This is a genomic window from Lentzea sp., from assembly GCF_036380075.1.
Taxonomy (GTDB): Bacteria; Actinomycetota; Actinomycetes; order Mycobacteriales; family Pseudonocardiaceae; genus Lentzea.
In genome coordinates this window covers 1-45031 of record NZ_DASVFL010000372.1, presented here as the reverse complement: position 1 = coordinate 45031, position 45031 = coordinate 1, and the positions used below count along the sequence as shown (strand labels likewise).

Sequence of the window (45031 nt, the reverse complement as noted above, 5' to 3'; positions counted from 1 at the left end):
TCCGGCGTTGTGGCGGTGGTGCGCGGGAACGTGCCCGTGGAGGCCTGCCCGTCGTTGCGGCGGGTCCTCACCACGGCCGCGCGGGGCGGCACCGTGCCGTTGACCGTCGACCTCACCGGGATCGGTGCGGAGACGGGCGGGCTGGAGCCGGCCCTCCGCCAGGTCGCCGAGGCCCTCAGAGCGGCGGGGAACCGCCTCGTGGTCCGGACGGGATAGCCCGGTGCCGTCCGCCGTCGTCGTGTCAGCCGCCCAGGGCGGAGTCCACGGAGTCGCTCACACTGAGCACCTCGCCGAGTCCGGTCGCCTCCAGCGGGCGCGTCACGGCACGCGCGGTCGCGACGACCTTGAGCGCCGTCCCGGCCTTCTGGGCCAGGCGCGCGGCCTCGACCAGCACGGCCAGTCCGGCGGAGCCGAGGAACGTCACGCCGGTCATGTCGATGATGAAGGTGCCGCCGTCGCCGAGGCCGTTCACGAGAGCGTCGCGCAACGTGGGCGCGGACACCATGTCGACCTCACCGGACACGGCGAGCACCGTGACACCGGGCGCCGGCTGCCGAACCGACAGCTCGATCGTCTGCTCCGCTCGCGGGTCCTGCACAGTCACTGATGTACTCCCTCTCACAAACAGGGAGCCGCCACAGCAGCGGCCCCGGTGCGGCTGCTGGCTCAACCGCTGCGGCCCCACCGTACGGGAGGAACCGCTCGACAGGACAGGTCGAGCCACCAGTACCCGGACAATGGTTGGCTCAAACGTGCAGAGCCTCCCAAAGTCTTCGCGCCGTGTCGAAGGCGACAGGCGGGGGAGAGGCGGCCTCACCGGGCCCTTCCTCCAGCTCCCCGCCGACCACCAGCACCAGCGCCGTGGCCACGTCCCGCAGCTTCACGTTGGCGCGCTGGCTCGCCCGCACCAGCAGCTCGAAGGCCTCGCCGGGCGGTCCGCCCCGCGCTCCCATGACCAGGCCCTTCGCCTGCTCGATGTACCGGCGGTGCTGCACCATCCGCACCATCTCGTCGGCCCGCAGCACCTCGCCGGCGCAGAACTCGAGGACGGCGGCCGCGGTCGCGACGAGCGGCTCGACCTCCTCGACGACCTTGAGGTCCTCCAGCCGGGGAGCGTGCGCCAGGTAGACGGTGAGGACGACGGGGCCGCTGTCGCCCCAGCTGCCCGGCACCGCCAGGACTTCCTTGCCGCCGACGCGCCCCGACACCTGCCGTTCGTCGCGGGAGGCCTCGACGAGCGGCCCGTCGCCGCTGTCCAGCTGGGCTTGGTCCAGCTCGGCGGCGACCCCGACGGCCTGCACGAGGACGCCCTCCGGCCACGTGCTCAGGCCCACCCCCTCACAGCCGGGCAGCTGTGAGCACAGGTGGTCCAGCAGCCGGGACAGGAGCTCTGGTCCGAATTTCACCTGGTTCACGCGACGAGGTTAAGCCCGGCCGATCCCGAGTGGACGCCGTGCGGTCGTCGTCGCACGACGAACGGTTGCACAGGCAATCACACGATCTTCTCCCGCGCTTCGGGCCCGAACAGCTCGGCGCGCCGATTGGTCCAGTTAACGCTAAGGACCCAAACAGGACACGTGTTCTGAACCACAGTCGGCCAGAATTCGTTCACAGGGATAACGCCGGAGCCCCGGTTCACGACATCCCTGGTGTCACGGAAGGACCGAGATGACCACCGTCATGGAACCCCAGCCACTGCAGACCGCGCAGCTGCCCACCACGCCGTGCAGCGTCGTGTGGAGCAGGGGTCACGCCTACGTGCTCGAGGGTTTCCGCGCCCGCTGGGTGGGGCGCGACGACCGCGGCCGCCCGCACGCCATCACCGGCGCCGAGATGCAGCGCCGCGGCTGGACGTTCACCCGCACAGCCTGATCCACCCGAAAGACGAACGCCTCCGCGCCGCCCCCGCGACCAGACGCACCGCGTGCCGTGACGCCATCCGGCAGCCCGTGCGCAGTCACTCGTTTAGAGTGCGGGTGTGCGTGATCCGGCTGATCGCCTGCTGACGATTCCGAACCTGCTCAGCGTGCTGCGGCTGGCCGGTGTTCCGCTCTTCCTGTACCTGCTGCTCGGACCCCGCGCGGACGGCTGGGCGCTGCTCGTCCTCGTCTTCGCGGGGCTGTCCGACTGGCTGGACGGCAAGCTCGCCCGGTGGCTCGACCAGATGAGCAACCTCGGCGCGCTGCTCGACCCCGCCGCCGACCGGCTCTACGTGTTCTGCACGCTGCTGGCGTTCGTGATCAGGGACATCGTCCCGCTCTGGGTCGCCCTCGTGCTGGTCGGCCGCGAGGTCGTCGTCGGCCTGTGCCTGCTGGTCCTGCGGCAGCGGGGCTGGGGCACGTTCGAGGTCACCTACCTGGGCAAGGCCGCGACCTTCAACCTGCTCTACGCGTTCCCCCTGCTGCTGCTCGCGCAGGGCGACTCCGGCTGGGCTCAGGTCGCCCTGCCGTTCGCCTACGCGTTCACGGCCTGGGGCGGAGCGCTCTACCTGTGGTCGGCGCTGCTGTACGTCTACCAGTTCTTCCTGGCCCTGCGGGTCACACCTCGCACGGTCGCGTGAAAAGATCACCCCATACAGGTTGAGCACGAGGAGCGCAGTCAGTTGATTCCCGAGGAGCTTCGTTACACCGAGGAGCACGAGTGGGTCGCCAGCACAGGCGAGAACACCGTGCGCGTCGGCATCACCGACTACGCCCAGGAACAGCTCGGTGACGTCGTCTTCGTCCAACTGCCCGAGGTGGGCCACACCGTCTCCGCGGGCGACACGTTCGGGGAGGTCGAGTCCACCAAGAGCGTTTCCGACCTCTACTCCCCGCTCGACGGCGAGGTCGTCGCCATCAACGACGCGTTGGTGCAGGCACCGGACTCGGTGAACACCGACCCCTACGGCGAGGGCTGGATGGTCGAGCTCCGCGTGAGCGACTCCGACGCGCTGGAGGGCCTGCTGGACGCCGACGGGTACAAGGCGTTGGTGGAGAAGGAGTGACGTCGATCTTTCGCCGGATCTTCGGCCGGAAGGGGAGCCGCGCTGAGGGTGGCGACTCGGACGCGATAAGTTTTACCGGAAGTGACGGATCCAGCAGCAGGAGGAGAGCTCAGGTGAGCACGAACGACGGCCCAGGCGTTCCGCCGGAGCAGTCCCCGGAGCGGACCTCCGTCTTCCGGGCGGACTTCCTCCAGGAGATGGAGGGCGGCGCCGAGGCACCCGCCCAGGAGCCGGCCGTTGCCGGTGTTGACGCCCTTCCCGCCGGTTCCGCGCTGCTCGTGGTGAAGCGCGGCCCGAACGCCGGATCCCGGTTCCTGCTGGACCGCGACACGACGAGCGCAGGGCGCCACCCCGACAGCGACATCTTCCTGGACGACGTGACGGTCTCGCGCCGGCACGCCGAGTTCCGCCGGGAGAGCGGCGAGTTCGTCGTCATCGACGTCGGCAGCCTCAACGGCACCTACGTCAACCGCGAGCCGGTCGACCAGGCCGTCCTCGCGAACGGCGACGAGGTCCAGATCGGCAAGTTCCGCCTCGTCTTCCTGACGGGTCCTGGCTCCGCGGGAGCCTGACGCGTGACGGCCGGGCGGCCACAGCGCGGGGTGCTGAGCATCGGGGCGGTGCTCGAACGGCTTCGCCCCGAGTTCCCCGACGTGACCATCTCCAAGATCCGCTTCCTGGAAGCGGAGGGGCTGGTCCGCCCGGCACGCACCGCCTCCGGCTACCGCCAGTTCAGCCCGGCGGACGTCGAGAGGCTGCGGTTCGTGCTGTCCGCGCAGCGCGACAGGTACCTGCCGCTCAAGGTCATCCGCGACCAGCTCGACTCCGCCCCGGTGGACTCGGGCTCCGTGTCGCGCGCGGACCTGCTGGCGAGGACCGGGATGAGCGCCGACCAGCTGACGCAGCTGGAACGCGACGGTCTGCTGCGCCCCGGCCCCGGTGGCCGGTTCACCACCGACGACATCACCGCGCTCCGCACGATCCGGACGATGACCGGGCTCGGCGTCGAGCGCGAGCACCTGCGCGCGGTCCGCGCTGCAGCGGACCACGAGGTCGTCGCGCTGAAGTCGTTCTCGGATCCCGAGACGGTCCGGGAATTGGCTGACCTCTTCACCTCGTTGCACGCGTTGTTGGTGAGAGCGGGTCTGCGTCAATCGTCTTGATCACGTTCAACCCGCAACGATTGAGCACACGGCCCGCTTGGCGGGTAGCGTCGAACGCATACGCCGGGGGATGCTCGGAGTGAGCCGGGTACTCCCCAACGAGTCAGAGGGAGGCGAGACCCGATGAGTGAGATGCGCGTCGTGGGCGTCCGGGTGGAGCTGCCCCAGAACCAGCCGATCCTCCTGCTCCGGGAAACCGAGGGTGAGCGGTACCTGCCGATCTGGATCGGCAGCGTCGAGGCCACGGCCATCGCACTCGAGCAGCAGGGCGTCCGGCCGGCCAGGCCGCTGACGCACGACCTCCTCAAGGACGTCATCGGAGCGCTGGGCCGCAACCTCGAGCAGGTGCGGATCACCGATCTCCAGGAGGGCACGTTCTTCGCCGAGCTCGTGTTCGACGGCGACGTGCGGGTGTCCGCACGGCCCTCGGACTCCGTGGCGCTGGCGCTGCGCGTGGGAGTGCCGATCCACGCCGAGGAGTCGGTGCTCGCCGAGGCGGGCCTGATCATCCCGGACGAGCAGGAGGACGAGGTGGAGAAGTTCCGCGAGTTCCTCGACTCGGTTTCGCCCGAGGACTTCAGGGGAGCGGACACGTAGGAGCACGGCCGGGCGCAGGCATCCGGGTTGTGGTGCCTGTCGCTCTTCGTCTCGCTCGACGCCGTCGTCCTCCGTCGGCGTGTCGCCCCATCGGGCTACTTTCCGCACAATCGGACGGCTAAACGATCACTAAACGTCACCTGAACGTCCTACTTCGGGTGACGCCGTGACTCTCTACTTGAGGTTGAGGGTCGATCCTCCCCGCGCGTCGCGTTGACCTGCCCTCGGAGCGGTCCTACCGTCGAACTCGAGTGGACGTCGCCGGTTCGCGAGAGCTGACGCGGCGGCTTGACGGCCATCGAGTTTCGTGGCCGTTCTCGAGGGGAGGCAGGCGTGGTCGAGGAAGCGCCCTTGAGGGCCGGATCCGGGCAGCAGGGCGAGCTGTTCCCGGACTCCTCGCTGCCGGACGAGCTAGTCGGGTACCGGGGTCCCGCCGCGTGTCAGGTCGCGGGCATCACCTACCGGCAGCTCGACTACTGGGCCAGGACCGGGCTCGTCGCCCCGACGGTGCGGATGGCGCACGGCTCGGGCAGCCAGCGGCTGTACTCGTTCAAGGACATCCTGGTCCTGAAAGTCGTGAAGCGGCTGCTGGACACCGGGGTCTCGCTGCAGAACATCAGGGTCGCCGTCGACCACCTGCGCCGCCGCGGCGTCCAGGACCTGGCGAAGATCACGCTCTTCTCCGACGGCACGACCGTCTACGAGTGCACGTCGCCGGAAGAGGTCGTCGACCTGCTGCAGGGCGGCCAGGGCGTGTTCGGCATCGCGGTGAGCGGTGCGATGCGCGAGATCAGCGGGACCATCCACGAGTTCCCGGCCGAGCGCGCGGACGGCGTCGAGATCGCGCCGCTGACCGAGGACGAGCTGACCCGCCGCCGTCGCGAACGCGCGACGGGCTGACCTTCCCCGGACCGGTTGCCCGCTGACCGGCCCGATCTCCGTGGCCGACCGGCCGTCCCGGGTGGCCGGTCGGCAGAGGCGCACCACCCCCGCCGCTGCCTAGCGTTGCCGGCATGACCCCCACTCCTTCCCCGCAGGTCGTGAAAGTGCTGGCCGCGGCCGTGCAGCGGGCGTTCCGGCTGGAGTTCGGCTTCGTCGGCACCGAGAACCTGCTGATCGCGCTCACCGACACGATCGGTCCCGGCCGCAAGCTGGACGTCCGGTCGCTGCGGGCGCAGGCGATGGCACGGGGGACCGGGCACTGGGCCGGTGGCGACGGCGGTCCCGCCGAGTCGGGACCGGATGTCACGGCGTTGCTGCGCGCCGCCCACCACCACGCACGCGTCGAGACCGAGTTGCCCGCCAGCAGCGCGCTGGACGCCTGTCTCCGCGCGGCGCTCGGCCGGGCCGGCGACGGCGTGCTGACCACGACCCACCTGTCGCTCGCGTTGCTGGCGCTGGACTTCGGCCGCGTCGCGGACCTGCTGGTCGTGCGGCGCGTCGACGTCGAGGCGGTGGCCGCGGCCGTGCGGAAGGCGGCGGAGCCGGAGGAGGCGCCCGCGGTGTGGCTGCTGCGCAAGGCGGGCGCGCTGGAGGGCGAGTCCGGCGGCGGGTACGTGCGCTGGCTGACGAAGCTCGTCGTGCGCGGCCAGGGACTGGGCGGGCCGGTGCTCACCGCGGTGCGCACCGAGGCCGAACGGCTCGCCGTCGCCGGGAAGCGGCCCGTCTCGTCCCGCGACCTGGTGGCCGCCGTGCTGACGCTCGACCACCAGCTGACCGCCGCGGGCCGCAGGCTCCGGCCGGAACTGGAGTCGGGTGGCGCGCGGGCCCTGCGCGAGGCGGGCGTGGACGAGAAGGCACTGCCCGCCGGCGGGTCCGTGGACCGCGCGGTGGAGCGGGCGAAGCTCGTCGCGGCACGGCGCGGGGACGACGTCGTGGGCACCCGGCACCTGCTCGTGGCGCTGCGCGACGACCCGGAGGACCCGGTCGCGGAGGCCCTGAGCGGTCTCGGCGCTGAGACGTAGGTCGCGTCCGTGGGGACTGGCGGGGCTGCCTGCGGGTATCCTTCACGGGTAGTCGCTGAACTCAGGCGGGAGAGTCCGGGTCTCGAACCCGGCGCCGAAGGAGCAAGTCCCTCCCCGGGAACCTCTCAGGCACCCAGGACCGCCCGAGCGAGACGCCTCTGGAAAGTGGACCCCCGCACCGGGGTCCCGCCGACGGTGAAAGCCCGTTCTCGCGACGGGTGAACCTCTCAGGCGCCCTTGAAGGGTACGGACAGAGCGGGGAGGGCACCAGGACACGTGTGCCCTCAGGCCCCCGGAGGCGTTTGATGACGCAGGACCGCATCCCGCTCGCCGCTCTCGAGCACGGCACCCCGTTCGCCGACCGCCACGTCGGTCCGCGCCCCGCCGAGCTCGCGCGCATCCTCGACGTCATCGGTGTCGGGTCGCTGGAGGAGCTGGCGCAGCACGCGGTTCCCCCGTCGATCCACGAGCGCGACCTCGTGCTGGACCTGCCCGCCCCGGCCACCGAGACCGAGGCGCTGGCGGAGCTGCGCGCCCTCGCGGCGCAGAACCGGCCGATGACGCAGATGATCGGTCTGGGCTACTACGACACCGTGACGCCGGGCGTGATCCTGCGCAACGTCCTCGAGTCGCCCGCCTGGTACACCGCCTACACGCCGTACCAGCCGGAGATCTCGCAGGGCCGCCTCGAGGCGCTGCTGAACTTCCAGACGATGGTCGGCGACCTGACGGGCCTACCGGTCGCGAACGCGTCCATGCTGGACGAGTCGACCGCCGCCGCCGAGGCCATGACGCTGGTGCGCCGCGCCGGCAAGTCCAAGTCGGACAAGTTCGTCATCGACGCCGACACGCTGCCGCAGACGCTCGCCGTCATCGAGACGCGCGCCGAGCCGCTCGGCATCGAGATCGTCGTCGCCGACCTGTCGCAGGGCATCGAGGGCCTGGGCCTCGGCGGTGACTTCTTCGGCGTGCTGCTGTCCTACCCCGGCGCGTCCGGTGTGGTGCGCGACCAGAAGGCGCTCATCGAGGAGATCCACGCCGCCGGTGCGCAGGCCGTGGTCGTCGCCGACCTGCTGGCGCTGACGCTGCTGCGCGCGCCGGGCGAGATCGGCGCGGACGTCGTCGTCGGCACCACGCAGCGCTTCGGCGTCCCGATCGGCTTCGGCGGCCCGCACGCCGGCTACATGGCCGTCCGGTCCGGTCTGGAGCGCCAGCTGCCCGGCCGTCTCGTCGGCGTCTCCGTCGACTCGGACGGCTCGCTGGCCTACCGCCTCGCGCTCCAGACGCGCGAGCAGCACATCCGCCGCGAGAAGGCCACGTCGAACATCTGCACCGCGCAGGTGCTGCTGGCCGTGATCGCGTCCATGTACGCCGTCTACCACGGCCCCGAGGGTCTGCGCGCCATCGCGACCCGCGTGCACCGCATGGCCACCGTGCTCGCCACGGGTCTGTGCGAGGCGAACCTGGACGTCGTGCACGGCGAGTTCTTCGACACCGTCGAGGTCCGCGTTCCCGGCGAGGCCGCCGCGGTCGTCGAGAAGGCCCGCGCGGCCGGCATCAACCTCCGCAAGGTCGACGACGACGTCGTGGCGATCGCCTGCGACGAGAAGACCACCCGCGCGCACCTCGTCGCCGTCTGGGAGGCCTTCGGCGTCACCGGTGCCGACGTGGACGCGATCGACGCGGACACCGCCGACGGCATCCCGGCCGACCTGCGCCGCACCTCCGATTACCTGACCCACCCGGTCTTCCACGCGCACCGCTCCGAGACGGCGCTGCTGCGCTACCTGCGCGCGCTGTCCGACAAGGACGTCGCGCTCGACCGCAGCATGATCCCGCTCGGCTCCTGCACGATGAAGCTGAACGCCACCGCGGAGATGGAGCCCGTGACGTGGCCGGAGTTCTCCGGCCTGCACCCGTTCGCGCCCGTCGAGGACGCCGCCGGTCTGCTGAGGATCGTGTCGGACCTGGAGGCCTGGCTCGCCGAGGTCACCGGCTACGACGCCGTGTCGCTGCAGCCCAACGCCGGCTCGCAGGGTGAGTTCGCCGGTCTGCTGGCGATCCGCGCCTACCACCGCGCCAACGGCAACGCCGACCGCGACGTCTGCCTGATCCCGTCGTCCGCCCACGGCACCAACGCCGCGTCCGCCGTCATGGCCGGCATGCGCGTCGTCGTCGTGAAGTGCGACGACAAGGGCAACATCGACATGGGCCACCTGCGCACCACGGTCGCGGAGCACGCCGACGACCTGGCCGCGATCATGATCACCTACCCGTCGACCCACGGCGTGTACGAGGACACCGTCCGCGAGGTCTGCGGCCTGGTCCACGACGCGGGCGGCCAGGTGTACGTCGACGGCGCGAACCTCAACGCGCTGATCGGCCTGGCCCGCTACGGCAAGTTCGGCGCGGACGTCTCGCACCTGAACCTGCACAAGACGTTCTGCATCCCGCACGGCGGCGGTGGTCCCGGCGTCGGCCCGATCGGCGTGAAGTCCCACCTCGCCCCGTTCCTGCCCAACCACCCGCTGCAGCCGACGGCGGGACCGGCCACCGGCGTCGGCCCGATCTCGGGCGCCCCGTGGGGGTCCGCGTCGATCCTGCCGATCTCGTGGGCGTACGTGCGCATGATGGGCGGCGACGGCCTGCGCCGCGCGACCCTCACCGCCGTGGCCGCCGCGAACTACGTGGCCCGCCGCCTGGACGAGCACTACCCGGTCCTCTACACCGGCGAGGGCGGCTTCGTCGCCCACGAGTGCATCCTCGACCTGCGCCCGCTCACCAAGGCCACCGGCGTGACGGTGGACGACGTGGCGAAGCGCCTCGCGGACTACGGCCTGCACGCCCCGACGATGTCGTTCCCGGTCGCCGGCACGCTGATGGTCGAGCCGACCGAGTCCGAGGACCTAGCCGAGATCGACAGGTTCATCGACGCCATGATCGCCATCCGGCGCGAGATCGACCGCGTCGGCGCCGGCGAGTGGCCGGTGGAGGACAACCCGCTGCGCAACGCCCCGCACACCGCGGCCAGCGTGACCGTGGGCGAGTGGAACCACCCGTACACCCGCGAGGAGGCCGTGTACCCGGCCGGTACCGGTGCTCCGAAGATCTGGCCGCCGGTCCGCCGCATCGACGGCGCGAAGGGCGACCGCAACCTGGTCTGCTCCTGCCCGCCGCTCGAGGCGTACAGCAGCTGATCCGGCACGGGGGAGAAGGGGCGCACTCGGGGGTGCGCCCCTTCTCTCATCTCGCGACGGGGCAGGCCTCGTCACCGCAGTTCTCGTCGGCGCCGATGCCCGGCTTGGTCACGTCGTGCTCGAACGCGAGGTGGAAGCAGTCGGGGTGCATCCGCTCGAACAGCTCGAAGTCCTCGGTCTCCAGCTCGACCGTCTCACCGCACCGCTGACAGACCTGTTCCTCTGACACCGGCAGATGGTCTCACCCGCGCCGCGCGAACAGGACCGCGCCGTCGCCGTCCTCGCCGAGCAGCCACCGCGCCTCGACGACGAACCCGGCCTCGCGCAGCCACCGCGCCACGCGCTCCGGCGGTCGCAGGTGGACGTGCACCTTCATCGGATGTCCGCCATAGCCCTGGGTCTTGAGGTTCGTGCGGTCGCCGACGTGGAAGCCGAGCTGCAGCACCCCGCCGGGCCGCAACGCGTCCCGGAAGTGCCCGAACACGGCGGGTACCTCGTCGTCCGGCACGTGGATCAGCGACCACCACGACAGGATCCCGCCCACGGAGTCGTGCAACGGCTCGGTCATCGACCCCACCTCGAACCGCAGTCCCGGGTGGGTCGCGCGGGCCAGCGCGACCATCGCGGGGGAGAGGTCGATCCCGAACGCGTCGACCCCGAGCCCGTGCAGGCGGGCCGTGACGTCGCCGGGACCGCAGCCGACGTCCGCGACCGGTCCGCTGACCTCCTCGGCGAACAACCGCAGCGCCGCCCGCAGGTGCGGCAGGCCGTCCAGCAGGGTCCGCGTCCGGTCGGCGTAGCTGACCGCCACCGTGTCGTAGGAGTTCCGCGTGTCTGTCAGCCAGTCGGTCACGCCGGGGGAACCTACTGCACGGAGATCATTCGTCGAAGGGCTCCGGCCGGTGCCGCCCGAACAGGGCCAGCGAGGAGAGCCACACGTCCGGGTCGCCGTCCCAGTCGAGCGCCCTGATCTGGTCCACCGACCGCCGCCCGCCGATCGCCCGCAGCAGCTCGAACGACGACGTCCGCACCGCCCCCGCGGGCTCGCCGTGCCCGAGCACCCGTTCGCCGTGCTCCAGCACGACCCGCAGCGCCAGCACGCCGTTGTCCCGCATCCGCTGGTCGAGCTGCTGCAACGGCCTGGTCAGCGCCGCCCGCACCGCGGCGCCGTCGCGCCCGCCGGGAACGCCCAGCGCCGCGCGCAGGTCGTGCTCGTGCGCGATCACCTCCGACACCAGGACCGGCCCCATCGGCGTGTCGAACAACGGCTCGGCGAGCACGCGGTTCGCGTCCCACTCGGCGAAGGCGTCGCCGAGGGAGTTGTCGCGGCGGTCGCGCACCTGCCGTTCGCCCCACTCGCCGGACTCGACACCGTCGAACCGGCGGTCCACGAAGTCGCGCAGACCGCCGGCGAGGTGCGCCACCACGTCCTTGACCGACCAGCCGGGCGTCGCCGCCACGGGCGTCTGCGGGTCGGCGCCGGCGACCAGCGCGGTGATCCGCTGCCGGGCCGCGTCGTAGACGGGGGCGTTGGTCATGGGCTCAGACCTCGTACTCCAGGGTGTAGGTGCCGCTGCCATCCTCCGCCCAGCCGACCGTCACCGCACCTTTCGCGCCGAGGTAGCGGCCGGTGCCGTCGACGACCTCGATCGTGCCCTCCACGGCGGCCCGGTAGGCGCCGACGTGCCGCAGCACCAGCGTGCCCTCGTCGGTGACGACCTCCTCCAGCGCGGTCGTCCACGCCACGTCGTCGGCGTAGTACATGAGGTACCGGCAGCTGCCGACCCCGGTGACGTCACCCGAGTAGGAGAACTGGACGTGCGCCTCGGTCAGCTTGCGGCCCTCGACCTCCTGGTAGGGGCGGCCGTCCCACGTCTTCTCGTCCCAGCTCTTCACGGCGATGGTTCCTGTTGCCTTCATGGGACCCACTCTGCTGGTAATTCCTGACAGTTCGTGTCAGGTTCACTCCACGAGTTGGTCAGGCTGCCGCGCCCCGTGGGGGGTCCGCCGTCGTGAACGTGAACGCCTGATGGAATGGAATCGAACGGTAGCGACGCTCGAACCTGATCGGGTTGCGATCACCACATAGCCGTGTGCCAGCGGTTTTATCAGAATGATCGAGAGTTCTCTGCGTTATGCGATGGATGGCTTGAGAAGTAATTTTGCGCTCTTTTGGGTGAAAACGTTCAAGCGGCTGTCCGGTGGCGACCGATGCGGTCTGTACCGGTCTCAACGGCAGAGGTGACATGCTGCCCACCGTGGTAACGAGCTGGGCGGCCTGGGCGATCTGTCATCGAGCATGAGGCCTGGTCACTCGATTGGAGCCTCGTGCCGCGGCCGAAACATCCGGATCCTGACCTGGAGAAGTTGCTCCGCAGTCTTGAGAGGCAAGGCTGGCGGGTGGAGAAGTGGAAGAAGTACTACAAGGCTTGGTGCGGACTACCTCACGCGGCATGCTTCAAGACGGTGAAGTTAACCCCATCCAACTCGAATTACACGCGGAACCTGCGAGGATGGCTGAAGAGATCCGGATGCTGGAGGGAGGACGCTTGATGGCACGCTCGTACTACGTCGAGGTGACGTGTGCATCCTCGGCTGTCGCCATGGACCTGGAAAACCACCTGGACGCCGTGATGGACGCGCTGCAAAGTGAACCAGGCATCGAGGACGCGGACATCGGCGCCAACCTGACGAACGGCACTGTCGAGTTCTGCCTGCACCTCGACGCCGAAGACTCCTCAGATGCTCTGCGCAAAGCGCACGTGCTCGTTCGTTCCGCGCTGCACGCGGCCGGTGGAGCGACGCCGGGCTGGGAGCAGATGATCCAGGCGATCCGAGATGACGAGGCGGCGACGACCGTGCGCCCCTCCGAACTGCTTCCCTGCTGACACTTCGCGGAGTCCTGTCTCGGCCTCCCAGGCCAAGGGACGGGTTCTTCGTGTGACCAGGTGCCGGCCTCCAGGCTGGGATCGCCAGCACTGGCATGTTCCTGACAGTTCGTGTCAGGTTGGGCGGATGAAGTCCAGCCGGCTCATGCAGGTGCTGCTCCTCCTCCAGTCGAGGGGCCGGATGACGGCCGACGAGCTGGCGGCCGAGCTGGAGGTGTCGCCGCGGACGATCTATCGCGACATCGACTCGCTGAGCGCCGCCGGCATCCCCGTCTACGGCGACCGCGGCCCGGCCGGGGGCTACCGGCTCGTCGACGGCTACCGCACCCGGCTGACCGGGCTGACCTCCGGCGAGGCCCAGTCGCTGTTCCTCGCGGGCCTGCCCGGTCCCGCCGCCGATCTGGGCCTCGCGGAGTTCGCCGCCGCCGCGCAGCTCAAGCTCCTCGCCGCGCTCCCGACCGAGCTGCGCGACAAGGCCGAGCGGATCCGGCAGCGCTTCCACCTCGACACGCCGTCGTGGTTCCGCGGCGACGAACCCACCGAGCACCTCGCCACGATCGCCGACGCCGTCTGGGAGCAGCGCAGCGTGCGGATGACCTACCGGCGGTGGGGCGACGAGGTCGTCGAGCGCGAGGTCGACCCGTACGGTCTGGTCCTCAAGGCGGGCACCTGGTACTTCGTCGGCAGCGGCCGCACCTACCGGGTGTCGCGGGTGCTCGACCTCCAGCCGACCGCGGCCGCGTTCGACCGCCCCGCGGACTTCGACCTCGCGCGGTACTGGGAGGAGTGGTCCGAGCAGTTCGAGGCCCGCATGTACGGCGAGCGCGTCACGGTCCGCATGACCCGGTCCGGCCTCGCCAAGACCCGGTACCTGCTCAGCGGCCACCAGGCGCGCGTCATCCGGGAGCTCGCGCCGGAGCCGGGCGAGGAGTTCGGTTTCCCGACCGAGTCGACCCGTCACGCCGTCGCCGACCTGCTGAAGTTCGGCGCGGACGTCGAGGTGCTGGAGCCCGCGGAACTGCGGGCCGAGCTGATCGACATCGTGAAGGCGGTGCGGGACGTCTACAACGGTGCGAAGCTACCCACATGGTTCCGCTGATCTCGTTGAACAACGGAGTACGGATCCCCCAACTCGGCTTCGGCGTCTTCCAGGTGCCGGAGGACCAGGTGGCCGGTGCGGTCACGACCGCGCTCGAGGCCGGCTACCGCAGCATCGACACGGCGGCCGCCTACCGCAACGAGTCCGGGGTCGGCGACGCGACCGCCGGCATCCCAGACCTGTTCATCACGACCAAGCTCCGCAACGCCGACCAGGGCTACGACTCGACGCTGCGCGCGTTCGACGAGAGCATGCGCAAGCTCCGCCGTGACGTGCTGGACCTCTACCTCATCCACTGGCCGACCCCGGCGCGCGACCTCTACGCCGAGTCGTGGCGCGCGTTGGAACAGCTCTACGCCGACGGCCGTGTGCGCGCCATCGGCGTCTCCAACTTCCACACGCCGCACCTGCAACGCCTGTTCGACGAGTTCCCGACCACCCCGGCGGTGAACCAGATCGAGCTGCACCCGTTGTTGCAGCAGGAGGAGATGCGCAAGGTGCACGTCACCCACCGCATCGTCACCGAGGCGTGGTCGCCGCTCGCCAGGGGCACGCTGCTGCGCGAACCCGACCTCACCGCCCTCGCCGAGAAGTACGGCAAGACCGCGGCCCAGATCGTGCTGCGCTGGCACGTCCAGCTCGGCAGCGTCGTGATCCCGAAGTCCGTCACGCCCTACCGGATCAAGGAGAACATCGACGTCTTCGACTTCGAGCTGGCCCTGGACGACATGACGGTCATCCGCGAGCTGGACAACGGCACCCGCACCGGCCCGGACCCCGACCTGCACAACGCCACCTGAGCGGCGTCACCCGCGTCCGCGCCACCGGCCGCCCGTCCGGGCCGCCGGTGGCGCCGGGGTTCCCGCGGTCAGGCTTTCGTCGACAGCACCTGGCCGAGCGCCGCCTCCACGCCGTCCACGTTCTCCACCACCGACACCGACCCGCCGGTGACCTGCGCGATGTCGGTCAGCGCCGCCCGGTCCACCTCGCCGCCGATCGCGATGAAGCTGACCGCCAGGTCCTTGCCGTGCAGCTGCGACTTCAGCGCGGCGAGGTCGATGCCGCCGTCCGAGGTGCCGTCCGTGATCACCACGACCCGGTTCACGCGTCCCGCCACGAACCCGTCGTGCGCCGCCTCGTAGCACGCCGCCAGCGACGTGTAGAGCTGCGAGCCCTCCGCGGTCTTCAGGCCGTCGACGGCCCGCTTCAGCGCGTCCCGCTTCTCCGTCACCGGCGCCGTGCCGACGAGCTGCTTGTAGGGCTTGGCGCCGTCGAGCGAGCGCGCGAACTCCCACAGGCCGAACGACCCCGACACCGACCTGTCGATCTGGCCGCGCAGCGCCGCCTTCACCTTGTCCAGCCGGGGTTTCATCGATGTCGACACGTCCGCCAGCACCGTCACGACCTGCCCGCCGCGGTCCGCGGAGGTCCACGCCGAGGAGATCTGCTGCGTCGTCGTCGCGTCGGCGGCCACCAGGTTCTCGGTGACGGGCGACCACGACACGCCCGGCGACGGCGTCGGACGGTCCTGGGTGGACTCGACGCGCAACCCGCCCTTCGCGAGGATCGCCTGCGACGACGGCTCGGTCATGAAGTCGCGGAACGACTGCGCCGCACGGACTTCCGCCTCGCCGACCTCGGACCCGCCGAGCGCCACGTACGGGAAGTCCGCCACCGGCACCGGCCCGGCGGGCAGCACGCCCACGAGCGGCTTGGACGGCGCCTCCTTGCCGGTGTTGTGCTTGAACAGGTCCACTTCGGACACCGGCGTCACGGAGAAGCCCGCGGCGTTGACCGTCGCGCTGTCCCCCAACCGCCCCAACGCGTCCCGCGTCGTCGGCGGGACCTCCGGCGGCACGGCGGCCGCGAGCTTCGACAGCTTCGCCTTCGCGGCGTCCGAGCCGAGCGACTCCGCCGTCACCGGGCCCTTGCCGTCGGCGAGCGCGGACTGGATGGCGAGCGCGGAGGCCGTGTTCGTGGCCGGGTCGGGCATCGCGACGCTGAACCGGCCCCAGTTCGTGCCGAACTTGGTCCAGTCGGTGACCTCGGGCATGTCGGTCCAGCGGAAGTTCTTCAGCACCGGCGCGGCGGCCTCGGGCGCCGCGAGCAGCACCGGCGACGTGCCGACGGACTTCGGTGCCGAGCCCACCAGCTTCGCGTTCAGCGCCGACAGCCGGTTCGCCCACAGCGTCGAGTCGGGCACCCACGCGTGCGGCCGCTTGCCGAGCTTCTGCTCGTCCCACGTCGTCGTCAGGCCGTCCAGCACCGCCGAGGAGTCCGCGGACGTCACCTCGATCGCGATGCAGTGGTCGTACACGACGGGCCGGGTCGCGCTGTAGGCGCGCGCCACGTCCGCGACGGCCTCGGCGATGCTCGGGGTCGCGGAGACGCGCAGCACCGAGTCGCCCTCGCTGCAGTTCTGGGCCAGCGCCTGGGAGCGCTTGTCGAGCACTCCGCCGGCCCACGACAGCACCAGCCAGCCGAGGCCGATCAGCACGACGAACACGACGATCAGCACGGGCCACTTGGCGATTCCGCGCTTCACCTTCGCCCGCAGAGCGCGGTGTCGAGACATCGATCCCTCACAACTACTAAGCGGCGGCCCCCGACGACCAGCCAGTCACGCTAACAGGTGAACCTCGCTAGCGAAGTGAAGTCACCGCAAGTATCGACTGGCACACGGACACGAGCTGTTCTCGCAACGGACGCGCCCGGTCGGCGAACGCGGCCTGCCTCCGAACGTACTCCGCGCGGCCCTCGGCGGTCTCGATCGGCACCGGCTCGTAGCCGAGTTCTCCCAGGTCGTAGGGGGAGGCGCGCATGTCGAGCTCGCGCACGTCGGCGGCCAGTTCGAAGCAGTCGGCCACCAGGTCCGACGGTGTGGCGGGCTCCAGCTTGTACGCCCACTTGAACAGGTCCATGTTCGCGTGCAGGCAGCCCGGCTGCTCGTTGCGCACCTGGTCGTCGCGCGTCGGCTGCAGGGTGTTGCGGGGCCGCGCGGGCTGGGTGAAGAACCGGAACGCGTCGAAGTGCCCGCACTGGATGCGGCTGGCCTCGACCACGGCGTCCGTCCCGTCGCTGCCCAGGCGCAACGGCCACGCGTTGTGCCGCACCTCCTCGGGCTGCTGCCGGTAGACCATCGCCCACTCGTGCAGCCCGAAGCAGCCGAGCCGCGCCGGCCTGCCCAACGTGGCCGTGAGCAGTGCCTGGACGAACTCCAAGGTCTTCTCGCGCTGGCCGAGGAAGCTCGCGACGTCGAGCGTCACGCCCTCGTCGACCCGTGTGTAGTGCGGGAACTCCAGGTACTCGTCGGCGTTCTCCAGCACGACGCCCGGCCCGGGGTGCCACCGTTCGAGCCGGATGGGCCGGTGGCTGTAGTAGGTGAAGAGGAAGTCCATGACCGGGTGCTTCTCCTTGCGGAGCTTCCGTTCCTGGTGCGGCCCCGTGAACCGGCGCATGCGGGCGACGTGCGCGTCGCGGGATTGGTGCCATTGGGCTCGGGTCAGGACCTCCACGGGCGAATACCGTACGCGGATGGTGAAGAGCAACGCCTCCACGGTCGCCCAGTACCTCGCCGAGCTGCCCGCCGACCAGCGCGCCGAGATCGAGGCGGTCCGCGACGTCGTCCTGGCCAACCTCCCCGACGGCTACGTCGAGATGATGGACTGGGGGCTGGTCGTCTACGCGGTGCCGCTGGAGGTGAGCGGTCCGACGTACAACAAGAAGCCGCTGCTCTACGTCGCCCTGTCCGCGCAGAAGCGCTACTTCTCCCTCTACCTGACCACGGTGATGGAGGAGTTCGAGGAGTCGTTCCGCGCCCGGTGGGCCGCCACGGGCAAGAAGCTCGACATGGGCAAGGCGTGCGTGCGCTTCAAGCGGGCCTCGGACCTGGCGCTGGACGTCGTCGGCGACGAGGTGGCCCGGCTGTCGGTGCCCGAGTTCCTCGACTGGCACGCCGCCAGCCGCGCTAGAGCGGCGGCACGAGCCCGGTGAACGTCCGCGCGCCGTTGCAGTGCGGGCACTCCCGCCCGTTGTCGACGGTCCGCGGCGCGCCACCGATGATCGCGAGCGTCGGCGCCGCGATGTAGCTGGCGCCCCCGCACAGGTGGCAGACCGTGCGCGGTTCGGGCGTGACGGCGAAGAGGTCGTCGGCGTCGTCCTCGTCCTCGAACTCGTCGTCCTCGGCGAACTCGTCCTCGTCGTCCTCGCTCATGCCGCCCAACCTAGTGGGTCGGCTCCCCGGCGCGGGTCAGCGACTCGGCCGTGGCCCCCTCGCCGCAGTGCGCGCACACCACGCGCGGCTCCAGCACGTGCCCGCACGAGTGCTCCCACACCAGCGGGAGGGGCCCCTCCGTCACGTAGGAGTCGCCCCACTCCTTGAGCGCCAGCATCACGTTGTGCAGCGCCCGCCCGGAGTCCGTCAGCAGGTACTCGTGCCGCGGCGGGTGCTCGGAGTACTGCCGCTTCTCCAGCACGCCGGCCGCGACCAGCTTCTTCAGCCGCACGGTGAGCACGTCCCGCGACGCGCCGGTGTTCGCGGCGATCTGGTCGAAGCGCGTGTTGCCGAAGAAGACCTCGCGCAACGCCAGCAACGACCAGCGCTCGCCCACGACCTCCAGCGCGTTCGCCATGGAGCAGCTTCGAGGGGTCATGTGACCATCCTAGCAGTGAGTTGGATTCTCCAACTAACGGCGCTATGGTCGGTTGGAGAAACCAACTGAGGAGGTAGTGATGGACTTCAGTGACAAGGCCGTGCTGGTGACCGGCGCCAACCGCGGACTGGGCCGCGCCTTCGCCCGCGAGTTCGCGAAGCGCGGCGCCAAGGTCTACGCGGGCGTGCGCAACCCGGCGTCGGTGACCGACGAGGGCGTCACCCCGGTCCAGCTCGACGTGACCGACCAGGCGCAGGTCGAGGCGGCGGCCAAGGAGCTCGGCGACGTCTCCGTCGTGATCAACAACGCCGGCGTGCTGGTCGAGGGCGAGGGGCTCGACAGCATTCAGGCCGAGTTCGACGTGAACGTCTACGGCATCGTCCGCGTCACCGACGCCTTCGCGCCGATCCTCAAGGCCAACGGCGGCGGCACGCTCGTCAACGTTTTGAGCATCCTGTCCTTCGTCGGCCGCCCCGACTGGCGCGGCTACGCGGCGTCGAAGGCCGCGGCGTGGTCGCTGACCAACTCGGCCCGCGAGGCCCTGCGCGAGCAGGGGACCCACGTCGTCGCGGTGCACTCGGCGTTCATCGACACCGACATGGCGGCCGCGCAGACCGGCCCGAAGATCAGCACCGAGGACCTCGTCGCCCAGGTGCTGACGGCGATCGAGAACGGCGACGACGAGGTGCTGGCCGACGACCGCACCCGCGCGGTGAAGGCCGCGCTCGCCTCCTGAGGGCTCAGCGGCGCAGCTCCCACACGACGTCCACCCCGACGCGGTTGCCGATCGCGGGCTCACGGGCCGGTGTGCGGCGGTCGACCTCGGTGAACCCGAGCCGCCGCGGCACACCGCTGCTCGCCACGTTGGCCTCGTCGTGCCAGATCTGCACGCGGCGCACGCCGCCCAGTCCGAACGCGAGCTCGACCATCTGCGCGGAGGCGGCGGTGGCGTGGCCACGCCCCGTGTGCGCGGGGTGCAGCCAGTACCCGATCTCCGCGAGGTCGGGCGCGCGGCGCATCAGCGCCACCACGCCGACGATCGCGCCGTCGACGGTGATGGCGTGCGGGAACGCCGTCCCGTTCTCCCACTCCTCCGCGGACTCGCGCAGGAACCGGGCGGCCGCCGCCGCGTCGTACCCGCCGGCCGCCCACGGCGACCACGGCTGAAGGTGCGCGAGCGACTCCGTGATGACCCGGACCAGCTCTTCCGAGTCGCCGTCGGTCAGTCTCCGGAGCTCCATGGCTGACTTTGTAGCGCAGGTACCGCACGCGGCTCGACCCGATTAACGCCTCCCCGCGGGCGTGCTCAGCCGATCGGGTCGGGCAGCCGGGTCACCTCGTACTCGCAGTCGAGGACGTCGCCGGTCGCCGGGTCGCGCAGCTCGACGCGCCACCGCGACGCGAACTGGTCCACGCCGTGGTGCATCGGGATGGTGCCGGACAGCAGCACGGTGCCGGGCCGGAGCAGGTCCAGCTCCTTCAGCCGGTCCACCCAGTACTGCGGGGTCAGCAGCTCGGCGAGGGTGCCGCGCTGGATCTCCACGCCGTCCGCCCACGCGGTCAGCTCGATCTCGTCGACCCGGTCCGCCACGTCGGCGAGCCGCCACGCCTTGCGGCCGAGCACGTCCGGGCCCGCGTTCTTGCTCCACGCGACGCCGTGCACTTCCAGCGCGCGGTCCGTGTGGTCGCACGCGACCGTCAGCAGGACGTCGGACTCGGTGACCACGACCGCCCACTCGGCCTCGCCGGAGGTCCGCCCGTGCTGCGCGGGAACCGACGACGCCTGCTGCGCGAGGTACGGCGAGACGGGGTAGAGGCTCGGCGTCACCGACGGCGCCGGCACGCCCAGTTCGGCGAGCTCGCGCACGTGAGCGGCCACGTCCTCCTGGCTGCGGCCGGCGTAGCCACCGTTGAGCAGGGTCGTCACGGCGACCTCGGCGACGGTGCCGTCGGGGAGGTCGAACTGGAGGGTGGCGGCCTGTGTACGGACGGTAGACATGCGGTACTCCTTGCGCATACGAGTTGTATACAGGCAGTATTACCGCATGACCGCTGCTTCAGCAACGCCAGGAACACCTCAGACGGGCGCACCTCCGGACGTGCCGCGTTCGGCACTGGTGCGCGCCTTCGTGGCCTCGCTCTCCGGTACCGCCCTGGAGTGGTACGACTTCGCGATCTACAACGTCGCCGCGGCCGTCGTGCTCGGCCCGCTGTTCTTCCCCAGCGAGGAACCGCTCACCGCCACGCTGCTCGCGTTCTCGACGTACGCCGTCGGCTACCTCTCGCGGCCGCTCGGCGGGTTCCTGTTCGGCCGGCTCGGCGACAAGATCGGCCGCAAACGCGTGCTCGTCACGACGTTGCTGATCACGGGCATCGCGACGCTGCTCATCGGGCTGCTGCCGACGCACGCCGCGATCGGTCCCGCGGCCGGTGTGCTGCTCGTGCTGCTGCGGTTCGCGCAGGGCGTCGGGCTCGGCGGCGAGTGGGGCGGCGCGGTGCTGCTGTCCAGCGAGTACGGCAACCCGGCGCAGCGCGGGTTCTGGGCCTCCGCCGCCCAGATCGGCCCGCCCGCCGGCAACCTGATGGCCAACGGCGTGCTCGCGCTGCTCGGTGTGGCGCTGTCCGACGCCGCGTTCCTGTCGTGGGGCTGGCGCGTCGCGTTCCTGCTGTCCGCGGTGCTCGTCATCTTCGGCCTGTGGATCCGCGTCAAGCTGGAGGAGACGCCGGTCTTCAAGGCGATCGAGGCCCGCGGCGACCGCCCGTCCGCGCCGGTCAGCGAGGTGTTCCGCACGCAGACCCGGCCGCTGGTCGCCGCCGTGCTCTGCCGCGTCGGCCCGGACGTGCTCTACGCGTTGCACACCGTGTTCGTGCTGACCTACCTCACGACCCAGCTGAAGCTGCCGCGCAACGTCGGCCTCGTCGCCGTGCTGATCGCCTCGTGCTTCCAGCTGTTCCTGATGCCGCTGGCCGGCTGGCTGTCCGACCGCGTGAACCGCCGCGGCCTCTACGCGGCGGCGGCCGTCCTCGGCGCGGTGTGGCCGTTCGTGCTGTTCCCGCTGGTCGACACGAAGTCCGTGCCGCTGATCGTCCTCGGCGTCGTGGTGGGCCTGGCCTTCCACGCCTTCATGTACGGCCCGCAGGCCGCGTTCATCGCCGAGCAGTTCACCGAACGCCTGCGCTACACCGGCAGCTCGCTCGCCTACACGCTCGCCGGCGTCATCGGCGGTGCCATCGCGCCGTTGCTGTTCACCGCGCTGCTGGCGGGCTTCGGCACGTGGGTGGTCGTCGGTCTGTACGTGACCGTGGCGTGCGCGGTGACGCTGGTCGGCCTCAAGCTCGGCCGCGACCCCCGGGAGGAGGACGAGCCTCAGCCGTTGAGCAGCACCTTCAACGTGGTGTCCAAGTGAGCGGTGATCGCCGCGGTGGCCGCGCCGACGTCCCCGGACTCGAGCGCGGCCACGATCGCGTCGTGCTCGTCGATCACGGCCTGCTGCCGGCCGTGCGCCCGGTACAGCGCGACCACGCCCGCGCGCACCTGCCGTGCGCGCAGGCCCTCGTACGTCTTCGTCAGCAGCTCGTTGCCCGTCGCCGCGACCAGCAACGCGTGGAACTGCCGGTCGACGTCGATGAACTGCCGCGCGTCCTCCACGAGCCCGCGCTGCTGCTCGATGAGCTCCTGCATCTTCCGCAACGGGACCGTGTGCTCGCCCATCGTGCGTTCGGCCGCGTAGCGCTCCACGACCCCGCGCAGCTCCATGAGCTCCGTGATCTGCCGCGAGGACAACGGCGCGACGTACGCGCCCTTCTTCGGCACGAGCTGCACCAGGTCCTCGGCCGCGAGCAGCAGCAGGGCCTCGCGGATCGGCGTGCGGGAGACGCCGATCTGGTTCGCGACGTCCTGCTCGCTGATGAACCGCCCCTGCATCTCGGGGTCGGCGAGGATGGTGTCCTTGAGGAACTCGTAGGCCTTGTCCCTGCCGGACAACCCGTCAGCACCCTGCATACAACATGTATACCAGAGGAGGATCATGCGCATCGCGCTCTGCCAGATCAGCTCCACCGCTGATCCGAGCGAGAACCTCGCCACCGTGCGCGCCCGGGTGGCCAGTGCCGCCGACGAGGGTGCGCGCGTCGTGCAGTTCCCCGAGGCCACCCAGTGCCGCTTCGGTGTTCCGCTGACCCCGGTCGCCGAACCGCTCGACGGCCCGTGGGCCACCGCGGTCCGCGAGATCGCCGACGAGCACGGCGTCGTCGTGGTCGCCGGCATGTTCACGCCGGGCGAGGGGGACAGGGTCGCCAACACGACGCTCGTCACCGGCGCCGGCCTGCACCTCGGCTACGACAAGATCCACCTGTTCGACGCGTTCGGCTTCCGCGAGTCCGACACCGTCACCCCCGGCGGCAAGCCCGTCACGTTCGACGTCGACGGCACCACGATCGGTCTCGCCACCTGCTACGACGTGCGGTTCCCCGAACTCTTCCGCACGCTCGCCGACACCGCCCCGGTCATCCTGCTGGGCGCCTCCTGGGGCGCGGGCCCCGGCAAGGCCGACCAGTGGGACCTGCTGGTCAGGGCACGCGCCCTGGACGCCACGTCGTGGGTCCTCGCCTGCGGCCAGGCCGACCCGGACGCCGACCACGGCTCGGCGCCGACGGGAATCGGCCGCAGCGCCGTCGTCGACCCGCTCGGCACGGTCCGCGACCGGCTGGAGGGCGCGCCGGGCACGCTGGTGTCCGATGTGGACCTCGACCTGGTCCGCGAGGCCCGCGAGAAGCTGCCCGTCCTGGCGAACCGGAGGCTGTGAGGTGCGCGACGAACGCGAGTTCTTCCCGGCCGCGGACGTCCCGTGGCGCGAGGCCGGTCCGGGCGTCACCGAACGCGTCCTGTCCCGCGACCCGGACACCTCGACGCTGACCCGGATCGCCCGCTGGGAACCGGGCCTGCTGACGGAAGGCGTGCTCCGGCACGACTACCACGAGGAGGTCTACCTCCTGGAGGGCGAGCTCACCGACCTCACGCTCGGGAAGACGTTCCGGGCCGGCGACTTCGCGAGTCGCCGGCCCGGAATGCCCCACGGTCCCTACCGGACGGACACCGGCTGTCTCATGCTCGAGATCCGCACGGCGCCCTAGAAGTCAGACCCAGCGGACGTGGGTGCCGTCGCGCACGGTGCCCACGTACTCCTCCAGCAGGTCCTCCAGCGCCACCACGCCCAGCACGGCACCGTCAGCGGCCACCGCGCGGGCGAGGTGCGACTGCGCCCGGCGCAACGCGGCCAGCGCCTCGTCCAGGTGCGCGTCCGCCGGCACCTCCGGCAGCCCGCGCACGCGGGACCGCGGCACCGGCGTCGTCGCGCCCTCCAGGTCCAGCACGTCCTTGACGTGCAGGTACCCGATCAGCCCGGCGTCGGACAGCACCGGGAACCGCGAGAACCCGGTGGTGGCCACCACGGACTCGATCTCACCCACGGTCGGCGACGACGACAGCGTCGTCAGCCGGTCGAGCGGCACCAAGACGTCGGCCACCGTGCGTTCGGCGGACGACAGCGTCTGCGCGAGTCGGCGGTGCTCGGAGTCCTCCAGCAGACCCTCCGACCGCGACTGGCCGATCAGCAGCGCCAGCTCGTCCGGCGTGTAGGCCGACTCCAGCTCGTCCACCGGCTCCACGCCGAAACGGCGCAGCACCCAGCGGCCCACGGCGGTGAACATCGCCAGCACCGGCGCGATCATCCGCGAGAACCCGTAGTGCACCGGCACCAGCCAGACCGCGGCCCGCTCGGGACCGGCGATCGCCAGGTTCTTCGGCACCATCTCGCCGAGGATCGTGTGCAGCGCGACGACGATGACCAACGCCACCGCGAACGCCACACCGTGCACCACGGCAGACGGCAGCCCGACGGCCCCGAGGGGACCCTCCAGTACCGACGCCAGGGTCGGTTCGGCGATCGCGCCCAGCGCCAGCGAGCACAACGTGATGCCCAGCTGCGCGCCCGCGATCAGCAACGGCAGCTGCTGGGACGCCTTGATCGCGGTGCGGGCGCGGGAGGAACCCCTGTCGGCCAGCGCCTCCAGCCGGTCGCGGCGCGCGGTGATCACCGCGAACTCCGCGCCGACGAAGAACGCGTTGCCCGCCAGCAGCAACAGCACGAAGAGGAAGTTCACGACGTCACCACCCGCAGCTCGGCCACGCGGTGGCGGTCCATCCTCATCACGGTCACGCGCCAGCTGTCGACGCGGATCTCGTCACCCACGTCGGGAATCCGCCCGAGCCGCGCCAGCACCAGGCCGGCCAGCGTCTCGTAGTCGCCCTCCGGCATCCGGAACCCGGTCGCCTCGGCCACCTCGTCGTCGCGCAGCAGGCCCGACACGAGCCAGCTGTCCTTGCCCAGCGACCGGACCGGCATCGCCTCGCCGCGGTCGTGCTCGTCGCGCACGTCGCCGACGATCTCCTCGACGACGTCCTCCAGCGTCACCATGCCCGCGGTGCCGCCGTACTCGTCCACGACCAGCGCGGTCTGCAGCCCGGACGCGCGCAGCCGGTCGAGCAGCGCGTCGCCCTCCAGCGTCTCGGGCACCGAGTACACGGGACGCGTCAAAGCGGACAACGGGGTCGAACCGCGCAAAGTGGACGGAACCGCGAAGGCCTGCTTCACGTGCACCATCCCGCGCACGTCGTCCAGCGACCCGTCGTGCACCGGGAACCGCGAGAACCCGGTCTCCCGCGCCTTCAGCACGAGGTCCGCGACGGTCGCGTCGGCCCGCAGGGCCTCCACCCGCACCCGCGGCGTCATCAGCTCGCCGGCCGTGCGGTCGCCGAAGCGCAGCGACCGGTCCAGCAGCACCGCGGTGCCCTGGTCCAGCGTGCCGTGCTCGGCCGACGTCCGGACCAGCGCGCCCAGCTCCTCGGGCGACCGCGCGGACGCGAGCTCCTCGACCGGCTCGACGCCGAAGCGTCTGACCAGCCAGTTCGCCGAGTTGTTCATCGCGTGGATCAGCCAGCGGAACACCGTCGAGAACCCGGCCTGGATGCCGACGACCCCGCGCGCGGTCTCGAGCGGCTTCGCGATGGCCAGGTTCTTCGGCACGAGCTCGCCGAACACCATCGACAACGCCGTGGCGATCGCGAGCGCCAGCGCCAGCGACAACCAGTCGGCCACCGCCTCCGGCACGCCCACCGCCGTCAGGCCCGGCTCGATCAGCGAGGCGATCGCGGGCTCCGCGATGTAGCCGGTGATCAGCGTGGTCAGCGTGATGGCGAGCTGGGCGCCGGAGAGCTGGAAGGACAACGTCCGATGAGCACGGTCGATGGTCCGCGCGGTCGCGTCGCCCACCTCGGCGACGTGCCGCTCGACCGTGCTGCGTTCCAGCGCGGTCAGCGAGAACTCCGCCGCCACCGCGATGAAGGTGCCCGCGGTCAGCGCCACGACGGCGACCAGACCGAGCACGCTCAGAAGGATTCCGGTCACCTGCGCGCTCCAGCGGAACGGGGGACCGGGTTGGTATGCCAGCCTGGGCCAGACCCCATGGGGACGGCTCAACTCCTCAAGACTCGGTGCGTGATACAGCCCGACGAGTCTAATTGTGGGCAGTGGAGGCCCGCAGCACCACCTCACCCGCCACGCGGACGGTGCGGGCCTCGTCACCTCCGCCGTCCAGCACGAGACCGGCGGCGATCTCGCCCATCCGCTCCAGCGGCAGCCGCACGGTCGACAGCGCCGGCACCGTGTCGCGCAGCGTCGGGATGTCGTCGAACCCGGCGATCGACATGTCCTCCGGCACCCGCACGCCCCGTTCGCGCAGCGCCGCCATCGCGCCCATCGCCATCACGTCGGTCGCCGCGAACACGCAGGTCGCCCGGCTCTTCGACGCCAGCAGCTCCAGCGCGGCCTCGTACCCGCCGTCGCGGGTGAACGACCCGTGGACCACCACGGGCGGCGCGATCCCGGCATCGGCGAGCCCCGCCTTGAACCCGGCCAGCCGGTCGCGGGCCACCACCAGCTCGGTCGGTCCGCCCAGCACGGCGAACCTCTTGTGCCCCAGCTCCGCGAGTGCACGGGCGAGCGCGCGCCCTCCGGCGCGGTTGCCGGGCACGACCGTGTCGGTGCCGAGCTTCGCCTGCGACACGCACGCGACCCGCCCGCCCTGTTCGCTGAACGCCTCGATCTCCGCCGCGAGCCTCGCTTGCGACGCACGGTCCGTGGTCCGCGATCCCGCCAGCACCACCGCACGCGCCCGATGCGCACGCAAAGTAGAGAGCAGCTCCACTTCTCGCTCCGGACGACGCCCGGTCGTGCCGAGGACGACGACGAGCCCGGCCGCCTCGGCCACCCGCGTCACGCCCGCCGCGATGCACGAGAAGTACGGGTCGGTGATGTCGTGCACGACCAGGCCGACGAGGGAGCTCGAGTTGCGGGCCAGCGCCTGCGCCGAGGCGTTCGGCACGTAGCCGAGCTCCTCCGCCGTGCGCAGGACCCGGTCGCTGAGGTCACCGCTCACCTGCCGAGTGCTGCCGTTGAGCACCCGGGACGCGGTCGCCAACGACACACCCGCCTGCTTCGCCACCTCGGCGAGCGTCACCTGTCGGGCGGACACGACCACCTCCGTCACCACGCCTGTGAGCGCTGAGACTAGCTCGCGGGGAGGTTGACGGCCGCGAAGTGCCGCCGTTAGCGTGGCGGGAAAGCGCTTTCCAGCGCTGCGTCCAGGGAGGTGCGATGGCAGTCCGGACCATCGGAGTGGCGGTCAACGGCGTCACCGGGCGGATGGGGTACCGCCAGCACCTGGTCCGGTCGCTGCTGCCGTTGCGCGACGAGGGCGTGCGCCTGCGGGACGGGACCGTGCTGAAGGTGGAGCCGGTCCTCGTGGGCCGCAACGCCGACAAGGTCAAGGAGATCGCCGAACGCCACGACCTCGCGCGGTGGACGACGGACCTCGGCAGCGCGCTGGCGGACCCGTCGGTGGAGATCTACTTCGACTCGCAGGTCACGTCGAGGCACGTCGAGTCGATCACCAAGGCGATCGAGGCCGGCAAGCACGTCTACACCGAGAAACCGGTCTCGGAGACGGTGGACGAGGCGCTGGAGCTCGCACGGCTGGCCGACGAGAAGGGCGTGCGGCACGGCGTCGTGGCCGACAAGCTGTACCTGCCCGGCATCCGCAAGCTCAAGCGGCTGGTGGACGGCGGCTTCTTCGGCCGGATCCTCAGCGTGCGCGGCGAGTTCGGCTACTGGGTGTTCGAAGGCGACTGGCAGCCCGCGCAGCGCCCCAGCTGGAACTACCGCGCGCAGGACGGCGGCGGCATCGTCTCGGACATGTTCTGCCACTGGAGCTACCTGCTCCACGACCTCTTCGGCCGCGTCGAGGCGGTCACCGCCAAGGCCGTCACGCACATCCCGACCCGCTGGGACGAGCAGGGCGACGCCTACGAGGCCACCGCCGACGACGCCGCGTACGGGATCTTCGAGATCGAGAACGGCGTGATCGCGCAGATCAACTCGTCGTGGTGCGTGCGCGTGCGCCGCGACGAGCTGGTCGAGTTCCAAGTGGACGGCACTGAGGGGAGTGCGGTCGCGGGGCTGCGGGAGTGCTTCGTGCAGCCCCGCGCCGCCACGCCGAAGCCGGTCTGGAACCCGGACCTGCCGGTCGCGCACCCGTTCCGCGAGCAGTGGCAGCAGGTGCCGGACAACGAGGACTTCGACAACGGTTTCAAGGTGCAGTGGGCGGAGTTCCTGCGCCACGTCGCCGACGGCGCGCCGTTCCCGCACGACTTCCGCGCCGGCGCACGGGGTGTCGCGCTGGCCGCGGCCGGGCTGCGGTCCTCTTCGGAGGGTCGCCGGGTGGAGGTCGCCGATGTCTAGCGGGGACCGGGGTGAACGGATCGTGTTCGCCGCGGCACACGTCGTGGCGGAGGACGGGCGCACGGTGGACTGGGACGCGACCCTCGCGTTCCGGCACCACCTCTGGTCCCACGGCCTCGGCGTCGCGGAGGCGATGGACACCGCGCAGCGCGGCATGGGCCTCGACTGGCCGACCGCCGCCGAGCTCGTCCGCCGCAGCGCCGCCGAGAAGGCCGGGCGGATCTGCGCGGGCGTCGCGACCGACCACCTGACCGGTGAGGCGGACCTCGACGAGGTGCTGGAGGCCTACCTGGAACAGCTCGACGTCGTCCAGGAGGCGGGCGCCCAGCCCGTGCTGATGTGCTCGCGCCGGCTGGCCGCCGTCGCGCGCGGGCCGGAGGACTACGAGAAGGTCTACGGCACGTTGCTCGACCACGTCAGCGAACCGGTGGTCCTGCACTGGCTCGGCACCGCGTTCGACCCGCAGCTGGCGGGGTACTGGGGCGCCGCGGACGTCCCCCAGGCCACCCGGAACTTCCTGGAGGTCATCCGCGCGCGACCGGACAAAGTGGACGGCGTGAAGGTCTCGCTGCTCGACGCGGACCACGAGATCGGCCTGCGGCGCGCGCTGCCGCCCGGCGTCCGCTGCTACACCGGCGACGACTTCCACTACCCGGACCTGATCGCGGGCGACGAGGAGGGCCACAGCGACGCGCTGCTCGGCATCTTCGACCCGATCGCCCCGGTCGCCGCGAAGGCGCTCGCCGAGCTCGCCAGGGGCGACGTCGACGGGTTCCACCGGATCATGGCGCCCACGGTCCCGTTGTCGCGCCACCTCTTCAGCGCGCCGACCTACTACTACAAGACCGGCGTGGTGTTCCTCGCGTGGCTGGCGGGGCACCAGGAGCGGTTCGTCATGCTCGGCGGCCTGGAATCGGCGCGGAGCATCGAGCACCTCACCGAGGCGAAGCGGCTCGCCGAGGTCGCCGGCGTGCTCGACCCGGAGTTCGCGGAACGGCGGTGGCGGCAGTGGATCGCCTCTCGCTGAACCAGGCCACGGTCAAGCGCGCCACCGTCGCCGAGGCCGTCGAGGGCTGCGTGCGGCACGGGATCGGGTCGATCGGGCTGTGGCGCGAGCCCGTCGCCGACCACGGCCTGGAGCGCACCGCCAAGCTCGTCGCCGACGCCGGGCTGCGGGTGTCGTCGTTGTGCCGCGGCGGTTTCCTGACCGCGGCCGACAACCGCGCCGCGCTCGACGACAACCGGCGCGCCATCGACGAGGCCGCCGCCTTGCGCACCGCGACGTTGGTCATGGTCGTCGGGGGAGTGGCGGCCGACAAGGACCTCGTCGGCGCACGTCAGCGCGTCGCGGACGCGATCGCCGAGCTGTCCGGCTACGCGGCCGGGGCGGGGGTGACGCTCGCGCTGGAACCCATGCACCCGGTGTTCTGCGCGGACCGCGGCGTGCTGTCGACGCTGGCGCAGGCGCTCGACCTGGCGGAACGGCACCCGTCCGTCGGGGTCGTCGTCGACGCGCTGCACGTCTGGTGGGACCCGGACCTCGACGCGCAGCTCGTGCGCGCGGGACCGCTCATCGCGTCCTACCAGGTGTGCGACTGGCTCACGCCGGTGCCGGCGGACGTGCTGCTGGGCCGCGGCTACCCCGGTGACGGCGCCATCGACCTCGACCGGCTGACCCGGCGGGTCGCCGCCACGGGCTACGCGGGCGACGTCGAGGTGGAGATCTTCAACGCCGCCGTCTGGGCGGCGGACTTCGACGAGGTCATCGCAGAGGTGGCCCGCAGGTACCGCGACCTGGTGGAACCGGCTCTGTAGCACGGGCTGCGCGGGAAGCCGGTCGTCGACGGCGGCGACGACCGACCCCGGCGTGGTGCCTGTATAGCGTGAATCCGGTGCCGGTTGGTCCGGTTTCACAGAACTCTCAGGAAATCAGCCGCCGTTGAAGAACCGGTAGACCTTCGCGCGGTGCCTGGGCTTCGTGGTCGTGATCTTGATGACCGCGTCGAACATGGACCTGCCGAGCTCCGCGCGGGCCGCGACGGCCGGGTGCGTGGTGCTGAAGTCGACGTCGTTCACGGCCTTGTCGCCGGAGAACGTGCCGGAGGCGAACATCGAGTAGACCAGGATCGCGCGGTTGTCCTCGCTGAACATGATCCCGGCCTCGTTGCGGCCGTCCTCGAACCAGCCGGCCTTCGTCGCGACGCGCAGCCGCTCGTTCGTCGTGAGGTTCAGCCGGACGCCGTCGGTGAAGCTCGCGGTGGCGCGCAGGACGTTCAGCAGGTAGGCGGTGGACGCCTCCGACAGCAGCTGCCCGTCGACCAGCTTCTGCAGCAGCGTGTGGGTCTCGCGCGCCGTCGTCGTGCCGAGGAAGAACCGGTTGGGGTTCGCGACGGGGACGACCTGCGTGTGCACGAACCCCTTGGAGCGCAGGATCTCGTTGAGCTCCAGCGCCGGCACGACCAGGCCGCACAGGCGGACCGCGGTGTTGTCCGAGACGGTCAGCAGGGCCGCCAGCGCGTGGCCGACGGTGACCTCGCTCGGGTACGCGCCGTCGAGCGCGAAGATGCCGTCGGTGTCCTGGATGACGATCGCGGACGAGACGGTGACCGTCTGGTCGAGCCGGACGAGACCGCGGTCCACCTTGTCCAGCACGGCGACGGCGACGGCGATCTTGTTGACGCTGTAGGCCTCGACCACCTTGTCCGCGTCCTCGTCGACGGCGGCTCTCGTGGTCCCGTCGAGGTCGGCGACCGTGATCAGCGACGACCAGGTGCCGCGGGCCTTGCGGACCTGCCGCTTGTAGATCTGGGCGACGCGCTTGCGCGACCGGTCGGCCGTCGTCGGGAACCGTTCGACCTCGACCTCCGCGTCTTCCTGCGCCTGCGCTGCACCGTGGGTGCCGAGCACGGCCGTCGCGGCGGCGACGGTCCCCAGCCCGAACACGGACCTGCGGTTCAAGTTCATGCGCGGCATCCAAACAGGCAGCGCTGACGTTTCTCTGACTAGGGTTGGCGATCGTGGAACACGTCTTCGTGGTTACGGGCGCCTCCCGCGGGATCGGCGCGGCGACGGCCGCCCTGGCCGCCGACGCGGGCTACCGCGTGGTCAGAGCCTCCCGCTCGGCCGAAGAATCTGTCGGAGACCGCGGGTGGGACGCGAAATGCGACGTGTCCTCATGGGATTCCGTGCAGGACCTCATGTCCCGTGTGGAGTCGCGGTGGGGACGGGTCGACGTCGTCTTCGCGAACGCGGGCGTCTCGGTGGACACCTCGTTCGTGTCCTCGGACGGCTCCGACCCGTCCGAATGGACGAACATGGTCGTCACCAACGTCTGCGGCCCGGCGTTCACCGCCCGCGCCGCGATGCCGTTCCTGCTGCGCTCCGGCGGCCACCTCGTGCTGACGGGCTCCGCCGCGGGCAGGGGCGTGCGGCCGGGCAACCTGTACTCGGCGACGAAGTGGGCGATCACCGGCTTGGCGCAGGCGATCCGCGCCGAGGCGGTCGGGACGGGCGTGCGGGTCACCGTCGTCCAACCCGGACTCGTCGACACCGACGCGATCCCCGCCTCCCGGGCCGGCGAGCCGAAGCTGGAACCGGCGGACGTGGGCAGGGCGGTCCTCTACGCCGTGTCGCAGCCGTCCACGGTGGACGTGAACGAGATCCTGATCAGGCCGACCGGCCAGGCGGCCCACCGCTGAGGGGAGTTCTCCGTGATCGTGCTCTTCGCCGCGGGCGGTGGCGGGGACCCGGAGCGGCACCGGCCGCTGCTGGACCACCTCACCGCCGCCGGGTGCGAGGTCGTCGCGCCCCGGTTCGAACGCCTGGCGCCGGGCGAGCCGTCCACCGCCGACCTGCTCAAGCGCCCCGAGGGGCTCGTCGAGGCCCTGGAGGGCACCTCGGGGGACGTGACCGTCGTCGGCCACTCCATCGGCGGGTGGGCGGCGCTGTGCCTCGCGGGCGCCACCCCGTGGGGACGCGGCCGCAAACCGCTCGACGTGCCGCGCTCGCCGCGGGTGTCGCGGCTGGTGCTGTTCGCGCCGGCCGCCGGGTGGTTCGTCGGCCCCCGCGCGCTCGACGGCGTGGACGTGCCGGTGCTCGCCTACGCGGGCACGAAGGACACCGTCACGCCGCCGCTGCAGGTCGAGGTGCTGCGGAAGGCCCCCGGCCCGGTGGAGATCCGGGTCGTGCCGGGAGCGGGCCACTTCAGCTTCATGAACACGCTCCCGCCCCACGTCCCCGAGGACCCGGACTTCGACCGCCCGGCGTTCCTCGACCGCCTCGCCGCCGAGACGGCGGAGTTCATCCTGCGCGGAGGAAGTCCAGCAGCAGCCGGTTGACCTCGTCCGGCCGTTCCAGGTAGCCGATGTGCCCGCACCCGGCCACCTCGGCGTAGCGGGCGCCGGGGATCGCGTCCGCCACCTCGCGCGACAGCCGGGGCGGCAGGACGAGGTCGTCGGCGAACCCGACCACCAGCGTGCGCGCGGTGATCGCCCGGTAGGCCTCCAGCCGCGACTCGAACTCGCCCAGCGCCAGCTGCGCGCGGTCGCCCGCGGTGAGCGAGGAGCCGGCGAACTCGTAGAGCTGGAGCCAGTCCTGCGCCGAGCGGGGGTCGGCCAGCGTCGACTGCGAGACGTTGCGGATCACCGACGCGGCCGCGTAGAACGCGGGCGGCACCTCGACGCCCTTGTCGTACAGGTCGCACAACGCGCGCGACCACGCCTGCTGCACCGGGTCCGGACGCCCGGTGGTGGCCATCAGCACCGCCGACCGCACCAGGGACGGGTGGGCCAGCGCCAGCTCCTGGGTGACGCGCGCCCCCAGCGACGTGCCGATGACGTGGGCGGGCCCGCCGCCGAGGTGCGAGATCACCGCCGCGGTGTCGGCCGCCATGTCACCGATCGTGAAGCCACCGGCGCACTCGGACGACGGCCTGACGCCGCGGTTGTCGAAGTACGCCACGCGGTACCCGGCCCCCACCAGCGCGGGCACCTGGTAGGTGCGCCAGACGCGGCCGGGACTGCCGGTGCCCATGACGAGCACGACGAGGTCGCCGGAACCCTCGGTCTGGACGTTCAGCTCGATGCCGTTGAGCGGGACAAGCGCCATTCGCCCGATCCTAGAAGCGGCACAACGGTGTGATCACCGCGGCGTGAGAGGGATAACGCGCGCACAGGTCGTCCGCGTGCCCGAACGTCACGATGTCGTCGGTGTACGGAGGCACCACGACCGTGCCCACCAACGACCAGTCGCCGGCCGGGGTGCTGCCCTGCCACACGCCCGCGGGCACGACGACCTGCGGGTTCGACGCGCTCAGCACCGGTTCGGTGACCGAGCCGTCGGGGTGCAGCAGCAGCATCCGCAACGGCGAGCCGGCGTGGAAGTGGTAGATCTCGACGTGCTCCAGCACGTGCATGCCGGAGAAGTCGGGGAACCGCAACAGGTACGCGATCGCGGACACCTTGTCCGACCGGTGGGTCTGCACGAAGTGGCCGCCCTCCACGGGCAGCTCCCGCATGCCGAGGTCGTTGATCAGCTGTTCAGGGGTCACGTCATCTCCGGGAGCGGGGAACCGTGCACGACGACCATGCCCTTGCCGAGCCGTTTCGCCGTGTACATGGCGGTGTCCGCGGCGCCGAGCACGTCGTCGGCCGTCACCGCGGGGTCGTGCGAGAACCGTTGCGCCACACCGATGCTGGCGTGCACGCGGTGCACCCTGCCGAGCACCTCGTGCGGGTGTTCCAGCGCGGCCAGCAGCCTGGCCCCGATCTCGTCCGCGTCGCCGCCGTCGACCAGCACGCCGAACTCGTCGCCGCCGAGCCGCGCGACGGTGTCCTCCGCGCGCACGCTGTGCTCCAGCCGGGCGGCGACGTTGCGCAGGACGGCGTCGCCCTCGGCGTGGCCGTTGTTGTCGTTGACGGCCTTGAACCCGTCCACGTCGATGAACAGCAGGACCAACGGCTGTGCGCGGTCGCGGACCGCCAGCGCGCGCTCCAGCCGTTCGCGGAACAACGACCGGTTCGCCACTCCCGTCAACGGGTCGTGCGTCGCCTCGTGCCGCAACCGTTCGCGCGAGACCCGCAGTTGGTCCACCAGCCGGACGTTGTCCATCAGCGTCAGCAGCTGACGCACGATCACGAGGCACACGACCACGAGACCGACGTAGATCTCCACCGGGTTGAGGCGGCCGCCGGTGGCCGTGTTCCAGATGACGAACAGACCCGTGATCGCGAGCGGCAGGTACGGCACGAGCAGGTGCAGGAGGTCGGCCGTGCGCATGCGTCCTGGCGTGGGTTCGTGGCCGCGCACCGGCGCCAGCGCGCTCAGGAGGAAGAACGCCGGGCACAGCATGAACCCGACGTCCGCACTGGCCGGGATCGCCGTGATGCCCTGCGCGATGTAGTAGGCGAACAGCCAGCCCGACGACGACTGCGCGATGCCCGCCAGCGCGATGAACAGCATCGGCCACTGACGCACGGGCTGGTGCGTCCACGACATCACGACGATCGTCACGAGCAGCACGAGGTAGGCGGCGGGATGCGCGACGACGGTGGCGAACCCGGCGCCGTCGGTCGCCCACGCGCGGGTCAGCGACTCCAGCGCCGACACCCACGTCAGCACGAAGATCGACCCGATCACGATCAGCCCGTCGAGCACGACCACGGTGCGGCTGCGGTAGTTCGGCAGCAGGTCGTCGACGCGGCGTTGCTGCGCCTTCACGACCACCGCCGCCAGGCACAGCAACGGCACCAGGATGAACCCGATCGGGGCGATCGTCGACGACGGCAGTTGCACGCCCAGGACCTGCTGACCCCAGATCCACGCCGACAGCCCGACCGTCAGGCTCGTCATCGCCGCCGTCATCCACCCGTCGCGTTTGCGGGCGTAGGCGAGTAGCGCGGCGACGGCGAACAGGAGCTGCACGACCTTGTCGATCGCGACGCCGATCTCGCGGGGGACGGCGAGGGCGGTGAGGATCGTGACGGCCATGAAGGTGCCGACGCACCCCGCCACCACCCAGAACCTCTGCACCGCGACTCCCGATGATCGAAACCCGACCACCGTAGTAACGCCGGAGTGGACTTGTCGAACCGTGTCGGTGCCGATGGCCTATGGGTGCACCGGATATGGTTCGAACTGTTGTTCGTTCGGCGATCCGGGGAGCTGTTGTGCGGGTGTTCGGGGTCGACCCCGGTCTGACCAGGTGCGGCTTCGGCGTGGTCGACGGCGGACCGGGGCGCGTCGTGCGCGCCGTGGCGGTTGACGTCCTGCGCACGCCCGTCGACGCCCCTCTGTCCGTTCGCCTGCACGAGTTGTACGTCGGCGTGTGCGAATGGCTGGACCGCTACGAACCGAACGTCGTCGCCATCGAACGCGTCTTCGCGCAGCACAACGTCCGCACCGCCATGGGCGTCGCGCAGGCGTCCGGCGTGGTGGCACTGGCCGCCGCGCAACGCGGCCTGCCGGTGGAGTTCCACACGCCGTCCGAGGTGAAGGCCGCCGTCACCGGGTCGGGCCGCGCGGACAAGGCGCAGGTCACGCTGATGGTGACGAAGCTGCTCGGCCTGAAGGTCGCCCCGAAGCCGGCCGACGCGGCCGACGCGCTGGCGCTGGCGATCTGCCACCACTGGCGCGCGCCCATGCGCAGCCGGCTCGAGGAAGCCCAGGCCAAGGCCGCCGAACTGGCGCGCGTGCACAAGGCCAAGCTGGCCGAGGCCGCGCGGCGGAGCGGGGCATGACAGTTTCAGTGCGCACCGAAACTGTCGGTGCCGGCTGGAAGAATGAAATCAAGGGGTCCCCTTCGCGAGGGGACGCCTGCGCGAGCGCGAAGTCCGGAGGAACCAGGTGATCTCGTCACTGCGCGGCCAGGTGCAGCACGTCGGCCTCGACCACGCCGTCGTCGAGGTGGGCGGTGTCGGGTTCGCCGTCCAGGCCACCCCGGCCACCCTCGCGGGCCTGCGCCGCGGCGAGGAGGCGCACCTCTCGACCACCCTGGTCGTCCGCGAGGACAGCCTCACGCTCTTCGGGTTCGCCGACGCCGACGCCCGCGAGCTCTTCGGCCTCCTGCAGACCGTCAGCGGCATCGGCCCGCGCATCGCGCTGGCCACCCTCGCGGTGCTGGAGCCCGACAAGCTGCGCCACGCCCTCGCCGAGGGCAACATCACCGTGCTCACGCAGGTCCCGGGCATCGGCAAGAAGGGCGCGGAGAGGCTCATCATCGAGCTGCGCGACAAGGTCGGCCAGCTGCCCACGCCGACCACGCCCGCCCACAGCCAGACGCGTGACCACGTCGTCGAGGCGCTCCTCGGTCTCGGCTTCCCGGCCAAGGCCGCCGAGACCACCGTCGACAAGGTCCTCTCCGAGAACCCCGAGCAGTCCACGCCGGCCGTGCTGCGCCGTGCGCTCGCGACCCTGGGGCGCAAGTGAGCGACGACGAGCTCAGCCCGTACGTCGCGCCCGCCGAGCGCGACGTCGAGACGAGCCTGCGGCCCGCCGACCTGCACGAGTTCGTCGGCCAGCACCGGGTCCGCGAACAGCTCGAACTGGTCCTGCACGGCGCCATGCGCCGCGGCACCGCCCCGGACCACGTGCTGCTCAGCGGCCCGCCCGGACTGGGCAAGACGAGCCTCGCGATGATCATCGCCAAGGAGCTCGGCAGCGCCATCCGCATCACCAGCGGCCCCGCCCTCGAACGCGCCGGCGACCTCGCGGCCATGCTCTCCAACCTCGTCGAGGGCGACGTCCTGTTCATCGACGAGATCCACCGCATGGCCCGCCCGGCCGAGGAGATGCTCTACCTCGCCATGGAGGACTTCCGCGTCGACGTCGTGGTCGGCAAGGGCCCCGGCGCGACCAGCATCCCGCTCGACATCGCGCCGTTCACCCTGGTCGGGGCCACCACCAGGTCCGGCGCGCTCACCGGCCCGCTGCGCGACCGGTTCGGCTTCACCGGCCACATGGAGTTCTACAGCGCCGACGAGCTCGACCTCATCGTGAAGCGCAGCGCCAAGATCCTCGGCGTCGACCTCGACGACGCCGGTGCCATCGAGATCGCCGGCCGCAGCCGCGGGACGCCCCGCATCGCGAACCGCCTGCTGCGCCGGGTCCGCGACTTCGCCGAGGTCAGGGCCGACGGCAGGGTCACGGAGGACATCGCGAAGCAGGCCCTCGAGGTCTACGACGTCGACCAGCTCGGCCTCGACCGCCTCGACCGCGCGGTGCTGTCGGCGCTGGTCAAGAGCTTCGGCGGCGGCCCGGTCGGCGTGTCCACGCTCGCGGTCGCGGTCGGTGAGGAACCGACCACCGTGGAAGAGGTGTGCGAACCGTATTTGGTGCGGGCTGGCATGCTGGCCAGGACACCGCGCGGACGAGTGGCGACGCCGGCCGCGTGGTACCACCTGGGACTGGAACCGCCCGCCGGTGATCAACTGTGGTGACCTGGCACAATCGGTGAAAGCACCTGGACATATCGGACGTGCGTCGAGGCATGTCCACCTGATCGGAGAATGATGGGCAACCTTTCGTCTTTGATGTTCCCGTTGCTTCTGGTTCTGCTGGCCGTGCCGCTGTTCCTCAGCGCGCGCAAGCAGAAGCGGGCGATGGCCGAGCAGCAGAAGCTGCAGAACGACCTCGCTCCCGGCGACAAGGTCATGACGACGTCCGGCCTGTACGGCACCGTCGCCGACGCCAGCCACGACACCACGATCGACATCGAGATCTCCGAGGGCGTCGTCACGCGCTGGCTGCGTGCCGCGATCCGCGAGAAGGTCGTCGACACCGAGGAGACCGTCGTCGAGGAGAAGGCGGACGACGAGGTGGCCGACGTGACCACCGCGCAGGTCGCCGAGCCGCTGGACCACAGCGCCAAGAAGTAACGAACAACCTCGTGACACCTGGAGTTGGCAACTGTGAACACCGCCGACTCCAGGTAGTGACGCGCAGCTCACCCGGCGCGCGTTACGCTGCGCGCTCGGAAACCATCGCTACTAGGAGACGGACGGATCGTGGCACCTCCGGCCGGGCAAATTCGCCCTGCGAAGTATCTGGCGAGTTTTGTCCTCATCGTGGTCGCGCTTTACGCCCTGGTCTTTTTGACCGGGAACGGTTCGGCCAAACCCAAGCTCGGCATCGACCTCCAGGGCGGCACGCTCGTCACCCTGACCGCGCGTCAGGAAGACGGCGCCCAGCCGAGCGAGGAAGCGCTGAACCGCGCACGTGACCTCATCGAGGTGCGCGTCAACGGTCTCGGCGTCTCCGGTGCCGAGGTCGTGCGCGACGGCAACAACCTGGTGATCACCGTCCCCGGTGCCGACAGCGAAGGCGCGAAGGGCCTCGGCCAGACCGCCCGCCTCGCGTTCCGCAAGGTCATCGGCCAGCCGGTCCCCGCGGGCACGCCGGCCACCGCGCCGACGTCGTCGGGCACCGCGCCGTCCGGTACCGCGAGCACGCCGCCGTCCGCGCCGCCGAGCCAGAGCGCCGGCACCCCCTCGTCGAGCAACGCCCCGCAGGGCCGCCCCGCTCCGAACCTGGCCGCGCAGCCGTCCAGCGCGCCGCCGTCGAGCAGCGCCGCGCCCTCGTCGTCGAGCGCCCCGGCCTCCACGCCGTCCGCCCCCTCCAACGTCGATCCGAAGATCGCGAAGGAGATCCAGGAGGCGAAGGCCGTCCGCCAGAGCACGGACCCGCAGGTCCTCCAGCAGGCCGCGCTCCTGCTCGACTGCTCCAAGGCCGACCCGCTGCGCGGCAACGACGACCTCGACAAGCCGCTCGTCACCTGCGACGAGAAGGGCGAGTTCAAGTACACGCTGGCTCCGGTCAACCCTCCCAAGGAGGACACCCAGACCAAGCCGGACGACTACACGAACTACTCCCGCCTCACCGGTGAGGACATCAACAACGCCGCGGCCAACAACAACCCGAACGGCACCGGCTACGTCGTCAACCTCGACTTCAAGTCCGAGGGCGGCACGAAGTGGGCGGCGTTCACCTCGGCCAACGTCCAGCAGGCCGTCGCGGTCGTGCTCGACGGCGAGGTCATGTCCGCGCCGACCATCCAGTCGGCCATCGCGGGCGGCTCGACCGAGATCAGCGGCAAGTTCACGCTGAAGGAAGCCACCAACCTCGCGAACACGCTGAAGTACGGCGCGCTGCCGCTGTCCTTCGACTCGTCCGAGGCGCAGACGATCTCCCCGACGCTCGGCCTCCAGTCGCTCAAGGCGGGTCTCATCGCCGGCGGCATCGGCCTCGCGCTGGTCTTCGTCTACTGCATGTTCTACTACCGCCTGCTCGGCATCCTGACGATCCTGTCGCTGGTCCTCTCCGGCGTGATCATCTACGCCGTCCTGGTCCTGCTCGGCCGCCTCATCGGCTTCACGCTCGACCTCGCCGGCATCGCCGGTTTCATCGTCGCCATCGGCATCACCGCGGACTCGTTCATCGTCTTCTTCGAACGACTGAAGGACGAGGTGCGCGAGGGCCGCACGTTCCGCTCGGCCGTGCCGCGCGCCTGGGTCCGTTCGCGGCGCACGATCCTCTCGGCCGACGCGGTCAGCTTCATCGCCGCCGCCGTGCTGTACGTGATCGCGGTCGGCCAGGTGAAGGGCTTCGCGTTCACCCTGGGCATGTCGACGGTCCTCGACCTCGTCGTCGTGTTCCTCGTGACGCACCCGCTGGTCGCGCTCGCGTCCAAGTCCAAGTTCCTGTCCAACCCGAGCCTGTCCGGCCTGGGCGGTGCCGCCCGCGAGGGCGCCGCACACCGCGCCGCCACGACCGGCAAGACGACCGCCGTGAAGGAGGCCTGACATGAGCAGCGTGTTCTCGCGCCTCTACGTGGGCAACGGCGCCTTCGACATCGTCGGCAAGCGCACCCGCTGGTACATCGTCTCCGGCATCATCCTGCTGGTCTGCATCGGCTCGATGGTGTTCAAGGGCTTCAACCTCGGCATCGACTTCGAGGGCGGCACCAAGATCTCGATGCCGTCGGTCTCGGCCAGCGGCCAGACCATCACGCCGAAGGCCGTCGAGGACGCGTACGCGAAGGCGCTGCCCGGCAAGAAGCCGAACGCCGTGCAGGCCGTCGGTTCCGGCGCCAGCGCGACGATCCAGCTCAAGTCGCCCGCGCTGAACGTCGCCGAGGTCTCCGCCCTCAAGACGACCCTCTCGCAGGACACCAACCCGCAGGGCGGCCAGACGGCGATCTCCGACAGCGCCGTCTCCGCGTCCTGGGGCGGTGAGATCAGCGGCAAGGCCCTGTGGGCCCTGTTCTGGTTCTTCGTCGCGGTGACGGTGTTCCTGGCGTTCTACTTCGAGTGGCGGATGGCCGTCGGCGCGCTCGTCGCCGTGTTCCACGACGTCATCATCACCGCGGGCGTCTACTCGCTCATCGGCTTCGAGGTGACGCCGGCGACGGTCATCGGTCTGCTCACCATCCTCGGTTTCTCCCTGTACGACACGGTCGTCGTGTTCGACAAGGTCAAGGAGAACACCAGGGGCCTGCTGGGCCTGACCCGCCGCACCTACGCGGAGGCGGCGAACCTGGCGCTGAACCAGACGCTGATGCGCTCGATCAACACCTCGCTGATCGCGCTGCTGCCCGTCATCGGCCTGCTGGTCGTCGGCGTCGGCATCCTCGGCGTCGGCACGCTGCAGGACCTGGCGCTCGTCCAGCTCGTCGGCATGTTCATCGGCGCCCTGTCGTCGATCTTCATCGCCACCCCGGTGCTGGTCGACCTCAAGATGCGCGACCCGAAGTACATCGCGCAGGCCAAGCGCGTGGCCGCCCGCCGCGCCAAGGCCACCGGTCCCCAGGTCGCCGGCGGCGTCGAGTCGGTCGACGAGGAAGCGCTCGCCGCGGACCTGCGCAAGGAAGAGGCGTACGCCGCCGCCGCGTCGGTGCCCCACCGCACCGCCAAGGCCGGCGACGCGCGCCGCCGCCCGACCGGAAAGCGCCAGCGTTGAAATTGGATCGTGCACTGGGCCTGCTGCGTGAGGTCCCGGACTTCCCCCAGCCGGGGGTCGTCTTCCGGGACTTCACGCCGGTCCTCGCCGACCCGGACGCCCTGCGCGCCGTGGTCGACGCCCTCCAGGACAAGATCGACGACAGCACCCAGGTGATCGCCGCCATCGAGTCGCGCGGCTTCCTCCTGGGCGCTGCCCTGGGCTACGGCTGGCGCTACGGCGTCGTGCCGCTGCGCAAGCCGGGCAAGCTCCCGGTGGTCGCCGACTCCCAGTCGTACGACCTCGAGTACGGCACCGCGTCGCTGGAACTGCCCGCGGAGGCCATCCAGCCCGGTCAGCGCGTCGTGGTCGTGGACGACGTCCTCGCCACCGGCGGCACCGCCGAGGCAGCGTGCGCCCTCGTGGAACGCGCGGGCGGCATCGTGACGGGCGTGTCCGTGGTGCTGGAGATCGCCGCGCTGGGCGGCCGGTCGCGGCTCGCGGGCCGCGAGGTCAGCGCCCTGCTGGCCGTCTAGTTCGAGCTGTCCGGAAGGGCCCGGCGACGCTCGTCGCCGGGCCCTCCGCGTGTCAGCCGCTGGCCGGGACGACGAACCGGTACGAGACGACGACGGTGACGGCCCACAGGAAGTAGAAGATCGGCAGCCCCAGCACGACCAGGCGCCAGGCCTTCACCCCGCTGAACCTCATCAGCGCCACCGACGCGCCGAGCCAGGGCACCATCCCGATCGTCGCCGCGCGGACGGCCTCGCTGCCGCCGCCGGCGACCAGGTTCAGCAGGACGAGCGCGGCGTACCAGATGCCGCGAACGCCACGCAGTGCCAGATCGGCCGGTGTGAGTGCATGCCCCCAGCTTCCCGGACGCTCCGTCGAGCTCAGGCGCCGGGAGGCGGTGCCACGAAGGCGGCGCCGACGCTGATGAACACCAGCGTCACGAGCGAGGCCGGTGCGGTCACGACCGCGATCTCCCAGAGCCTCGGGGACCGGGCGCGGCGCAGTAGCAGCCAGCTCAGGGTGGTCGCGACGACCCAGCCGACCGCGGAGCCGACGATCGACCGCTGGTCGGCGTGTCCGGGGTCGTCCAGGGCGAGGTACGCCATCGTGCCCAGCCACACGAATGTCATCGCGGCGCACCAGAGCATCGTTCTCACGCTCTCGATTCTCTCAAATGGCGGTGGCGGCACGTCCACGCCGTGTGTTCCGTGTGCGTCCATTGCGTTTTTCTGCCGTGTGCGCATTTTTGTGATTGTGCTGTCTCTAGAGAGATGTTCACTAACGGAGTCCGTGGCTTTTGGCCAGTCCGTTCACCCGAACGTGTAGGCGCTGACGTGCTTTTTCGCTGTGATCCTGCGGTAGTGTCGAACGCGTGATCGAACAGGAATTCCGACTTCTCGCCACCGACGACCTGCTGAACGCGGTCGTCGGAGACGTGGTGGAAATTCGCGTTCTGGAAAACGCGATGATGCAGAAGATCGCGGAACTGGAACGCCGGGGCGCCGCGTCGGAGCTGGGCTACCGGACCGTGGCGCAGGTGCTGCGCCACGCCGTGCGGTGGGACCTGAAGACCGCGCGGCAGTGGGTCGCGCGGGCCGAGGTGCTGGCCCGCGAGGTCACCCCGACCGGCGCCGTGCTGGAGCCGGAGCTCCCGGCCACTGCCGCCGCGGTGGCGGAGGGCTCGCTCTCGGGCGAGCACGTCTCGGCGGTCGCCGAGGTGATGCGGGACCTGCCGCCCGAGGCGGAGGGGCCGGTCGTCGAGTTCGCGCGGGGGCACGAGCCGAGCGCGGTCCGCTCGTTCGGCAAGGAGCTCGCCTACCGGCTGCACCAGGCCGACCCGGAGCCGCGCGAGTCGGGGGAGCCGGTGCCCGGCAACCGCCTGCGCACGGCGTGGAAGGGCGACCAGCTGGAGGTGTGGGCCCGGCTGGACAAGGTCAGCGGCGCGAAGTTCGAGGCGCTCATCGACCCGCTGGCCAAGCCCCGCCCGGCCACGCCGGAGGAGGGACCCGACCCGCGCACGCGGGCCGAGCGCGAGGGCGACGCCTTCGCCGACCTCGTCGACCTCGTGCTGCGCAGCGACCGGCTGCCCGAGCACGGCGGTGAGCCGGTCACCCTCACGCTCACGATGCGCTACCGCGACCTGGCCGAGCAGACCGGGTTCGCGGCGCTCGACAACCGGGAGCGCGTCCCCGCCGGTCTGGTGCGCCGTCTCGCCTGCAACGCGGGCGTCGTCCCGGTGGTGCTGGGCGGCCGCTCCGAGTCGGTGGACATCGGCCGCAAGACCCGCACCTTCCCCGCCGCGATCCGCCGCCTGCTGGTGGCCCGTGACCGGGGGTGCAGCTTCCCCGGCTGCGACCGGCCGCCGAAACACTGCGACGCCCACCACATCAGGTTCTGGTCGCAGGGCGGCGCGACGTCGGTGCACAACGCCGCCCTGCTCTGCCGGCACCACCACACCCTGGTCCACCGGAGCGAGTGGGAGGTGAAGCTCCGCGATGGCACCCCGGCCTTCGTCCCGCCGTCCTGGCTGGACCCCACCCGCACCCCGAGAACCAACACCGCGCACCACGACCCCCACCGGTTCGCCGCCTAGCAGCGGCCCCCGGTTCACCCCGTCGAGCTGCTTCTTGGAGGAGGGCCAATGCCTACGGTCAGGCGAATGACTGCGATCACCTCGACCGCCTACAGCCGCGACCTGGGCGACGAACTGCGCCGCCTGCGCGAGAAGCACAGCGGGCTGACCGGCGCCGCCTTCGCCGAACAGCTCGGCTGGGACCCGAGCAAGGTCTCCAACATCGAGAAGGGCAAAGCGCGTGCGAGCGAGATCGACCTCGTGCAGTACTTCATGATGTGCGGCCGCGACACCGACCAGTTCGAGACGTTCCGTGCGCGCTACCGCCACGCCTTCGACACCTACGTCGCACTGGTGCCGGACAACCTGCGCACCCTGGCGATGGCCGAGGCCCAGGCCGAGCGCATCACGTGTTACGACGTGCTGTCGGTGCCCGGCCTCATCCAGACGCCCGAGTACGCGCGGGCCCTGCTCTCCGGTGGCCGCGGCACGCCGGAGCAGATCGAGAGGGGCTACCGATCGCGCATGGAGCGGCAGGCGATCATGAAACGGCCGTACCGGCCGGAGTGCGTCTTCTACGTGCACGAACTGGCGCTTCGGCTGCAGGTGGGCGACGAGCGGGTCATGGAGGAGCAGTACCTGCGCATGCTGTTCCACACGCACGTCCTCCGCGTGGTGCCGATGTCGGCAGGGCCTGCCGCGATCAGGATGTCCGCCCGGATGCTGTTCCGCTTCGAGAAGCTGGTGCCGGTGGCGTACAGCGAGACCGACCTGGCGCGGGTTTTCGCGCACGACGGTGCCGCCATCGCGGACAGCCGCGAGTTCTTCAAGTGGTTGGATTCCATCGCTTTGGATGAGGGACAATCCCGGGACGTGCTGACGAGCTGCATCAGCGGACTCCGGAAGGACCTCCATGAGCCACAGGCGGAGCTGGCGTAAGAGTTCCCGCAGCGGTCCCGAGCACGACAGCGCTTGCGTCGAGGTGTCGCTCTCCACCGCCTGCGCGGACGCGCTCGTGCGGGACTCGAAGGCGACTCGGGGTGAGGTCCTGGTGTTCTCGGGGCACGCCTGGCGGGCGTTCGTGGAGAGCGTCGCCTGATCGGCGGAACGGAAG

54 protein-coding genes, 1 pseudogene and 1 riboswitch are annotated in these 45031 nt (G+C 70.9%); of the genes and pseudogenes, 33 read left to right on the top strand and 22 right to left on the bottom strand.

Going from position 1 to position 45031, the window contains the following annotated elements:
- A pseudogene (locus VF330_RS39435) lies at positions 1 to 216 on the top strand (ATP-binding protein); the annotation flags it as partial.
- 25 nt (positions 217 to 241) lie between these two features.
- Here the strand turns inward: VF330_RS39435 and VF330_RS39430 are convergent.
- Both VF330_RS39430 and VF330_RS39425 read right to left on the bottom strand, forming a co-directional pair.
- Complete coding sequence (locus VF330_RS39430) at positions 242 to 604, bottom strand: STAS domain-containing protein (protein WP_330856853.1); 363 nt, start codon at positions 602 to 604, stop codon at positions 242 to 244.
- Positions 605 to 746: 142 nt separating this feature from the next.
- Positions 747 to 1415, bottom strand: a complete 669-nt coding sequence (locus tag VF330_RS39425; protein ID WP_330856852.1) for an ANTAR domain-containing protein — start codon at positions 1413 to 1415, stop codon at positions 747 to 749.
- A 253-nt stretch (positions 1416 to 1668) separates the two neighbouring features.
- On the opposite strand from VF330_RS39425, the gene VF330_RS39420 reads away from it, so the two are divergent.
- The 9 genes from VF330_RS39420 to gcvP all read left to right on the top strand — a co-directional run bounded on the left by VF330_RS39420 (position 1669) and on the right by gcvP (position 9907).
- Complete coding sequence (locus tag VF330_RS39420; protein WP_330856851.1) at positions 1669 to 1872, top strand: hypothetical protein; 204 nt, start codon at positions 1669 to 1671, stop codon at positions 1870 to 1872.
- Positions 1873 to 1978: 106 nt separating this feature from the next.
- Complete coding sequence (locus VF330_RS39415) at positions 1979 to 2560, top strand: CDP-alcohol phosphatidyltransferase family protein (protein WP_330856850.1); 582 nt, start codon at positions 1979 to 1981, stop codon at positions 2558 to 2560.
- A 42-nt stretch (positions 2561 to 2602) separates the two neighbouring features.
- Entirely contained in the window at positions 2603 to 2986 is a 384-nt protein-coding gene (gene gcvH / locus VF330_RS39410; RefSeq protein WP_330856849.1) for a glycine cleavage system protein GcvH, read from the top strand.
- A gap of 113 nt (positions 2987 to 3099) precedes the next feature.
- Complete coding sequence (garA, locus tag VF330_RS39405) at positions 3100 to 3558, top strand: glycogen accumulation regulator GarA (RefSeq protein ID WP_030476302.1); 459 nt, start codon at positions 3100 to 3102, stop codon at positions 3556 to 3558.
- Between the two features lie 3 nt (positions 3559 to 3561).
- Positions 3562 to 4149: a MerR family transcriptional regulator gene (locus VF330_RS39400; RefSeq protein WP_330856848.1), complete on the top strand. Its 588-nt coding sequence runs from the start codon at positions 3562 to 3564 to the stop codon at positions 4147 to 4149.
- A gap of 123 nt (positions 4150 to 4272) precedes the next feature.
- Positions 4273 to 4746: a bifunctional nuclease family protein gene (locus VF330_RS39395; protein ID WP_030468959.1), complete on the top strand. Its 474-nt coding sequence runs from the start codon at positions 4273 to 4275 to the stop codon at positions 4744 to 4746.
- A gap of 333 nt (positions 4747 to 5079) precedes the next feature.
- Entirely contained in the window at positions 5080 to 5646 is a 567-nt protein-coding gene (locus tag VF330_RS39390) for a MerR family transcriptional regulator (protein WP_330856847.1), read from the top strand.
- 113 nt (positions 5647 to 5759) lie between these two features.
- Entirely contained in the window at positions 5760 to 6710 is a 951-nt protein-coding gene (locus VF330_RS39385; protein ID WP_330856846.1) for a Clp protease N-terminal domain-containing protein, read from the top strand.
- A gap of 56 nt (positions 6711 to 6766) precedes the next feature.
- Positions 6767 to 6862, top strand: a riboswitch (glycine riboswitch).
- A 153-nt stretch (positions 6863 to 7015) separates the two neighbouring features.
- A complete protein-coding gene (gene gcvP / locus VF330_RS39380; RefSeq protein ID WP_330856845.1) occupies positions 7016 to 9907 on the top strand; it encodes an aminomethyl-transferring glycine dehydrogenase in 2892 nt (963 codons plus the stop codon).
- A gap of 46 nt (positions 9908 to 9953) precedes the next feature.
- Here gcvP and VF330_RS39375 read toward each other — a convergent pair whose 3' ends face one another.
- From VF330_RS39375 to VF330_RS39360, 4 genes are read right to left on the bottom strand one after another with little or no spacing between them, the layout of a single operon-like run.
- A complete protein-coding gene (locus tag VF330_RS39375) occupies positions 9954 to 10136 on the bottom strand; it encodes a hypothetical protein (RefSeq protein ID WP_330856844.1) in 183 nt (60 codons plus the stop codon).
- Positions 10137 to 10148: 12 nt separating this feature from the next.
- Positions 10149 to 10760 carry a class I SAM-dependent methyltransferase gene (locus tag VF330_RS39370; RefSeq protein ID WP_330856843.1) on the bottom strand — a complete coding sequence of 204 codons (612 nt, stop codon included), beginning with the start codon at positions 10758 to 10760 and terminating at the stop codon, positions 10149 to 10151.
- 25 nt (positions 10761 to 10785) lie between these two features.
- The gene (locus tag VF330_RS39365; protein ID WP_330856842.1) at positions 10786 to 11445 is read right to left on the bottom strand and encodes a maleylpyruvate isomerase family mycothiol-dependent enzyme; all 660 of its coding nucleotides are present in this window, start codon (positions 11443 to 11445) and stop codon (positions 10786 to 10788) included.
- Positions 11446 to 11449: 4 nt separating this feature from the next.
- Positions 11450 to 11827 (bottom strand): DUF3224 domain-containing protein, encoded by a 378-nt coding sequence (locus VF330_RS39360; RefSeq protein ID WP_330856841.1) that lies wholly within the window; start codon positions 11825 to 11827, stop codon positions 11450 to 11452.
- Between the two features lie 593 nt (positions 11828 to 12420).
- Here VF330_RS39360 and VF330_RS39355 point away from each other — a divergent pair.
- The 3 genes from VF330_RS39355 (at position 12421) to VF330_RS39345 (ending at position 14694) form a co-directional block, all read left to right on the top strand.
- Positions 12421 to 12795, top strand: a complete 375-nt coding sequence (locus tag VF330_RS39355; protein ID WP_330856840.1) for a hypothetical protein — start codon at positions 12421 to 12423, stop codon at positions 12793 to 12795.
- Positions 12796 to 12922: 127 nt separating this feature from the next.
- Entirely contained in the window at positions 12923 to 13894 is a 972-nt protein-coding gene (locus VF330_RS39350; RefSeq protein WP_330856839.1) for a YafY family protein, read from the top strand.
- Positions 13882 to 14694, top strand: coding sequence for an aldo/keto reductase (locus tag VF330_RS39345; protein WP_330856838.1), 813 nt, complete (start codon positions 13882 to 13884; stop codon positions 14692 to 14694). The genes VF330_RS39350 and VF330_RS39345 overlap by 13 nt, the downstream gene beginning before the upstream one ends.
- 68 nt (positions 14695 to 14762) lie before the next feature.
- Here the strand turns inward: VF330_RS39345 and VF330_RS39340 are convergent, their stop codons facing one another.
- Positions 14763 to 16469, bottom strand: a complete 1707-nt coding sequence (locus VF330_RS39340; RefSeq protein WP_330856837.1) for a substrate-binding domain-containing protein — start codon at positions 16467 to 16469, stop codon at positions 14763 to 14765.
- 67 nt (positions 16470 to 16536) lie between these two features.
- A complete protein-coding gene (locus VF330_RS39335; protein WP_330856855.1) occupies positions 16537 to 17352 on the bottom strand; it encodes a 3-methyladenine DNA glycosylase in 816 nt (271 codons plus the stop codon).
- A 76-nt stretch (positions 17353 to 17428) separates the two neighbouring features.
- Here VF330_RS39335 and VF330_RS39330 point away from each other — a divergent pair, with 76 nt between their 5' ends.
- On the top strand, positions 17429 to 17887 hold the full coding sequence (locus tag VF330_RS39330; RefSeq protein WP_330856836.1) for a DUF1801 domain-containing protein: 459 nt from the start codon (positions 17429 to 17431) through the stop codon (positions 17885 to 17887).
- Here VF330_RS39330 and VF330_RS39325 read toward each other — a convergent pair.
- Complete coding sequence (locus VF330_RS39325; RefSeq protein WP_330856835.1) at positions 17862 to 18107, bottom strand: hypothetical protein; 246 nt, start codon at positions 18105 to 18107, stop codon at positions 17862 to 17864. The two genes, VF330_RS39330 and VF330_RS39325, sit on opposite strands and share 26 nt — an antisense overlap.
- A gap of 10 nt (positions 18108 to 18117) precedes the next feature.
- Positions 18118 to 18546 (bottom strand): helix-turn-helix domain-containing protein, encoded by a 429-nt coding sequence (locus tag VF330_RS39320; RefSeq protein WP_330856834.1) that lies wholly within the window; start codon positions 18544 to 18546, stop codon positions 18118 to 18120.
- Between the two features lie 79 nt (positions 18547 to 18625).
- Here VF330_RS39320 and VF330_RS39315 point away from each other — a divergent pair, with 79 nt between their 5' ends.
- Positions 18626 to 19282 (top strand): SDR family oxidoreductase, encoded by a 657-nt coding sequence (locus VF330_RS39315; RefSeq protein ID WP_330856833.1) that lies wholly within the window; start codon positions 18626 to 18628, stop codon positions 19280 to 19282.
- Between the two features lie 4 nt (positions 19283 to 19286).
- On the opposite strand, the gene VF330_RS39310 is transcribed toward VF330_RS39315, so the two are convergent.
- A complete protein-coding gene (locus VF330_RS39310; RefSeq protein WP_330856832.1) occupies positions 19287 to 19787 on the bottom strand; it encodes a GNAT family protein in 501 nt (166 codons plus the stop codon).
- Between the two features lie 65 nt (positions 19788 to 19852).
- Positions 19853 to 20545, bottom strand: a complete 693-nt coding sequence (locus tag VF330_RS39305; RefSeq protein WP_330856831.1) for a DUF2848 domain-containing protein — start codon at positions 20543 to 20545, stop codon at positions 19853 to 19855.
- Positions 20546 to 20591: 46 nt separating this feature from the next.
- On the opposite strand from VF330_RS39305, the gene VF330_RS39300 reads away from it, so the two are divergent.
- A complete protein-coding gene (locus VF330_RS39300; protein WP_330856830.1) occupies positions 20592 to 21953 on the top strand; it encodes an MFS transporter in 1362 nt (453 codons plus the stop codon).
- Here VF330_RS39300 and VF330_RS39295 read toward each other — a convergent pair.
- Positions 21914 to 22549, bottom strand: a complete 636-nt coding sequence (locus VF330_RS39295; RefSeq protein WP_330856829.1) for a GntR family transcriptional regulator — start codon at positions 22547 to 22549, stop codon at positions 21914 to 21916. The genes VF330_RS39300 and VF330_RS39295 overlap by 40 nt on opposite strands.
- A gap of 25 nt (positions 22550 to 22574) precedes the next feature.
- Here VF330_RS39295 and VF330_RS39290 point away from each other — a divergent pair, with 25 nt between their 5' ends.
- Together VF330_RS39290 and VF330_RS39285 are read left to right on the top strand one after the other, a co-directional pair.
- Positions 22575 to 23351, top strand: coding sequence for a carbon-nitrogen hydrolase family protein (locus VF330_RS39290; protein ID WP_330856828.1), 777 nt, complete (start codon positions 22575 to 22577; stop codon positions 23349 to 23351).
- Position 23352: 1 nt separating this feature from the next.
- Entirely contained in the window at positions 23353 to 23679 is a 327-nt protein-coding gene (locus VF330_RS39285) for a cupin domain-containing protein (protein ID WP_330856827.1), read from the top strand.
- A 3-nt stretch (positions 23680 to 23682) separates the two neighbouring features.
- Here VF330_RS39285 and VF330_RS39280 read toward each other — a convergent pair whose 3' ends face one another.
- From VF330_RS39280 to VF330_RS39270, 3 genes are all read right to left on the bottom strand, one after another.
- Positions 23683 to 24708, bottom strand: coding sequence for a hemolysin family protein (locus VF330_RS39280; RefSeq protein ID WP_330856826.1), 1026 nt, complete (start codon positions 24706 to 24708; stop codon positions 23683 to 23685).
- The gene (locus VF330_RS39275) at positions 24705 to 26012 is read right to left on the bottom strand and encodes a hemolysin family protein (RefSeq protein WP_330856825.1); all 1308 of its coding nucleotides are present in this window, start codon (positions 26010 to 26012) and stop codon (positions 24705 to 24707) included. The genes VF330_RS39280 and VF330_RS39275 overlap by 4 nt, the downstream gene beginning before the upstream one ends.
- A 109-nt stretch (positions 26013 to 26121) precedes the next feature.
- Positions 26122 to 27138, bottom strand: coding sequence for a LacI family DNA-binding transcriptional regulator (locus VF330_RS39270; protein ID WP_330856824.1), 1017 nt, complete (start codon positions 27136 to 27138; stop codon positions 26122 to 26124).
- A gap of 122 nt (positions 27139 to 27260) precedes the next feature.
- On the opposite strand from VF330_RS39270, the gene VF330_RS39265 reads away from it, so the two are divergent.
- The 3 genes from VF330_RS39265 to VF330_RS39255 are packed head-to-tail and all read left to right on the top strand — an operon-like array spanning position 27261 to position 30218.
- Positions 27261 to 28403, top strand: coding sequence for a Gfo/Idh/MocA family oxidoreductase (locus tag VF330_RS39265; protein WP_330856823.1), 1143 nt, complete (start codon positions 27261 to 27263; stop codon positions 28401 to 28403).
- Positions 28396 to 29430 (top strand): dihydrodipicolinate synthase family protein, encoded by a 1035-nt coding sequence (locus VF330_RS39260; RefSeq protein ID WP_330856822.1) that lies wholly within the window; start codon positions 28396 to 28398, stop codon positions 29428 to 29430. Before VF330_RS39265 ends, VF330_RS39260 begins: the two co-directional genes overlap by 8 nt.
- Entirely contained in the window at positions 29412 to 30218 is an 807-nt protein-coding gene (locus tag VF330_RS39255) for a sugar phosphate isomerase/epimerase (RefSeq protein ID WP_330856821.1), read from the top strand. Before VF330_RS39260 ends, VF330_RS39255 begins: the two co-directional genes overlap by 19 nt.
- A 114-nt stretch (positions 30219 to 30332) precedes the next feature.
- Here VF330_RS39255 and VF330_RS39250 read toward each other — a convergent pair whose 3' ends face one another.
- Positions 30333 to 31367 (bottom strand): serine hydrolase, encoded by a 1035-nt coding sequence (locus tag VF330_RS39250; RefSeq protein WP_330856820.1) that lies wholly within the window; start codon positions 31365 to 31367, stop codon positions 30333 to 30335.
- Positions 31368 to 31417: 50 nt separating this feature from the next.
- On the opposite strand from VF330_RS39250, the gene VF330_RS39245 reads away from it, so the two are divergent.
- Positions 31418 to 32101 carry an SDR family oxidoreductase gene (locus VF330_RS39245; RefSeq protein ID WP_330856854.1) on the top strand — a complete coding sequence of 228 codons (684 nt, stop codon included), beginning with the start codon at positions 31418 to 31420 and terminating at the stop codon, positions 32099 to 32101.
- A 12-nt stretch (positions 32102 to 32113) separates the two neighbouring features.
- Positions 32114 to 32740 (top strand): alpha/beta hydrolase family protein, encoded by a 627-nt coding sequence (locus VF330_RS39240; RefSeq protein ID WP_330856819.1) that lies wholly within the window; start codon positions 32114 to 32116, stop codon positions 32738 to 32740.
- Here VF330_RS39240 and VF330_RS39235 read toward each other — a convergent pair.
- From VF330_RS39235 to VF330_RS39225, 3 genes are read right to left on the bottom strand one after another with little or no spacing between them, the layout of a single operon-like run.
- A complete protein-coding gene (locus VF330_RS39235) occupies positions 32703 to 33509 on the bottom strand; it encodes an alpha/beta fold hydrolase (RefSeq protein WP_330856818.1) in 807 nt (268 codons plus the stop codon). The two genes, VF330_RS39240 and VF330_RS39235, sit on opposite strands and share 38 nt — an antisense overlap.
- 10 nt (positions 33510 to 33519) lie before the next feature.
- Positions 33520 to 33951 carry a cupin domain-containing protein gene (locus VF330_RS39230; protein ID WP_330856817.1) on the bottom strand — a complete coding sequence of 144 codons (432 nt, stop codon included), beginning with the start codon at positions 33949 to 33951 and terminating at the stop codon, positions 33520 to 33522.
- A complete protein-coding gene (locus tag VF330_RS39225) occupies positions 33948 to 35432 on the bottom strand; it encodes a GGDEF domain-containing protein (protein ID WP_330856816.1) in 1485 nt (494 codons plus the stop codon). Before VF330_RS39225 ends, VF330_RS39230 begins: the two co-directional genes overlap by 4 nt.
- A 137-nt stretch (positions 35433 to 35569) precedes the next feature.
- Here VF330_RS39225 and ruvC point away from each other — a divergent pair, with 137 nt between their 5' ends.
- The 7 genes from ruvC (at position 35570) to VF330_RS39190 (ending at position 41869) form a co-directional block, all read left to right on the top strand.
- Complete coding sequence (gene ruvC, locus VF330_RS39220; protein WP_330856815.1) at positions 35570 to 36139, top strand: crossover junction endodeoxyribonuclease RuvC; 570 nt, start codon at positions 35570 to 35572, stop codon at positions 36137 to 36139.
- 106 nt (positions 36140 to 36245) lie between these two features.
- Complete coding sequence (gene ruvA, locus VF330_RS39215; RefSeq protein WP_330856814.1) at positions 36246 to 36827, top strand: Holliday junction branch migration protein RuvA; 582 nt, start codon at positions 36246 to 36248, stop codon at positions 36825 to 36827.
- Positions 36824 to 37837 carry a Holliday junction branch migration DNA helicase RuvB gene (gene ruvB, locus VF330_RS39210; protein ID WP_330856813.1) on the top strand — a complete coding sequence of 338 codons (1014 nt, stop codon included), beginning with the start codon at positions 36824 to 36826 and terminating at the stop codon, positions 37835 to 37837. The genes ruvA and ruvB overlap by 4 nt, the downstream gene beginning before the upstream one ends.
- Before the next feature lie 93 nt (positions 37838 to 37930).
- Entirely contained in the window at positions 37931 to 38275 is a 345-nt protein-coding gene (yajC, locus tag VF330_RS39205; protein WP_330856812.1) for a preprotein translocase subunit YajC, read from the top strand.
- A 129-nt stretch (positions 38276 to 38404) separates the two neighbouring features.
- Positions 38405 to 40198: a protein translocase subunit SecD gene (gene secD, locus VF330_RS39200; RefSeq protein WP_330856811.1), complete on the top strand. Its 1794-nt coding sequence runs from the start codon at positions 38405 to 38407 to the stop codon at positions 40196 to 40198.
- 1 nt (position 40199) lies between these two features.
- Positions 40200 to 41354, top strand: coding sequence for a protein translocase subunit SecF (gene secF, locus VF330_RS39195; protein ID WP_330856810.1), 1155 nt, complete (start codon positions 40200 to 40202; stop codon positions 41352 to 41354).
- Positions 41351 to 41869: an adenine phosphoribosyltransferase gene (locus VF330_RS39190; protein ID WP_330856809.1), complete on the top strand. Its 519-nt coding sequence runs from the start codon at positions 41351 to 41353 to the stop codon at positions 41867 to 41869. Before secF ends, VF330_RS39190 begins: the two co-directional genes overlap by 4 nt.
- A gap of 52 nt (positions 41870 to 41921) precedes the next feature.
- On the opposite strand, the gene VF330_RS39185 is transcribed toward VF330_RS39190, so the two are convergent.
- Both VF330_RS39185 and VF330_RS39180 read right to left on the bottom strand, forming a co-directional pair.
- Positions 41922 to 42071, bottom strand: a complete 150-nt coding sequence (locus tag VF330_RS39185; RefSeq protein WP_330856808.1) for a hypothetical protein — start codon at positions 42069 to 42071, stop codon at positions 41922 to 41924.
- 155 nt (positions 42072 to 42226) lie between these two features.
- Positions 42227 to 42475, bottom strand: coding sequence for a hypothetical protein (locus VF330_RS39180; RefSeq protein WP_330856807.1), 249 nt, complete (start codon positions 42473 to 42475; stop codon positions 42227 to 42229).
- Between the two features lie 242 nt (positions 42476 to 42717).
- On the opposite strand from VF330_RS39180, the gene VF330_RS39175 reads away from it, so the two are divergent.
- The 3 genes from VF330_RS39175 to VF330_RS39165 all read left to right on the top strand — a co-directional run bounded on the left by VF330_RS39175 (position 42718) and on the right by VF330_RS39165 (position 45016).
- Positions 42718 to 43938 (top strand): HNH endonuclease signature motif containing protein, encoded by a 1221-nt coding sequence (locus tag VF330_RS39175; RefSeq protein WP_330856806.1) that lies wholly within the window; start codon positions 42718 to 42720, stop codon positions 43936 to 43938.
- A 66-nt stretch (positions 43939 to 44004) separates the two neighbouring features.
- Complete coding sequence (locus VF330_RS39170; protein ID WP_330856805.1) at positions 44005 to 44856, top strand: helix-turn-helix transcriptional regulator; 852 nt, start codon at positions 44005 to 44007, stop codon at positions 44854 to 44856.
- Positions 44831 to 45016 (top strand): DUF397 domain-containing protein, encoded by a 186-nt coding sequence (locus tag VF330_RS39165; RefSeq protein ID WP_330856804.1) that lies wholly within the window; start codon positions 44831 to 44833, stop codon positions 45014 to 45016. The genes VF330_RS39170 and VF330_RS39165 overlap by 26 nt, the downstream gene beginning before the upstream one ends.
- Positions 45017 to 45031: the final 15 nt, after the last annotated feature.

Coding starts and splice junctions, on each gene's coding strand:
- VF330_RS39420 (WP_330856851.1), top strand. CDS start 1,669: ATGACCACCGTCATGGAACCCCAGCCACTGCAGACCGCGCAGCTGCCC.
- VF330_RS39395 (WP_030468959.1), top strand. CDS start 4,273: ATGAGTGAGATGCGCGTCGTGGGCGTCCGGGTGGAGCTGCCCCAGAAC.
- VF330_RS39385 (WP_330856846.1), top strand. CDS start 5,760: ATGACCCCCACTCCTTCCCCGCAGGTCGTGAAAGTGCTGGCCGCGGCC.
- gcvP (WP_330856845.1), top strand. CDS start 7,016: ATGACGCAGGACCGCATCCCGCTCGCCGCTCTCGAGCACGGCACCCCG.
- VF330_RS39365 (WP_330856842.1), bottom strand. CDS start 11,445: ATGACCAACGCCCCCGTCTACGACGCGGCCCGGCAGCGGATCACCGCG.
- VF330_RS39360 (WP_330856841.1), bottom strand. CDS start 11,827: ATGAAGGCAACAGGAACCATCGCCGTGAAGAGCTGGGACGAGAAGACG.
- VF330_RS39355 (WP_330856840.1), top strand. CDS start 12,421: ATGGCTGAAGAGATCCGGATGCTGGAGGGAGGACGCTTGATGGCACGC.
- VF330_RS39350 (WP_330856839.1), top strand. CDS start 12,923: ATGAAGTCCAGCCGGCTCATGCAGGTGCTGCTCCTCCTCCAGTCGAGG.
- VF330_RS39345 (WP_330856838.1), top strand. CDS start 13,882: ATGGTTCCGCTGATCTCGTTGAACAACGGAGTACGGATCCCCCAACTC.
- VF330_RS39340 (WP_330856837.1), bottom strand. CDS start 16,469: ATGTCTCGACACCGCGCTCTGCGGGCGAAGGTGAAGCGCGGAATCGCC.
- VF330_RS39335 (WP_330856855.1), bottom strand. CDS start 17,352: ATGCGCCGGTTCACGGGGCCGCACCAGGAACGGAAGCTCCGCAAGGAG.
- VF330_RS39330 (WP_330856836.1), top strand. CDS start 17,429: ATGGTGAAGAGCAACGCCTCCACGGTCGCCCAGTACCTCGCCGAGCTG.
- VF330_RS39325 (WP_330856835.1), bottom strand. CDS start 18,107: ATGAGCGAGGACGACGAGGACGAGTTCGCCGAGGACGACGAGTTCGAG.
- VF330_RS39320 (WP_330856834.1), bottom strand. CDS start 18,546: ATGACCCCTCGAAGCTGCTCCATGGCGAACGCGCTGGAGGTCGTGGGC.
- VF330_RS39315 (WP_330856833.1), top strand. CDS start 18,626: ATGGACTTCAGTGACAAGGCCGTGCTGGTGACCGGCGCCAACCGCGGA.
- VF330_RS39310 (WP_330856832.1), bottom strand. CDS start 19,787: ATGGAGCTCCGGAGACTGACCGACGGCGACTCGGAAGAGCTGGTCCGG.
- VF330_RS39305 (WP_330856831.1), bottom strand. CDS start 20,545: ATGTCTACCGTCCGTACACAGGCCGCCACCCTCCAGTTCGACCTCCCC.
- VF330_RS39300 (WP_330856830.1), top strand. CDS start 20,592: ATGACCGCTGCTTCAGCAACGCCAGGAACACCTCAGACGGGCGCACCT.
- VF330_RS39295 (WP_330856829.1), bottom strand. CDS start 22,549: ATGCAGGGTGCTGACGGGTTGTCCGGCAGGGACAAGGCCTACGAGTTC.
- VF330_RS39290 (WP_330856828.1), top strand. CDS start 22,575: ATGCGCATCGCGCTCTGCCAGATCAGCTCCACCGCTGATCCGAGCGAG.
- VF330_RS39265 (WP_330856823.1), top strand. CDS start 27,261: ATGGCAGTCCGGACCATCGGAGTGGCGGTCAACGGCGTCACCGGGCGG.
- VF330_RS39260 (WP_330856822.1), top strand. CDS start 28,396: ATGTCTAGCGGGGACCGGGGTGAACGGATCGTGTTCGCCGCGGCACAC.
- VF330_RS39250 (WP_330856820.1), bottom strand. CDS start 31,367: ATGAACTTGAACCGCAGGTCCGTGTTCGGGCTGGGGACCGTCGCCGCC.
- VF330_RS39235 (WP_330856818.1), bottom strand. CDS start 33,509: ATGGCGCTTGTCCCGCTCAACGGCATCGAGCTGAACGTCCAGACCGAG.
- yajC (WP_330856812.1), top strand. CDS start 37,931: ATGTTCCCGTTGCTTCTGGTTCTGCTGGCCGTGCCGCTGTTCCTCAGC.
- secF (WP_330856810.1), top strand. CDS start 40,200: ATGAGCAGCGTGTTCTCGCGCCTCTACGTGGGCAACGGCGCCTTCGAC.
- VF330_RS39180 (WP_330856807.1), bottom strand. CDS start 42,475: ATGACATTCGTGTGGCTGGGCACGATGGCGTACCTCGCCCTGGACGAC.
- VF330_RS39170 (WP_330856805.1), top strand. CDS start 44,005: ATGACTGCGATCACCTCGACCGCCTACAGCCGCGACCTGGGCGACGAA.
- VF330_RS39165 (WP_330856804.1), top strand. CDS start 44,831: ATGAGCCACAGGCGGAGCTGGCGTAAGAGTTCCCGCAGCGGTCCCGAG.